The following is a 42,680-nucleotide window of genomic DNA, read 5'->3' on the forward strand; positions in this document are numbered from 1 at the left end:
TGCGGTATACAGAAATAGCAGCAATACGATTTAAAGAGTTCTGGAATGACTAAAAACTGTCCGGAAATTTCTGAGGTTTGCGGCTACCTCCCCATAAAGGAACTAAGACATTGGTAAAACCTGAACATGCCAAAGCCTACCTTATAGCGCAAGGAGCCTCTATTGGGAAGAAGCGATTGGCTGAGTCTTCTGATGTAAGTATTCAAGATTTAAATAATGTTGAAGGTACTTTTATTCGGCTTGATTCGTTAGTTGAGGCTGGCGATCAAATTATTAATCACATTGCGAAACTACCTATATTTGAATATTACAATTTATCTGACTATGGAATACATGCAAGTCTTGATGGACAAAAATTAGAAACAAAATATCAAACCATTATGGCAAGGTACTCAACAAAATATTTCGGTTATGGAAAGGGTGTTGTTTCTTATAGTTTAATTGCTAATCATCTACCTGTTAATACTAAGGTAATTGGTGCAAATGAGCATGAAAGTCATCATGTTCTGGATATTGTTTATAACAATACCAGCGATCTAAAGATTACAGCCGTATCTGGAGACATGCATAGCATTAATCGAGTTAATTTCGCACTGATGTATTTGTTTGGATATGATTTTATGCCGAGGTTCACCAAAATAAACAGAAAAGCTGACAAAAATCTTGTTGCCTTTAAAAAGACAAGCGAATACAGTAAATTTTTAATAAAACCCTCTAAAAAAATAAGCCAACAATTAATTATTGATGAATGGGATAATATCTTAAGAATTATCGCATCCATTGCAATGAAAGAAACCTCACAAAGTACGGTGATAAGAAAACTATCCTCTTATACCAAAACAAACTCTACCTTAAAGGCACTAATCGAGTTTGATAAGATTATTATGAGCATTTATCTGCTTAAATATATTGATGATGTTGAAATGAGACGTTGTGTTCACCGTGCATTAAATAGGGGTGAAGCATTTCATCAGTTACGTTCAGCCATACTCAAAATCAGTGGCAAGCAATTGTTAGGAAAAACTGACAAAATGTTAGAAATTAATAATCAATGCAATAAAATCTTGGCTTGTTGCATGATCTATTACAACACAGCCTTATTGTCAGCACTTTTAGATCAGGCTAAACAGCGCGGTGACGAGGCGCTATGCAATGAAATTAAACGATTATCACCGGTTGCTTGGCAACATTTTAATATGCTTGGGACATTTACATTTTGTAAATCAGAAAAACTTATTAATATTCAAGAAGTTGCGAAATTACTGCTAGAAGATGAAACCATCAATGCTGGCTCTATAAGCCTTTCTACATAAGGGTTATAGCAGGTCATGCTGATAAACCAGCGCTATATGGAATTAACCCCAATTAAGGCTCCTATAGTCATTGAAATTGCAAATGGTCCAATAACCTTAGAGGCCGATGCACTATTGCAGAAAAAGGGACTATTAATTGTACCCGATATATTAGCCAATACAGGTGGGGTAATCGTAAGCTATTTTGAGTGGGTGCAAAATAAATCAGGTTATTATTGGACTATGGAAAAAGTTGAAGAAGAATTACAGACTATCATATCCCGTGAATTCAAGAATATTTGGCAGCTGATGGAACAATATCAAACAGATATGCGGCAAGCGGCTTACATTCATGCCCTGAGTCGATACGACAAAGCAGTTACGGCCCAAGGAACTCGCGGATATTTTTCAAATTTAAGTCCGAGTCTATAAGGAGATTATCCTGTTTGAATTTCATGTTTCTTCTCACTGGGACTCAGTATCTTATTATTAGTAGCTAAAGGCGAATAGCTTATATAATAATAGTGATTACTATACCCGTGATGAAGATCATTATCATATCATTGAGCTGGCTTGTTAATTGGGATATTAGGCTTACTCTTCCCAAAGAATAGAATGGTATTCCTCACGTCTTTATGACGGCGGCTTATTTATCTTGCGGGTTCTATTTGGCACAAAAAAACTGCTTAACAAAATGTTAATATTCTTACACACACATCAAGATTTGGGGATGAATTCCCACTCTTAATGTCCGCCGCCATGTCCACCTTGTCCGCCGTGACCACCGTGATGCCAATTTTGATGCCAATTTTGGTGATATTGAATCCAATGCCATTTATGTCCATTCCAATGCCACTGGCCATGTCCACCATGAGGTATCCAATGAGGTGCATGAGGTACATTAGTAGCCAATATCATAGAACCTAATGGTGACTCATTTTTGATTGAGGTATCAAAGGCAGCAGCTACAGCAGTTGAACCTATCAAAGCGGCTACAGCAACAAATAGCTTCAACGTTTTTAAAGTCCACATAGTGCCACTCCTTGTAAAGGAAGTGATTGCGTGATTCCAAACTGCTATAAATCCAGTACTTATCGTGTTAAGTATAGACAAGACATGATATTAGATCAATTTTTAAATAGGCATAAGATTCATACTTTACTGGCGCAATCCTTTATAAAGATGGACTATACTAATAAAAATGAATGAGCAAAGGAGTGAACATCGTGTCGTCTGAACCTAAGCATCATCCACAGCCACCAACGCCACAAAAACAGAAGGGCTTTTGGAGTTCTCCTTCTGGCATGGTTGCCATCATCATTATTGGGATTATTGGCTATTTCTTGATTGTAGAGCATGGTGCTCACATTGCTAGTTTTCTTGGGGCTTCGCCTTTTTTGCTGTTAGTCTTACTCTGTCCACTAATGCATCTGTTTATGCATAGAGGACATGGAGGTCACGAAAAAGAGCATCATCATAAGTCTGATAGCGAAGACAGTGACTCGTCTGAGAATAAGGATTAATCGAAAATGGAACATACCTCTTATGCCTATGGGTTTTGGCTGTTGGTCATTGTCAATTCGGCGATCTTCATTTTGTTTGCCTATAGCTTTACCACAACGTTTAAAACAGGGCGAGACTGGCGTGCCTTTGGGGGTTTCTCTGCTTTCGTGGTTGCTTATTTTACCGAAATGTATGGTTTCCCTTTAACCATTTACTTACTGTCAGGATGGCTTTCTAGATATTATCCTGGAATGGATTTATACGGTCATGACAGCGGCCATTTACTCCATACCCTATTTGGGTTGAAAGGAGATCCCCATTTTGATGTATTTCATATCTTAAGTTTTGTCTTCATTATCGGCGGTCTTTGGACGATTGCATCAGCCTGGGGTACGCTTTATCGTGCTCAAAAGAACCATCAACTCGCAACAACAGGACTGTATGCCAAAATTCGTCACCCGCAATATGATGGGTTTATTCTCGTAATGATTGGATTTTTATTGCAATGGCCAACCATTCTGACCTTAATTATGTTTCCTATCCTTGTTACTATGTATGTGAAACTTGCTCGTAAAGAAGAACAGGAAACTTCTAAGGAGTTTGGAGAAGAATACCAACGCTATGCAGAGAAAACACCGGCCTTTATCCCCCAATTTTTTAAATAACGTAAGTATAAGGAGATTTTTATGTTTCAATTTCACACTGCATTTTCACTGGGGTTAATTGCTTTGTCTGCGGGAACCGCGTTATGGGTTTGGTCAAAGCAGCAAAAGGGAGCGGGTCTTGCAACAATTCTTGGTTTGCTTATTATCCTATTCTCAATGACTTCCACGCTTTGTACCGTTTATTATGGAATAAAGTATTGGCAACAAGGTTATTTTCAAAGTCCAATGAATATGCAACCGACCATCTCAATGCAAAATAAATCGTAGATGAAGGAGATGGGTATACAACTAGAAAAAGGATTTTTTGAAATCTAAGGAAAATAGAATAAAAGCATCAATGGAGAAGTCTAAATCTTCCCTCAATGATGCTTATAAAATCCAACGCCCTTAATATCAGTCCACAAAGTGGTTTGATGACAAAGGAAACATTGGTCAACACGAGCATGTTCCTCACGAGCAACCACTTTTGAGATCATATTAAAATGTTCCATATAATGGCTTGGTGGTGCTTTATGGCATTGGGCACAATCCATTGAGCGAGCGGATGGGTGTCTAAATTCAGGGATGTTCCAATGAGCTGTTTCATGGCAAGCAGAACAATCGTCACCAAATAATTTAAAATGCTTGTCTTTGTTTTGGTGGCATGATGCGCACCGTAAAGTAAGCTCTTTATTTGATAAATGGGGGTTTACCAGTAACGTTGGCCTGGTGGATTCATTCTGCTCTAGAAAGTAGTTAACTTGCTCAATAAGCAACCGTTCTTCTTCATCATTCGCATTTGAAAATAGATTGATCTGCTGAAACCCTAACGAAACCAGCGCATTATGATCCATATGAGTTATACGTGCCTCTCTACCCAGGTGCTCAGAATGGCACTCGACACAACTGCCAATGTTGGCATGAAATGAGGTGGGTTGGCGTTTTAAAAGAGACTCGTTGTTGGCATGGCATGCAATACAGCTCACTGCCTCAACACCTTTTACTGGGGTATGACACGCAGTACAGTTGTGACTAAGAAAAGAGTGGCTCTTGGATAGCTCTCCAGGGCTTGCCATTCTTTGCCATTCTGCCACGTTAGTCAAGCCGCTGACCTCATCCCCATGATAAGACGTATAATAGGCGGCAAACGACAGCGTTGCTAAAACAATAAGGACAACCAGTGTGGCCCAGCTCAGCTTCATTGAAACCACCTTAATCCAAAATAAATTCCAGACCACACATGCAAACCCAGCAGAACATACAATGCCAGTGCCGTAATAATGTGACATGCTAACCATTTTTGAAATACGCGTTTGAAGTACTCATGAAATCGGATGGCGTATTCAAGCTCAGAGATGGTTTCCGCTAAAGACAAAGCACGTATCTCTGCAGATTTTATTAAATGATTCTCAAATGCGGTATCTTCAAGCAACCATAGAAGGAAGCGCGCTCTCATAAGACTTATTTTCCCTATGTTCTGATTGGAGTAGGTACTCGATTGTAATTCTTGGGCAACGATTTGATATTGCCTTTGCAATCCCACCAGTATGGCCTTTTTTTCATCTATTTCATGAGTCATAAAGCCCATGAGATAACGACCAATAAAACCACTGATGGTGACAATGAGTGTCGTTGCAGTAAGAGCGATACCCAGAGCGCTATTGAATTTATGCCCTGTATGAATCAAGACTAAAATAGAACCAATAATGCCTGTGTAAATATGCCAGGACAACAGGGTATTCATGGAGACATACTGTGTTACCCAATTCTTCAAAAAGGAAATGCGCTTAATAAAGAGATAGAATAGGGGAATCAGCATCAATATCGAGCCACTAACCCCAAAAACTCCACCCCAAAAACTCCCAGCAAATCGAGGAGACACATGGACGCTAAAGCCTAGCCACGTGATAAGCATTAACAGTACCAAGCCCAAAACCATCATACGTCCTGGCGCATTCATTAAACATCCACCTCAATATTTTTGGTGGCTTTTGCCTGACAGGCTAAAATAAGCCCGTGTTGCTTGTCTTCCTTTGAAAGGGCATCGTCACAAGCCATGGTTACCTCCCCTGACAGCAATTGTACTTTACATAACCCGCATTGACCGGTTCTGCACGCATTATCAATAGCAATACTGTTTGCTTCGGCTATTTCAAGTAGTGTGTGATCTGGCAAAATCGGAACTGTTTTGTTGGATTTTCTAAAAGAAACCATCGCATGAGCATCTGTTTTGATGAAGTCCATGTCTGCCTGCGTTATTTCAGGTTTTCTTTCCACACCAAACGCTTCCGTTAAAATCAAGTCGGTTGGTACGTTAAGCTCTTTCAAGATATCCAGTACCGCATCCATCATTGCTGGAGGACCACAAACATGGATACGACGAGAGGCAATGTCGGGGACAAGATGGCCAATAATATTCTTGGTAAACATGCCTTCTAAACCCATCCAAATGGTTCCCTGTGAACGCAGCATCGTCGCATACACATGGAGATTAGAGTATCGTTCCTGAAGGTGTTCTAATTCCTCGCGAAAAATAAAATCAACGGTCGTGCGACAGCAATAAAGCAAATAAATATCATTATGCCACCCAATATCAGTGAGATAGCGGATGATACCCATCATTGGAGTAATCCCCACCCCTCCACAAATCAGCACAATGCTCTTTGCCTCTTCACCCGTAAAAGTAAATTTACCATTAGGCCCCATCACATCCAGTAAATCCCCTTCCTTAATTTGGTCATGCAAATAACGAGAAAACAAGCCTTGTTCTTCTCGCTTTACCGTAATGGCACAATAATGTAGTTGGGTCGGTGTCGAGGCCATGGTATAACTGCGCTTTATCGTTTTCCCCTCAATCACCGCAGTGAGCGTAATGAACTGGCCAGGATAATAGGTAAATGGCAAAGCCACCTGATGCTGGGATGCCAAATGAAATGTTTTTATTCCTGGAGCCTCTTGAAAAATACGACAAACGCGGAGTTTTCCTTCCCACTTCTCTTCCGGTTCGGTGAGCGACCTCATGACTGGAAACTGTGGAATTGGGCATTTATGAACGGGACAGGGAGTTGGAGCAGTGGCTGTGATTTCTGATGGTGCTTCAGAAACTTTAGAGGACGTAATGGGCTCTACTGATGTTAAGGATGGTGTTGGTTCGGGTGCTTTTGAAGATTGGGGTGATGCTTCCGAAGAAGCAGCCTTATTTTGTTTTACTAAACGGTCAAGCAATGCAGTGGCTCGTCTCATTTTGAAAAAATACATCCAAATCATGATCAAAAAAAACAGACTAAACAGGCCTATAATCGTTAAATGAAAAAAAGGCCCTCCTAAGATATTATTGGCTTCTGGAGCACTTGGAAGGAGATTCATTTCACGTTTAAACCACTGTAATGCGATGTAGCGCGGATTTTTTCCCTCAGCAAGCGCACGAAGCGCTGCCAGCGCACTCTCATATTGGGCAATCCCTTCCCGTACTTTCTCTAAGGCTTCCTGCATTTTAGCGTAATCGTTATTTTTTGATGCAGACAAAAGCTCACCCAGTCCACCCTTCATGAGCGCAATACCCGATGCCATGCGTTTGTGGGCCATTTGTTGTATTTCAATGCGTTGTTTTGGGGATAATGCCTGAAAATTCATTAAAGAGGGGTAAGGCTCCTGAGAAGGGGAACCTATGTTTTTCATCATGCCACCCATTCCCTCGCCTTCTTTCTCACTTCCTCCTGGATGATGTGCGGAATGCTCGTCTGCTGAGGGTTGGGCAAAAGCGGTGGAGGCCACCAGTAACATGAAATAAACGAGCAATTGTTGCAACAATCGAAGCGGAGCAAACTTTTTTTTAATGTATTGAAACGGCATCCTGTCCCTCCAAAGCCCGCTTTGTATTTTTAGCTGAGATTATTTGTTTTCCTGGTTAATATTAGTTTATCCCATATTCCGTAACAAATTTCCAATAACTTAGAATGAATCTGACTTAACTCTTTAAAAATAAACTTAATAGTTGCTCCTCACTTTGATAGCCTTTTTAGTTTTGGGGTTGAAGTCCCGTAGTTTACTTTGTACTTGGTATTTCTAAGTGAGATCGCGACCAATGATTGCTTCTGCGCTGAGCAGAATATTCTGAATTTCTTCGGTAATTTCTTCCTGACGGAGTAACGTGAGACGATCGTTTAATCTATTTTTTTTCCTTTCTAAATGATCCAATGCATTATTCAAGTGAAGGAGTCTTTGATGATTTTCAGCAAAAAATGATTTATAAAAAATGGAATACAACATTGAAAATAAGTAGTGTTCAACCAATTCAGCCCAAAACTGGTCATTGGATGCATTTAAAACCGGTGGAATGGAATAATGAGTAACATTACTTGCATAAAATTCTTTAAAGGGTTGCACTGTTTTTGTTTGAACTTGATTGTTATCCTCTTCATTGAAGAGGATAGTCCACTGCCAGGAGTGTAACTTTATATGTTTTTGTGACGAAACGTCTTCCAAAGCCTGTAGCAATTTTAAAATGACAGCCGGAATTTCTTCAATGGCATTAGGTCCCTGGATCGTTGCCGTGACACGAGAATCATGACGCATGTTTAATGCTAATTTATGCCCTATAACAATGAATGCCAGGTTCAATTCAGCATGGTTCTCCTTAATGGTGTTTAACTGACTCATTACCTGATCATTAAAACTGCCACAAAATCCTCTTTCTGAGCCGATAAGAATATAAATTACCGGATGAGCCCCTTGTTCATTCATGGAGAACATGGGGTAGAAACTTAAAAAATCACTACTCACCTCTTGAATGGTTTGCATTGTTTTTTCCTGCATCGAAAGACATTTAGTCGTTTTACTTAGTTCAAGGGAACAGAGATTTTTCATGGCTGTCATGATATTGCCAATATCTTCTAAGGCATGAAGATGCTCTTTCAATTTGCTTCGCTTGGTCATAAAATCGTCCGTAGGTTACAGATACTCATTACATTGGAAGGAATAACGGGTTTACTCATTTAACCAAGTGCTCACTGCATTGAGCCACTTTTTTCGAGGACTTTCCAATGACAAAGTATCCTTTTTTATTGCACGCTCTATTTTTTTGAGAGCAGGCGTGATGGTTTCTAAATTCATTTCATCAAATAAACCCTCGTTGTAGGCAATAAGCCACGCCAGTTGGAATTCAATAGGCAAAGGAGAAAGCCTGTCTTGTTTCAATATTTCTCTTAAAATACGCCCCTTGTGAATCTGATGTTGCATTCTGGCATCAAGCCTGGCACCAAAGCGTGTAAAAATTTCCAAATCAAGGAATTGCATGTAGTCTAGTTTCATTCTACCTGCTTCTTTTTTAATTTGTGGATGCTGGGCTTTACCGCCTACTCGCGAGACCGACTTTGTGATATCAATGGCTGGAAGAAATCCGGAAGAGAACAATTGTTCATCAAAAAATAGTTGTCCATCAGTGATTGAGATGAGATTCGTAGGGATATAAGTCGCAATTTCCCCTTCTTTGGTTTCAATAATGGGCAACGCGGTCATGCTGCCACCGCCCATTTGAGGAGAAAGACAGGTTGAGCGCTCTAATAAACGGGAATGCAGATAAAATATGTCAGCAGGAAACGCTTCGCGACCGGGTGGTCTACGCAGTAACAGGGACAGTTCACGATAACTGTTGGCATGAGCACTCAAATCATCATACACCACCAAGGTATCAAACCCTTTGTTCATCCAGTGTTCGGCAATGGCACATCCTGCAAAGGGCGCGAGATAAAGTAATCCAGGTAATGCCGTAGCTTGTGCCACAACAAGGGTTGTGTAGTCTAAAGCCTTCGTTTCTCTTAATAATTGAATGGTATTGCTCACCGTGGAGCGTTTTTGACCAATTAACACATAGACACAGCGAACATTTTTATCCTTTTGATTCATCACAATATCAATAGCTAGAGAACTTTTGCCAAGCCCATTATCACCGATAATTAACTCCCGCTGCCCTTTTCCAATGGGAATTAAATTATCAATCATTTTATTTCCTGTATACAATGGGCGATTGATAAAATCCCGGTTAATAATCGGTGGCGATAGGATATCCAGTAATCCTTGCTCATCACATTGAGGCAGCCCACCCTCATCTAATGGATTTCCTAAAGGATCAATCACTCGTCCAAGAAGCTTATCACCCACTGGAATGCTTAATGCCCGCTTCAGATGAAAAATGGGCGTGCCTGCTTTTAATTTTTGGGTTTGGACGAGCATGATCGCACCAACAAGGCGTTCAGCAAGATGAAAAACCATGGCGATACAACAACCATCTGACGAAATTAGAATTTCATCAATAGCAGCAGAAGGTAAGCCCTTGATCCAGATAATGCCATCTCCCACAGAGACGACTTGTCCCTGCTCGGATAATCTGATTTGAAATTCATAGTTTTCGATCCGTTGCCGTTGCTTATCAAGGAAAGAAGGAGGGTTAGACCAGTTCATTGTATATCTCTGTAAAGAATTTTAATTCATCGCGAAGGTTGGCTTGTAGGAATACACAATCCATTTGAACAGTCAAACCGGCCAGAAGCTCTTGGTGTTCAACAAATTCCACTGGACATTTCGTCTTCAATAGCTGTTCAATGGCTTGCACGAGATGCTCTCGTTGAGGCTCATTGATGGGATAGGCACTTTGTATCATCACCGCGTTCTCAAGAGAAGCATCAGCACCCATTTGCAATTGTTCCACTGGTACCGTATTGATATTCATGATGAATTGTTCAATTATTTTTTCTTCAAGATGCTGGTCAGCCAATTGTTTTAGCAATTGTTTTGCGAATTTCCCAGCCAGCATAAACGCTTCTTTCGAATTTGTTTCAATCATTGCGACGAGTTGTTGTCTTTCTTGTGACACGATTCTTTCTTTTTCATTCTTTAAATTGTTTTTAAAATGAATTCTTTCTTCGGCTTTCCATTGATCCATTGCTTGCTGGAATTCATTTTGCAAGTGTTCCTTCTCCTGCTGCCAATCAGTAAGGCGATGTTCATAGGTTATTTGTAGCTGTTTGGCTTCCTTGTGAAGTAACTCTGCGTTTTCTAATTGTTTTTGTACCTTTTTTTTTCGATTCAAAATGGTTTTTTGTATTGGCACATAAAGAAAATGCTTTAAAATCCAAATGAGGACAAGAAAATTAATGAGCTCTAATAAAAAGGTTGACCAGGATAAATCCATTTAGTTTAATCCTTATTGATTAACAAGATAAGACAGTAATGGGTTTCTGAATAAAATAATCAAGACAATCACCAAACAATAAATCGCTAAGGATTCGATCATGGCCAAACCAATGAATAAGGTTCTGGTGATGGATTTTTCAGCTTCCGGCTGCCTTGCTAAAGCATCTAATGCGTGACTGATCGCACGCCCCATCGCCAGAGCAGGCCCTATGGTTCCTATTGCAATGGCAAGCGCCGCAACCACTGTTGAGACTAAACTAAACCAACTGATGCTATTCATAACGACTCTCCTTGTTTCCTCAATTCCTGTGATTGAATTCCCCCGGCAATGTAGATTAAAGCCAGCATCCCAAAGATGTAAGCTTGAATCGTTGCTTCAATAATATGTAACATCAAGATGGGTATAGGGGCTAAAAACCCAGCAATCATGAGCACAATCAGTGCTGTTAACTGCAAACTCATGACGTTACCAAACAACCGAATTGCTAAGGCTACTGTTCTGGATAGTTCACTGATTAAATGAAACGGCAATAAAAAAGGCGTGGGTGTCATATAATGGTTCAAATAGCCTCGCAACCCTTCGGCACGTATTCCAAACCAATGCACGGACAAAAAAGTCATGATTGCTAAGGCGGTTGTCACGGATAAGTCAGCCGTAGGTGAATAAAATCCAGGAATGACGCCAATCAAATTAGCCATGAGAATAAAAACCCATAAAGTAGCAACAAATGGAAATACCAGCTCAACGTGTTCAGGAAGCACTTCTTCAATGGCTTCATACATCGTGCTAAAAATCCCCTCTAAAATCACTTGGCCATTACCCGGTTGTAGGGATAATGTTCGTGTAGAGAGCCATCCACAAAGGAATAATAGCATCATAATAAACCATGTGGTCAAGACACTTTGGGTGATGTGCACCCAGCCTATTGAAAATGCAAAATGCGCTAAAAATCCTTCTGAGCCCACGGCTATTCCTTAATCAAGAGATACACATTCACTGCACCAATAATCACGCCGACAAGGATTAAATTGATTGTCCAGCTAATAGAATACCCCTTTAGTCGTTCATCTAACCAGACCCCCAGGTACGCTCCTGCAATGATGGGGAGAATAAAAACGAAACCCAGTGTACCCAGATAAGCAGTTTGCGCCAATAAAGTGGACTTCGCCTTTTTGGCCTTATCCATTTTTTTGACGTTCAATGCCACCTGTTGTTTCAGTTCCTTGTTTGACTTTTTAAGTTCCATAGGTATTCTGCCGTTTTAATTCCCATAGACGTTTTACCATTTCTTCATCCAAACGCTGCAAGCTTTCTTTGATGCCCAGAAGGTTTTTTTCTTCCATCTGTAATTCGTTCTCTATGGTCATTTGTATTGCTTGATAATCTCTATTGCGAAAATACTGTCTTGTAGCGATGTATAATTGATTTTCATTGAAATAAAGGACGGCCTTTGGTAGTGCTAAATATTCAGTATCATTATTTTCATAACGAAACCACGCCAAACCAAACTTCAAGCAAGTCATCATCCGGGCATGGTGAGCCAAGAGACCAAATTGTCCAGAAGCATCCTCACCAACAAAACTGACCACATGAGGAATTGTTTCATAGTGTGTCGAACTCTGCAGATGCAGATCAAAACTCGCCATGGCAGTATTTATCTCCTCTTTTTCATAGTACCTATCATATAGCATTGATCTTCCGTCAATTCATCGTAATCGCCTTTGATGAGCGATTCACAATCTGCTAATGTGTCCTCTAAGGAAACGGACTCTCCTTCAATACCTGTTTGTTGTTTGGTCACATGAAAGGGCTGCGAAAGATAGCGTTGCAATTTGCGAGCTCTTAATACCATATCACGGTCTTTAGGAGAAAGCTCTTCAATCCCCATCATGGAAATGATGTCTTCTAATTCTTGATAACGCTCTAGGTGTTCTCGTACGGCTTGCGCAATCGAATAATGTCGTTCTCCCAGCACGATTTTATCCATAAATTTACTCTTGGAAGCTAATGGATCCACTGCAGGATAAATGCCTTTGCTGGCCTGTGATCGGGAGAGCACGATGATGGAATCCAAATGAGTAATGATTCCAGTAACGGCAGGATCGCTCATATCATCTGCTGGAACGTAAACCGCTTGTACGGAAGTAATCGCTCCTTTGGCGGTAGACGTAATGCGCTCTTCAAGTTCTGCTATCTCGGTCATTAATGTGGGTTGATAACCGACACTGGCAGGCATTCTGCCTAGAAGTCCTGAAATTTCACTGCCTGCTTGTACAAAACGATAAATATTATCAACAAGAAAAAGAACCTCATGTCCCAATGTATCACGCAAATATTCAGCATATGTTAATGCCGATAATCCGGTGCGAAAACGCACTCCGGGTGATTCATCCATTTGACCAAATACCATTAGGGTTTTATCCATCACCCCAGCTGATTTCATCTCATGCCACAATTCGTGTCCTTCGCGAATACGTTCACCAATGCCTGCAAAAACGGAGGTGCCTTGATGTAATTGAATAATGGCATGCATCAATTCCATCAGCAGTATCGTTTTTCCGACTCCTGCGCCGCCAAACAAACCCGTTTTACACCCTTTGACGAAGGGACACAGTAAATCGATCACTTTAATTCCTGTCTCAAGAACGTTTTCTTGAGTGGTCATCATTTCAATGGCTGCAGGATTTGCTAGAATATCGCGATATTCATGGGTTTCTAATGGTGAGCCACCATCTAAAGGCTCACCAAAAATAGTTAAAAGTCGCCCCAAGCACTCTGGAGAAACTGGAATTTGCAATGGGGTGCCTTGATCATAGACGGTTAATCCCCGTTGTAATCCAGTAGCGCGGTGGAGAGTTATGGCTCTCACATGATGTTGATCAAGATGCTGACACACTTCTAAAACATATTCATCGCTATCGATATAGGTTTTAAGAGACTGATGCAAAGGAGGTAAACTATCACAGTATATTTTTACAACAGGACCATTGATTTCGACTATCCTGCCAATTGGTTTTTCACTACGGTGAGTAACTGCTGCATTTTTATCCATAATTTCCCAGGGTCATCCGAGACTCATGTTAGGTGTTCTCTATATTGTCCACTTCAGTGTACGAAGTACAAAACTTTTGTAGAACAGAATTTAAAAAATAGACATCAAAATGCTAATCACATTCAACAAGGGTTGCCTCTAAAAAGCAAAGCCAGATTGAAGTCTAATGGATTGAAACTACCATCCCCGTGTCATTAGATATTAATAATATACGAAATCGCTCTTTTAAAAGACTCGATGAAACAGGTCTTTTCTGAATAATTAGAGTTAAATGTAACTACTGATAATCCAAGTGTAACAAGATGACTCTCTAGAAAACCAGGTTAATGAGAGCCACCTGTGATTAGATTATATTGCACTATAGTGCTTTAAAAAGAGAATTTATTCCATTTTCATCATTGGGCATTCCATCATTTTGCGATCCATCATCGTTTGCATCATGTCCATCATCATTTGCATCATCTTCATGCGTTGTTCCATCATTTCTGGATTTTTTGCTGCATCATCACCCATATGTTGCATCATCTTCATGTCTTTTTGCATCATTGGCATTTGAGTTTGCATTAATGATTTCTTTTCTTCTGTTGTTTTAGCGTTCATGAGCTTATTATGCATGTCTTGCATTTGTTTTAGTGCTTCTTGCATTTGCTTCATTTCTTCTTGTGTTGGGGCTGACTGCTGAGTATTGCTTTGCATTCCCATACCATTCATATCATCGGCAAAGAGTGGTGTGGCAATCAAACTGCATGCTGCAAATAGAATTAACGCATTCCGTTTAAACATAATGAAATCTCCTTATTGTTTTTTCAATGTATTATCCTAACGTAACATTCTAGCATAACGGTATCCAACCGACCATAAAGAGCAAAAGACAGACCAGATAATGAGTATTAATGCCAACCTTTTCCTCCACTGTTATGTCCTTCATAAGTTCGAGAAACACTGGGTGAATTATTGGTCGTTGTGGATGTGGCACAAGAGGTAAACAGAAGTATTGAGCTAACTAAGGTCACTAACCCAATAACTGCTTTAAAGAGTCTGGCCGTTTGCATATCAATGCTCCTTGCAATGAAATAAAGTGATTGTTGAGACAATACTAAAACAAACTGTATCATTATCTAACTCATTATTGTAATAGCACTATTTATAAACACATGGTGCTAGTTATTGGCAACTTTATTTACCACACTTTATTTCAATCGTGCTTGTTTTGGGTGTTGATACACCCCAGCATCTTATTCTCTTGCCATCATTATTGATGGATAGAATGTGAATAATTAAATTTTCCCCATAGATGTTATCAATTTGTATGTCCTGAGTGTCATTGGTTTTTGGCGTGAGTCTTCCTATTGAATTTCCACCGCGATGGAGCTCGATTAATAGTTCGATATTGGCTAATGACGGGGTTTTAATTTTGGAATCTTTATGATATTGAATATGATAGGATTCCGTGCCTGCATAGGCATTTATTCCTAGAAAGAATAAAATAACAATAAAAATAACTTTAAAAAGGTTTACAGTGTTTATTTTAAACAGCCAAGAATCCCTCATATAGGTCATATGTTCCCTCATTATTCTTTATTATTTTGTCATCGCACTTTGAAGTGCAGAGGTATTCTACACGTTTTATCTGCTCCGACCCTAATGTGGCGATAAAGATACAATTTCATTCAAAGTCAGCCGCTACATGTATTGGCCGCCATTGATATCAAAATTAGCTCCCGTAATAAATCCACTTTGTTCATCTGCAAGGAAAGTGACTAATCGAGCAATTTCTTGTGGCTGTCCCAAGCGTCCAACCGGAATTTGGGCAACGATGGTATCTAAGATGTCTTCTCGCATGGATGAGAGCATTTCGGTTTTAATATAACCTGGGGAGATGGTATTCACCGTGATGCCTTTTTTTGCTACCTCCTGAGCTAGACTCATCGTGAATCCGTAAAGAGCTGATTTACTTGCCGAATAATTGCATTGGCCAAACTGCCCTTTGCGGCCATTAACGGAAGAAATGGTGATGATGCGCCCATAAGCATTATCCAGCATGCTGGATAATACCGTTTTAGACATATTAAAAACACTGTTTAAATTGGCATTAATGACGTTTTGCCATTGCATTTCAGTCATTTTTTTCAATGTGGCATCCTGAGTAACGCCTGCATTGTTGACGAGCACATCGACTTTCCCATATTGTTCAATAACCAAATCCGTTAATTGTTCACAATCTTTGAATGACGAAATGTCTGCATAGGCAATGTCGATATCAAATCCCTGATGGAATTGTTTTTGTTGCCAATCTCTTGCCAAATCATGATTGCCGCCTTTGAAATAGCAGGCAACCACTTGATAATTCATATGGTGCATTTCTTGGCAAATCGCTGTTCCAATACCCCCCATACCCCCAGTTACCAACGCAATCCGTTTATACATCGCTATCCCTCTTTGATGTTGACTGGCTCACAATGCAAAACCAGTTGATTTACTACAGTACATATTGTTCTTGTCCAGTACCCTCTTTCACTGAAGGTAATAGGAGAAATCAAAATAATAGGTTATTTAATGAGTTCAACGTCTTCTGCTTGCGGTCCTTTTGGTCCTTTGCCCGCTTTAAACAGTACTTTCGCCCCTTCGGGAAGGGTTTTAAATCCACTGTTTTGAATTGCGCTAAAGTGAACAAAGTAATCTTTACCACTGCTTTCGATAAAGCCAAAGCCTTTGCTTTCATTAAACCATTTTACTTTACCACGAATTTTGTCTGACATTTTTTCAATCCTTAAATTTTAGGGGTTTGGTTTAATATCTGCAATATGTCAACACTATTTATTTGCATCAGATGATAAAAATTGAACCAGCACTATCAAGAACATCGATTAATAATATTGCCACCTTAAGACAGCAATTTAGAATAGCTTGAACTTTCTATTGATGAGCATGCTAGATCGTATTCAGGCAATTTGTTCTTCAATAAAGTCACATTAGTGACCTCCTCCACCCATGCCACCATGTCCTCCTCCATGTCCACCAGCTCCGCCGTAACCATCTTGAGTTGCCTCAGAATTGTGTGTCGATGTATGACAGGCACCTAACATGGAAGAGAGACTGATTAGGGTTAATGAAGCAAAAATAAGTGCGACTTTCCTTGTATTTTTCATGCTGATAACTCCATGTTATAGTGTGTATAGCGGGTGTATTTGGGCACTATTGTACACTCAATCATAGGGTTAAGGCCAGGATTACATTATTAACCGTAAGGAGTATCCTGATGGATCGAGCAAACCTATCCTATGCGATAGGTCATTGTGTTTTTTTGGAAAAAATTAATCCAATAATGAAATCAATCGAATTATTAAGTCGACCAATTAAAGCAAATCGCTGAAGAATAGCAGGTGGCAGCGATCTTAAAAACAGATCAGATGATAAGGGATGTGTATGAGTCAGTCAGAACAACTCATAATGATTTTATGACCAATTTATTTGAAGCGTTCTTTGAGGAACCAGATTAAAATGCAGGTATTGATCACATACCATGATGCTCGTTGTTTAGTTCGATAAATACCAGAGTTCAGATAACTTCAATTTATTCTAATTAGACGAGACATAAGTTCTCGCTTATTATTAATTAGAACAGGAGGTTATCTGTCTTTGCAGATAATTATGTGATAAATATCGTCTACGCATAGGATGAAATAGGCGCAATTGTTTGTTGCCGATGTCTCTTTATATTTTGCTAGCTAAAAATGGATAAATTGAATGCAAAGGATAGATGCAATGACACAAATATGGCATGAAAGAACATCCCAGGATATCGCTGCTGGTTTCAAAATGGATTTGTCCCAAGGATTAACTCAAATTGAAGCTGAGCGGCGATTAATGGAATCAGGCCCTAATTTATTGACCAAACAAAAAAAAACGTCTCCCCTAATAATTTTTATACGACAATTAAATAGTTTAGTTATTTGGGTACTTCTAGGATCAGCCATTATTTCATTATTACTCGGGGAGAAGGTAAATGCGATTGCTATTTTTGCCATCGTTGCACTAAATGCTGTCATTGGCTTTGTTTTAGAATATCGAGCAGATCGCGCTATTTTAGCATTACAACAAATGGCCGCTCCAAAAGCCACTGTATTACGTGATGGGCATGCGAAGATGGTTCCTACTCCTGATATTGTGCCTGGGGACCTTATCCTTTTTGAAAGTGGTGATTTAATTGCAGCAGATGCACGTCTTATCGACTTGTCATCATTAAAAATAAACGAAGCATCATTGACCGGGGAATCATTACCTATAGCGAAAAATATTAATTCCTGTCCTGCAGAAACGCCATTGGCTGATCGAAAAAACATGGTATTTATGGGAACTGCGGTTGCAAATGGCACTGGGCGCGCCATTGTGGTAGCTACCGGAATGCAGACTGAAATGGGGCATATTGCTTTGATGCTAGGCGAAGCTTCACGCGATGAGACACCCTTACAAAAGAGATTAAATCAAGTTAGCTCTTATTTATTATCTATTTGTTTTTCGATTGTCATTTTAATTTTTATATTAGGGTTATTTCGCAATATTCCAGTTTTTAAATTATTTATGAGTTCAATCAGCTTGGCAGTTGCAGCCATCCCTGAAGGATTAACTGCTGTGGTGACTGTTGCTTTGGCATTAAGTGTGCAACGTATGGTACGACGTGCTGTATTAGTAAGGCGAATATCTGCAGTTGAAACAATGGGCTGTCTACAAATTATATGTACTGATAAAACCGGAACGTTAACGGTTGGGGAAATGACAGCACGAAAACTTATTACCGCTGAGGGTATTTATAATATTGTTGGCGAAGGTTATAACTTGACAGGTCATTTTACCCGTCAAAGTCAACCAATTAAAATCTCAGAAGATAATTTATTAAAGACCGCCCTGCGCGCAGCCGTTGCCTGCAATAACGCTGAGCTGACTTTGGAAAACAATCAATTGTCTGCTGTGGGCGATCCGACCGAAATTGCACTATTGATTGCAGCTGCTAAAGTTGGATTTTGGCGTGATGAACTAACATCCACTTTTACTCGTGTCAGAGAACTGCCTTTTAATTCCGAACGTAAACGCATGACAGTTTTATGTCGAGAGGCTGATCAATTATTTGCTTTTGTAAAAGGGGCTCCGGAAATTCTTTTGGAGCGCTGCACCCATCTATTGACGCACGATGGAATAAAAGAAATGACATCTAATGATCGAGCTCGTATGCAACAATCCTGTCAATTAATGGCAAGTGAAGCATTACGACTTTTGGCTTTTGCAGAGCGTCGATTAGAGTTCTCATCTAGTAAAATAGCCGACGAGGACATCGAAAATAATCTGGTTTTTTTAGGACTTGTCGGATTACAAGATCCACCCCATGCAGATGTAAAAGACTCGGTTAGTCGGTGCAAACAAGCTGGGATAAAACCCGTGATGATCACAGGCGATCACCCGAATACGGCAAAAGCAATTGCTGAAGAGCTTGGTATTTTAAATGCTGGAGATCGATTAATAACAGGTGTCGAGCTTGATAAAATGTCCGATGATGAGTTTCTGAAATGCGTCACAGAAATTGCAGTCTATGCCAGGGTGTCTGCTGAGCATAAATTAAAAATCATTCGTGCCTGGAAAAAAAATCAAAAGATTGTTGCAATGACTGGTGATGGGGTCAATGACGCGCCTGCATTAAAAGAATCATCAATTGGCCTTGCGATGGGAAAAACAGGTACTGCAGTGACCAAGGAAGCAGCAGATGTGATTATAATGGATAATAGTTTTACTTCCATCGTAGCGGGCATTGAGGAAGGTCGTACAATTTATGACAATATATCAAAAACACTTGCTTATTTATTAGCAGGGAATGCCAGTGAATTACTGATAGTATTTGTGGCCTTGTTAATAGGATGGCCCTTGCCTTTATTACCTGTTCAATTACTTTGGATTAACTTAGTCACGGATGGACTACCTGGAATTGCTCTGGCCACTGAAATGACAGAGCCGGGAACACTTAATCGTCCTCCAAGAGATCCTGAAAAGCCATTTATGGATGCATTTTTTCTAGGTCGTGTGGCTTTTATTGGATTTCTAACCTCCTTAGTCGTACTAAGCATTTTTGGCTATGAGTACTTAGTAAATGGTGATTTGATACAGGCGCAAGATGCCGCATTTTCAGTATTAGTGATTGCGAATCTTTTGCGCGCGTTTGGTGCCCGCAGTCGGACAAAAACAATTTGGCAACTCGGTTTTTTTTCAAATATACGATTGTTTTTTGTTGTGGGTATCAGTTTTTCACTGCAGTTATTGATCCATCATATTCCAATGTTACAAGCTATTTTTGGGATTAGCGCTGTCTCATTAACGCAGTGCCTACTTTGGGTGGTTTTAGGGATGATTCCTTTATTAGTATTGGAAACTCAAAAATTGTTAAGGAAGAAATCCAATGAGGCGTTTTAATTTTAAAAAAATCGTTTGGTGCTACATCGCTATTGTATTAGTCAATATTTCTATTGGTTCTTTAGTAGTCCATGCGAAGCCTTCACACATGTTATCTGCGCTCATCCAGGAAGCCATGAGATGTAATCCCCAAATTAAGGCTGCGCGTGATCGTTGGTTGGCAGCTAACCATGCTATTCCACAAGCGCGTGCGCTGCCTGACCCCATGCTTAATGCTGGTTACATTAACATGTCTGGTAATATTCCTGGAGACGTAGATCCGAGAAAAGAGCAAATGCTTGGCGGTAGTCAAGAAATTCCTTTCCCTGGGAAGTTGGTGGTCCGAGGACGGATAGCAACGCTTGAGGCAAAACGAGCTGCGGCAGATTATCAAGCAACCAGCTTAGCCGTTATTGCACAACTAAAACGAATTTATTATGACCTTTATTTTGCTAATAAATCGATTGATATATTGCAAAAAAATCAACTCCTTCTTGAAGATATGGAACAAAGTGCACGTACCAATTACAGCGTTGGCAAGACACCGCAGCAAGATGTTTTTCGAGCACAAACCGAAATTTCACGCCTTCTCATGCGCTTGGTGATATTAAGGCAAGAAAGAGCTTCACTAGAGGCCGACATTAATCGTCTTTTAAACCGTTCCCTGGATATTTCCATTAACACCCCTTCATCTTTGTCCGTAACGTCCATGCGATACGATATAAAACATTTTGATGCACTGCTTAAACGCCGCTCGCCACAGTTAAAAATGCAACAAAGAAATGTAGAAAAAGGTCGTCAGGGTGTTCAATTAAGTAAAATGGATTATTTTCCTGATGTTGAAATCGAAGGAGGGCGGTTGCATGATACGGCAATGCACACCAAAGGCTATCAAGTCTTGCTGAAAGCAACGGTCCCCCTTTATTTTATGCAAAAACAAAATAACGAAGTAAGGGAATCACTTGCTCGCTACAATGCCGATATAGAAGATCTCCATACTACCTACCAAATGCTTTCATTTCAGGTGAAAAATGCCTATCTATTGGCTCAACGCTCTGGGCAATTAATTCAATTGATTCAATACACCATTATTCCTCAAGCCACATTAACCTTTACTTCTTCGCAAGCGACTTATGGTGTTGGAAAAGTGGACTTTCTAACCTTACTCAATAATTTATTAACCTTGCAAGAGAATGAATTGGAATTACAAAGTGAAATTGTTCAACATGAAAAGGCAATTACTCAGATAGAAGAAACCACAGGGACTTTCTTATGAATTTTATAGTGATTAAACAGTTCGCTCTCATTCCTATTTTCTTGGTTATTTTGCAAGTAACTCATGCCCAAGGAACAAACGATGAACATGGCACGATGGATATGAATCAGTCCACGTCGAAGAATGAGATTGTTATCGATCCTGTGCGTTTGCAATCCATTGGCATAACATCTGAGTCTGCATCTTCTCAAATGGTCAATAAATCGATTCGCACTGTAGGACGTATTGAAGCTGATGAGCGACTTGTAGCACATGTTCATGTGCGCTTTGATGGCTGGATAGAACAATTATTCGTCAATTTTACTGGCGAACAGGTGAAGCAAGGGCAAGCGCTTTTTACTGTGTATAGCCCCGATTTAGTTTCAACTCAACAAGAATACTTACTTGCCCTGCATGCTCAAAAAATCTTAGGTAAAAATGCAACGTCAAAAGCTGCAACAGGTGCCCAGGGTGCTTTTCAAGCTGCTTATCAAAGGCTTTTGTTATGGGGAATTTCTGAAAAAGAAATTGAGCAACTTAAACGCACGGGCAAAGTGACAAGAACGATGACCATTGATTCACCAATCCAAGGTACGGTGATTAAGAAAATGGCGCTTGCAGGAATGCGCATTGAGCCTGGGGATGAGCTGTATACGATTGCTGATTTGTCCCACTTATGGATTTTAGGGGATATTTATGAATATGAATTGCCTTATATTCAGGTTGGACAAACGGCTGATGTGACACTGACCTATTTGCCAAATAAGTTATTTAAGGCCAAGCTTAAATTTATTTATCCCACGGTGGATATGAAAACACGTACCGCTAAAGTTCGGTTTGAGGTTGACAATCAAGGTGAACAATTAAAGCCAGGTATGTATGTCAATTTGGAATTAAAAATCCCGTTAGGCAAGCTTCTCGTTGTAAATAAAAATGCAGTGTTACTCACTGGTGAGCGAGCGGTAATTTTTATCTATCATGGTAATGGTAAAATTGAATGGAGAAATGTAACGTTGGGCGTTCGAGCAGGGGATTTGATTGAAATAAAGCAAGGAATCAAGGAAGGAGAAAAGGTTATTACTTCAGCAAACTTCCTGATTGACTCTGAAAGCCAGTTAAAAGCAGCAATGGGTGGTATGCAACATTAATAAAAAGGGATTTTATGGTTGAGCGAATCATTGAGTTTTGTGCACGCAATCGATTTATTGTGTTGCTCTTCGTGCTGGGATTTTCCTTAATGGGCTGGTTGGCTTTAAAAAATACCCGCATGGATGCTCTGCCTGATATTTCGGACACCCAAGTCATCGTGTATACCACCTGGATGGGTCGCTCTCCCGATCTCATGGAAGATCAAGTGACTTACCCCATTGTGACCGCTCTTTTATCGGCACCCAATGTGGTTGCGGTGCGTGGTTTTTCTGATTTTGGATTTTCTTACGTTTACATCATTTTTAAAGACGGAACAGATATTTATTGGGCGCGTTCTCGTGTCTTGGAGTACATGAGTCAACTGGCAGGAAAATTGCCTGAAGGGGTGACCCCTCAATTAGGACCTGATGCGACACCTGTAGGCTGGATATATCAATATGCCTTGGTCGATGAATCAGGAAAGCACAATTTAGCGGAATTACGTACTTTTCAAGATTGGTATTTACGCTATTGGTTAAGAAGCGTTCCTGGTGTATCTGAAGTGGCCAGTGTGGGTGGCTTTGTCAAGCAATATCAAATCAATTTAGATCCGGTTAAAGTACTCGCCTATAACCTGTCAATCCCCGAAATAATTGAAAAAATTCGCATGAGCAATAATGACACTGGGGGACGCGTTATTGAGTTCTCAGGTGTGGAATACATGATTCGTGGACGAGGTTACATTAAATCAACGAATGATATTGAAAAAATTGCGGTGGGTATCAATGCGAATGGAACACCCATTTTGTTACGTGATGTGGCGACCGTTCAGCTTGGTTCGGACATGCGACGTGGGGTAGTTGATTTAAACGGCCAAGGGGAAACAGTCGGCGGTATTGTCATTATGCGCTTTGGCGAAGATGTGTTGGAGGTATTGCATCGGATAAAGACAAAACTGAAAGAATTGGCCTCTGCAATTCCTGAGGGTATTAAGATAGTCCCTGTTTATGACCGCAGTAACCTCATACGTGAGGCAATCTCAACAGCCAATTGGAATCTGATTGAAGAGCTTATTGTAGTTGGCCTATTAATCATTGTGTTTTTGGGACATTTCCGTTCTGCTTTAATTCCGATTATTACCTTGCCACTTGCGATTTTAATTTCGTTTATTCCCATTTATTTTTTCAATATTGGTCTTAACATCATGTCGATTGGCGGTATTATCGTGGCCATTGGGGATATGGTGGATGCTGCCATTATCATGGTCGATAATGCTCATAAACGATTAGCAGATTGGGAGGCATCAGGGAGTCAGGGTGATCGTACCCGGGTTTTAATTAATTCTGCTAAGGAAGTAGGGCCGGCTATTTTTTCATCGCTGCTGGTTATAGCGATTTCCTTCATGCCTGTTTTTACCTTGGAAGCACAAGAAGGTCGGTTATTTTCCCCCTTAGCTTATACTAAAAATTTAGCTATTTTCATGAGTGCGTTGTTAGCCATTACCTTAATCCCGATGTTATTACCCATTTTGGTGCGTGGACGAATTATCCCCGAACAAAAACATCCGATTACTCGTTTCTTGCAAAAAATCTATGCTCCCGTTTTAAAATTAGCCTTAAAACATCGTAATTTTGTCATGGTGATTGCGGTGCTGGTTGGATTATCTACTATCCCTCTCTATAAAATGATTGGCACTGAGTTCATGCCACCTCTTTATGAAGGTACTATTTTATACATGCCAGTCACTTTACCCGGGATTTCTGTGACGCAAGCCTCAGCCTTGCTTCAAGAAATGGATAAAAAATTAAAGGCATTTCCCGAGGTCGACAATGTTTTTGGAAAAACGGGACGCGCTGAAACATCCACCGATCCATCACCATTTAATATGATGGAAGTGATTGTGGAGTTAAAGCCTAAGGGGTCTTGGCGTAAAGGGGTGACTTATGAAAGTTTGATCGCCGAAATGGACAAATCATTGCAATTTCCGGGTGTAAGCAACGCGTGGACAATGCCTATTAAAGCACGCAATGACATGCTCACTACAGGAATTCGCACCGCCCTAGGGATTAAAATTTTTGGTCCAGACATAAAGAAAATTGAAACCATTGGTAAAGAAATTGAAATGCTTGCCAAAGAAGTGCCTGGAACACGAACGACTTACGCAGAACGGGTCGCAGGAGGTTATTTTCTTGATTTTGAAATTAATCGCGATCAACTGGCTCGCTATGGTTTGACCATTATGGATGTTAATCGCATTATTGAATCCGCAGTCGGTGGTGAGAATATTGCGACCACCATTGAAGGTCGCGAGCGCTATCCAATCAATGTGCGTTATTTACGAGAGCTACGTGATGATCCTGATAAATTAAATCGTATTTTGGTTAAAACACCCAGTGGTGCAGAAGTGCCTATTGCCCAATTAGTCACGTTAACTTTTCGTTCAGGCCCTGCCATGATTCGTGATGAGAATGGGATGTTGGCGGGTTATGTCTTTATAGATATCAGTGACCGAGATATTGGTAGTTATGTTGAGGATTTAAAACAACAAGTAAAAACAAAAATTAAATTGCCTCCAGGTTATACGTTGGCCTGGTCAGGCCAATATGAATTTATGCAACGGGTTTATGAGCGTTTGAAAATTTTTGTACCACTCACTTTAGCGATTATCTTCATTTTATTTTATTTTACCTTCCGCAGTGTTATGGAGACTTTGATGGTGATGCTTGGTGTTCCTTTTGCTCTGTTCGGTGGGTTTTTGTTGCTCCTTCTATTAGGGTATAACATGAGTATCGCAGTATGGGTTGGGATGATTGCTTTAGCCGGTGTTGCTGCTGAGACCAGTGCAGTCATGCTTGCTTACCTTGATTCAGAGTACAATGAAAAGAAAGCCAAAGGGTTACTAAACACATTGCCCGATTTAATTCAAACGGTACAGCTTTGTGCCGTATCGCGTATTCGTCCTATGGCGATGGCAGGATTGGCCAACATATTGGGTTTATTACCGGTTATGTGGGCTACAGGCATTGGAGCTGATGTGATGAAGCGCCTTGCTGCCCCTATGGTGGGTGGCGTATTCTCCGCATTATTACTGACCTTAATCGTTATTCCGGTGATTTATGTGATGTGGCGCTGGCAAGTGGATATGAAGGGGAACAATGACACCAACACTCTGCCATTAAAAGTCTGAACTAAAAGGTGTTGCTGTTATTAAGCAATCATAACCCGTTGAGTCTTGTGCTACTATTTAATTGGTTCATGTTGATTTTCAGGATATGGGATTTTTTACTTTAATTAAGATAGCAGAGGGGATTAATCAGGAGATATTCGTTCACTGCGCAGGTCACTGCTATTTCATCACAACACCAAGGATAGGGGTTATGAACGCATCAGATACGACAAGCCATTCAGACAAAGCAGCAACAAGGTGTTCAATGGCGCTTGAACAAACAGATGATGAATCGTGTTGCTCGCTTGAAGATAGGCATGAATTGGATGATTTTTTTAGATTTCTTAATAAATCCTTTCAGGCCCATCTTGCCAAAGGTACGGCCGGTATTAGTCCCGCTTCGGTTAGAAATGCCTGGTTTGTATGGCTGTCTCAATTGGCAGAGTCACCTGGTCTCTTACTGGAACTAGCATTTTATCCTGCCATGCATGCCCATGACTGTATTAATAACGTGATATGTGTTGACAAAACTGCTGGTGGTAAAGATGTTCGTTTTCATAAAGAAAGCTGGGAAACCATGCCTTGGCGCTTGTGGGCTGAAGGGTTTCTTCAGGTTGAAGATTGGTGGCGACGAGCCACAACTCAGGTTCCAGGCTTACCTCGCCATGTTGAGCGTACCGTGTCCTTTTGGGCGCGACAATTCCTTGATGCGTGGTCACCTTCTAATTTTGTCTTAACCAATCCTGATCTATTCCATGAAACAATCCGTTCAAATGGATTTAACTTGATTCGTGGCACTGAAATTGCTGTTGAAGACCTATTTGAGAGAATAACCGGCACACCACCTACTGGTACTGAACAGTTCATACCAGGCAAGGATGTGGCGGTTACTCCAGGGCAAGTGGTGTTCAGCAATCATTTGATAGAGCTTATTCAATACGCGCCACAAACGAAGACTGTTTTTAAGGGGTTCTTTGCAGGAAGGTACGAAATTTCCCAGCATGCCCTTATAGCCCTTTACCAGCCTAAGTTGTAGCCAATAAATCGATTTTTTCATTGGATATCAAATTTTGTATAACCTCATGTAAATTAGGGAGTTCTCTGTCACTATAAAATTCATATTTTCCAATCAAATTGATATGTTGCCATGCCACGGGAGATAATCGAATAATTTTCAACCACTTGTCCTCCGCTTTGTCCTTTTTATAATGTTCATAAAGTCCAGAAAGAAGCGAAGCATTGTAAAAAATAATACAGTTAGCCAGTAAACGAGCGCATTCATTATTAATAGTAAGTTCAATTTCTGTTCTTCCAACCAATTTTCTGCTACTTATCTTAGCTATTGCCGATCTTATTTGGTGGTAAGACTCTCCTCGGTTCAATGAACGATGAACCGTTTTACGCATACCTTCATCGTCAATATAATCAAGCACATACAAGGTCATGATGATTTGATCTAATTCAATCAGCGCTCTCAGAGTATCATTAGATTGATAAGATGATAGTTTTTTTACAATAGTACTTTGGCTACTCTTTTTAAGTCCAAGTGTTGCCATTATTCTTAGAATATTATCCCATTCTTTAATAATTAATTTAACGTTCACTTTTTTACTTGGTTTTATAAGCATTCCTTCATAAAGCTTAGGCTCATCAAAACTGACCAGGTTTGAACTTGCTTTTTTATCTAATTGAGTAAACCGAGGCATAAAACGGTAGCCAAAAAGGAACAATATGATGAAATTAACTCGGTTTATACTGTGCATGTCCCCTGATACCGCTGCAACTTCAATATCGCTAGTGTTGCTATTGAGCATATCAAACAGATAATGGCTTTCGTGCTCATTTGCTCCAATAATTTTTGTGCATAGGGGCAGCCAGTTTGCGGACAATGTATAAGCAGATACTCCCTGGCCAAATCCAAAATATTTTGTTGAGAACCTTGCCATAATAGAATTGAATTTGGTTTCTAATTTCTGTCCATCAATGCTTGCATGGATTCCATAATCAGCCAGGGTATATTTTTCAAATATTGGCAATTCCTTTACACAACTCATTACTACATCACTTGCTTGTGTTAAGGTCATATGGCGAATAAAATCAGCATAAGTTGACTTTAGGTCATGTTCTTTAACATCGCTAATGTCTTTCATTTTATCAATATCAATTCCAGTACCTTTTGCAACAAGACAGGCCGATAATGCCGCTTCATCAGCTTGTTTTTTACTGCCTATTGGCAAGATATGAGTAAATTTTTTCATAAATCCGGTATGGTTATTACCAAACTGTATGATTTTCCCGATACTTGTGAGGGGTAAATTCTCATAAAAAGGATTATTAACACCATCGTCTGATTTTTTATAAGGTAACTGCCAGCGAATAACCTCTCCATTTTTGTTGTGTTTGAGCTTAATTTTGTTGTTTTGACCTGATGCAATTTTATCGTTTATTTCTTTATAGCGCAGGAATAATCGATCAGTAAGCTGTTTAAGGATATCGTTTATATCCGTTGCCAACAGTTTATTCTCAAGGCTTTTAATGATTGAATGTTTATTTTCATCCCAATCCTGTTTGGGGTGTAGCTCATCATTTAATGAGCGGTAAGATAAACTATTATAAATGGTAACTGAACCTGTTTTTAGGCTCTTTTCAATTTGAAGATAAAGCATCACCTCATACCTGTCAGGGTCAATGGTTTTTACCTTTTTATTATTTTTATCCAATCGAACCTTTTTAATCACGTAGCGCTGAAGCACTTTGGGTATGAATTCAAGGGGTATGTCTTTAAATTGGTAAGTGCTGAATGACTTATTAGAGTTATAGTGGCTTTTTAAGAAAACTATAGCAGCATTTAACGCCTTATTTTTACTATGAAAATCCAGAGCTTTAAATGCGGCTCGGGTATTTAACTTAATGGTCGATGCTGCATCACTGTAGTATTCCCAACGATAAAACTCGGGAGTAAAATTTGGTTTTTTAATTTTTTGTATGAACTGTTGGAATTTCTCTTCTGGCATAATCTCATATGCTTTTTTCCGTATTTCAGAATCCGCCACCTTTTTATTGTTTACGAGTGATAATATTGCAGCGGCTGCATGACGTTGGTCTTTGTCTTCGTTTTTAGCATCACAAATGGCCTGTGCCTGGTAAGACTCCGCTTCACCTGTGTAATAATTCATTTTATAAATAAAACTGGCAACCAAGTGATCGCTGATTTTTAAATAGCGTTGGTGAGCGTAGCACATGAGATATAGTCGAGATAAGTTTTTTTGTTTCATAGCCCGCAAACCGTAACAGGTATGGTACACAGCTAAATCAGCATAATGCAGAATGTTTTGTTCTGAAATACCCAGTTCTTTAATGATTTCGGTGGATCTTTGATAAAGAGCGGACAAAAATTGATGGTTTTTTATGGAGGTATTAATCTCTCCAGTTGTAAAATCCTTTTGATCTTTTTTCACAGCAGTCAATTGATAAAATAACTCATCTTTTTCGAGAAAGTTTGCCAATAATTCTCTGAACGGTTTGTCAGTTAGGGTATATATCTTATTGCTTAATCTATTTTTTTCATGGTTCAAAGCTTTAGAAACCACTTCTTGTAAGGTGGTGTAGGATGGCCTGACTATTTTATGCTGATGGAAGTACTCTATCAGGGAATTAAATACATATTTGGGTACGGCATGTTGCTTTATTAACTCCTTGGCGTACCCGATAGCTATAGCCTTATTTTTGCTCGAATAAATTGACATGCCATATTTTTTTAAAATGGCATTACGGTTGTCATAATGATGCCGTTTATTCACTTGTTTTTTTGGAAATTTCTCGCAAGGAAAATAAGTTTTAATAACATACCAGGTGTCTTTCCTGAGTCCTTGAAACGTAAAATTAAAAAAATATTGCGAAATCCTAAAGAAACTAACTTGCAAAATGTAATTGATTTTTTTAGGGATATTATCAAAAGAGTTGAGATACTCCTTATCTTCCTCATCTAGCTCAAATACAAACGGTCGGTCTTTATCCTCCAAGGCGGGTAATTTGTATAATTTATTAATATCGTCACTGGAAAGTATTTTTAGTCGCGCCACGGGTTATTTTTGTATGCATTAAAACGGACGTTATTATACATCAGATTTGTTGCTCTATTACACTTTATATATTTATAGTTAACTGTATAATTAAACCTATTATTTTAGGTTAAACATTAACAGACTATTTTTTGAGTAAATTATGGCCAAAACAATTGCTTATCTTCGCACCTCAACTGACAAGCAAGATTTGAACAATCAAAAGCTTGAGATTTTTGAATTTGCTAAAAAAAATAAACTGGAAGTAGATGATTTTATTCAGATGACTATTTCAAGTAGAAAAACCACTAAAGAACGTCGCATTGACGAAATGCTTTCAGTATTGGATGATGCCGATACACTAATTGTCACTGAGCTCAGTCGACTGGGTCGAAGCACCGCAGAGGTTATTGGATTAGTTAATGAATTAATCAAAAAGCAGGTGCGAGTAATTGCTATAAAGCAAAACCTGGATATGAAGCAACATGATATGAATTCTAAAATCATGATAACCTTATTTTCGCTCTTTGCTGAGTTGGAGAGGGATCTTATTAGTTTAAGAACTAAAGAAGCGTTGGCGAGTAAAAAAATGCAAGGAATTCAGTTAGGGAAACCAAAAGGCACCATTCAAAAAAGTAAATTTGACAAAGACGCTGTTAAAATCCAAGAACTGTTAGTATTAGGTTTATCGGTTAGAAAAATTGCTAACTATTTAGGATATAGCAATCACATTGGGCTTAATACTTATGTAGGTAAAAGAAAACTAAGAGAAGCATTGTAAACAAACCAACGTTAGAAGTCGCTATCCCAAAAATTAGTTGGTGATAGGAGGGTTAGCCTCAAACCTCAGAAAATTCAGAGTAACGAAAGGGCAATCGGCCCTTTTTTGATTTTGGCCAAACACGGTTTTTGGGAAATCCTATTGATTACTTTATAAATAGTTGCATTTTTTCCTTGAATTTCTGAGGTTTGAGGCTACCGGCAATCCCTCCGGAAAATAATTGATGTCAAAAGTAGAATTTTTTTGCACCCTATGACGAAGGTCGAATCACCCATTCATCTGTACAACTTTATAATAATAAGGCCTCCCTAATACATTCTGTTTTTGACCATAGGACGCAATGGTGTGTGTGGAAATTATCTCTCTTACCTTTTTTCCTAACAACGCAGTATCAATATAATCTGGATTTGTAGAAATTAATATTAACGGTTTTCCAATATAATCTTCTTCTTTGGACCAAAATTTATACATCAAGCTGTCTTCTCCAAAAATATGTGAGCCTACAACAGAATACTTTTTCCCGATGATACCCAATCCTAAAAGTTTATTCTGATAAAACTCCAGCTCACTCCCTATATGATAATTATCTAAAGGCACAAAAGTAGGTGCTAAATGAGTATCTGTCTCAATTTTTTCTGCCAACTCATTGAAACTCTGTGTTAACTGATTCCATGCAACCAAGCTTCTGAAGAATTTTTTTTGAATTATTTCCGATGTGTGGAAATTAAAAAATAAAAAAGCACTTGTATATAATATTAATAAAAAAATTGATGCCCTTACCCAGATGGTGTGTATTTTAGGGAAGTGTGTCATCAATAGAGCAAGCCAAGGTATGAGGGCTAAAAATAAAGGACCAATCCAATTAAATTTTATTTTATGATTGAGACTAAATACTATAAAAATAGATAAGGGAACCAAAATAAAAATACTCATAAATCGTTTAGCATCTTTATTAATATCAGGTTTTAAGGAAGCATTAGGTCGAACCAACTCCCATAGACCATGAATCCCCATAGGCATAATAAATAAAACTAATAGACCAACAACATAATGAACGCTAGTTGACGATGTGGCTTGCACTCTGCGGCTGCTTTGAAACCAAAAAGAAATCCAATCGTGGGTAGCATTCCAATAGATAACAGGGGAAAACAGTACGAAAGCAATCAACATACAAAGATAAGGTTCTTTACGTTTAAACCAATAGCGCGCTGCAGGAGTGGTTATAACATAATATAATGCAGCAAGACCTAATAACGAAATTGTGTACTTAGAAAGCATTCCTAAGCCTACCCACACTCCAGCGGCATACCAGCAACGAGACTCATTTAAAATGATAGTTCGATATAGATAATACAAACTTGCAGACCAACAAGTTAATAATGGTACATCTGGCGTGATAACTAAGGTCTGAATGAAAAAAAAGGGAAGCACGGCCAATAGCAATACTGCATAAAGTTCCGCACCTTTATTAATTAATTGCGTTAAGCGATAGCTAAAAAAAGCGGTTAACACCAAGCATATTATATTTGTGATACGCACTCCTAATTCGTTATTACCTAAAATTAAAGTGGAGCATTTAATAAGAATGGCTACCATTGGTGGATGATCCAAATAACTCCAATCAAGGTGCTGTGCATAATTCCAATAATATGCTTCTTGAACCAGTAAAATACCCGAATTAATAAAATAGAAATGTATCAAGAATGAGGTCACTATAACCCCAAAAAGATACATTTTATTTTTGGATTTCGATGATATATCCATAAGTAATTTTTTATTGTCCATTTAAGCCTTCTTGATGTTAGCAATTTTAGGGGTAATTATGATGCATTTAATTCTATCTGACTTTTGTTATTCCAAATAATTCGAGAATAGAAAATATAATTAAGAAAAGAGCCTATAACAATACCTACCGCTATAATTAAATTTTCTTTTATATAACCACCACCAAAATAATTCACACCCAGTTGCGCCCACTTACTTTGAAAAATAATCGTGAATATAGAGTAAATAGCGAAGATAAAAATTGATTTTAATTGATTATTTAAAATACATTTTTTAAATGTAATTCTATTATTTAAAATGTAATTATTTAATATCGCAATACTTACAGCTATTTGCGCTGCTATAAAAGGAGAATACTCCATACGTAATAAATTATAAAGCACATATTGAATTAGCATGCCTATAACCCCTATCCCACACATCCTAAAATAAGATTTAAACTCTCTATATCGTAAAATGGTTAAAACTCGAAGTGAGTCAATAATACTGTTTGCTGGCAACTTACTTTTACCTAGTTCTCTATCAATAAAGGCTATAGGGTATTCAATAATTTTTGCTTTTGATTTGTGTAGTCGCCATAATAATTCTAATTTATAGGCATAATGATTGGAGATAAATTGTTGAGGCAGTATCTTTTTAAGAGCCAAGTAATTAGTAGCTCTAAAGCCACTAGTAAAGTCTTTGTATTTTGGGGTTAAAAAAGTTCGAGCTACAAAATTTCCTAAGATAGATAAAAATTTTCTGTGCCAACCCCAATTTTTAGGAATACTTCCTCCGCGAACATATCGACTACCAATTACTGCATCTGCCTTGTAGGCTTCCATTAACCTAAGCATTTCAGGTAAATAATGTGGTTGGTGTGATAAATCAGCATCGAATTCAAAAATAATATCAGCATTAAGCTCATACAGGCTATACTGCATGGCTTGTAGGTATGCGGAACCTAAACCAGTCTTTCGCGGTTCAATTTGCAAGTGCAAGTGAGGGTAGGTTAGCTGGAGATTACGGACAATTTCCTGTGTTTTATCCGTCGAGCAACTATCAAAAATTAAGACATGAACCATTATATTATTGATTGACATAGTACTAAAAACTTCATGGATAGTTTTTTCTATTATCTCGCTTTCATTGTATGTAGGGATTATAACAACTACCTTCGCCATATTTTTAAACTCCATTTTTATTCAAACCCATTCGAAACGTGCCCCCGGAGCGTGCCAAGGTTTAATGCTTTAATCCGTTACTAGTGTCTATTCTTGTGAATTAACAATTGTATTCCTCTACCTTTCTTTATATCACGTTTTTTCAAATAATGATTTTGCATTTTGATGAAACGCTTCTTACGGGTCCTGTGGAAGAACTGACAAAAGTTGTATTTCAAAATAAACCCGACAATTCAATTAATTTTTAATCAAAAACTCTAAAATAACTGTAATATTTTTTGTTTATCAATGATACCTTATTGTCTCTTCAGTAAAAAGTGGAGGGTTGGGGCTAGAACTCCTGATATAAAATGAAAATTAATACATTATTACTTAGAGTTATAAATGCAGATGTAAATGCAATTGCAAATGTTTACCTGAGATTAAGCAAAGAACTGGTAATCTTTGCGCCATTAATACATACGGATGAAAGTATCCTCCTGTGGATTCGTAATAATCTTCTTCCTGAAGAGAAAGTAATTGTTGCTCAAGAAAGGGGTATTATTATTGGTATGATGTCATTAACAAATGACGAGGGAACAGGACGGATTAGGCAACTTTATATTTATCCCGACTCTGTTGGTCAAGGCGTTGGAACATTAATGATTAAAAGGCTAAATCGATTTTAGGTTCTCCATTACAGCTTTATACATTCCAGGAAAATATCGGAGCTAGACGATTTTATGAAAGCCATGGATCTCAGATAATAGATTTTAATGACGGCTCCGGTAATGAAGAAGAGTTGTCCAGCGGTGCTTTATGAATGGACGGCATAAAAGATCCGTTTGCGTCGGGTTATTTACCACTTAATTTTTAGTGCATCATAATCATGCCATTTAAAGTTTGAATTTTCCTGCCAAATAAAGATAAAACTTACAGAAACCCTTGCTGGAACTGAAGACATCCTCTTTTGTCTATTTGAGGATGTATTTTGGTGGTTTAATTGGTGTAGCTCGGTGTAGCGTTCCCGTAGATTTCATTTTGCTACGGAAGGCCTTCTTAATTTTAATGAAGAGGAAATGCATGAACTTCCTGTGTTTGCTGGATTCATGTCAAGAGGTACGGCGGCATGGGCGCGTTTTTAGCTCTTTATTGCGCCCATGTAGCAGATGTAGCAAATATCGGAATCGGATATCCATTATTTGCAGTTGGGATTGAGTTCAATTGTCATTTTCAGAAGCCGAATGCATCCAAATCAAGCCTATTAGTGATGATGGTTTATTAACAAATATTCCCTTCAAAAAGTATTGCAATATCATGTTTATTAATAGTATCGTTTTGGTGTCAAAAAAATTTAAGGGACAAAATGAATCACGAAATGACGTATAGCTTATTTAGTAATTTCCAATCAACTATTTTTAAGGCGATTGAAACATTTTTACAAAAAAATATCGGCCCAGAAACCGATAAATTAATTACCACAACCTTAAGGATTCCAGCAGAAATAAAAGAGTTTTATGAATGCATTGCTGAGGCAGAAACAACTTCCATTAACACAGCCATAGTCAGCACCTTAAACAAAGTAAAAGAGCATACGATTAATGAGTATCAGAAATCGTATACCAAGATAAATGATACTTTTGACCATCAAATAAACAGTTTCTTAAAAATTATTGATGATCAAAAAATAGATTACAACGATTTGAGCATGCTCCTAGAGTGGATAACAGGCATTAAGATCAGTCGAGCTGATGTCACTAATAAGGAAATATTGATTAATTTATTTGACAAAAATGCTCAAATAAAAGCATGTCAAATATTTGGCTACAATTATGATTGGCTTCAGGATAATCAGCAGTCTATTGCTTACAGGTGCTCGGAATTTCAAGATGGTTGGTATAAACACGTAAAGCCATTTGTTCAAGATTTAATTATCAATTTTTATTTGGACGAAACGGTAGAGTCTTTTGAGTTGTCTTTTTTATGCTGTGACCATAATGTGATAAATAATATCAACTCTGGTAATTTCTCTGGAGCACCGGAAAATATTACCCCCATTGCAATAGCTAATCGATGTATTAATGGCGTAAAAACAAAAACTTATCATCGATTTGAGTCAAATAACATTAATTATGAAAAGTGCAGGAGCCACTTTATTGCCCTGGTAAAAATGATTCTTGTACTGGTAAAAAATAATATCATTAACTTCCCTAGCGGCTATTTGGTTACCCCTCAGCAACACGATATGATACTGGATGGTAGGCTACATCTTGCAAAGCTATTTAATGAAAGTCGTCCAAAAAATGGATTTCACGTAGATGATTTAGAGGATGTTCAAATTTTCCGTATATCGGTTAATGATAGTCACGAAACCAATGAGTTCAATATGTATCATTGTTTAAAAAGTACATTCATACATAATATTTTAACTTTGACTGATAAATACGCCTTTTCTATGCCTCTTACAGATGATGTCTCCACAAGATGTGGTATGAGTAAAACCGCATTCGCTAAATATTTAAGGTTATTTGATATAAAAAATGACCAACCATATTCAAATGGCGTTTTTTTATCACCAGAGAAAGATGAGGTTTTAATGATTAATTTAGTTAGAATTCGTGAAATACAATCAGAACTGCGCGATTGTAAAACTCTGCATGCCGCTGTTGGCTAATTTTGCTGGTTCAACAGATCTCTGCGCGGGGATTGAGTTCAATGCGGGTTTTATTTCCTAATTTGGTGAGACGAATGTAGTGATGTTCGATGAGCGTTTCCAATGCATTATCGCGCAGCTCTTTATTACGTAAAGGACTAAATTGCAGTATCTCTCTTGGGGTTGGCATTTCTGGTTTTCGTGCTAGGAGCCAATCAAGTAGTTTACGCGCATCGTCAATATAGGGCTGTGCCGACTTAGGCCCTAATAAACGCCTTGCTTCACACAAATACCAGCGGGTTAATGTAATGGCCTGTTCCATATCTTCGGCACGGATGTCCCCTATTCGTCCTGAAAAAAGATGAAATAGGGCTGCCAGACGCGCTGCATTTTCAGCGGCTTTGCTGGCAAAATCTTTGATTTCCATCCACTGCCCTTGGGTTGTAAGACCGGATTCAATGCTATTAAAAAACTGAATCCATAAATGCTTTGCTGCGGCGGTCATTTTTAGTGTGGGTAGATTAATACACCCCACTTGGGTTAAGCGTTGAGAGTGTTCCAGGCATTGCGTGATACGCTGCTCGTATTCGATTAAACCCATCAGTTGTTCTGGAGGTTCTTGATAAAAACGAGTTCCCATGGAGCTGTCAGGGAAGGCGAGAAGGCAACGCGCCAAAAAACCGCTTTGACGGGTAACACCCGTGGCCTGATGAATCATTTGATTTAACAGCAAGGGTTGCATCATTAAATTTAGCGTCAAGCGCCGCTGTTCAATAATGAAGCTTTGGGATGTTTTGCGATGTGCCGCAAAGGACTTTCCCTCCCATAAGCGATTGAGCAGGGCAACAAAACGCAACGGGTTTGATTGCATGCTGTGGCTGCCGAGTATGATTCCGGCTTCATCAGACCATAGGGAGGCACTTGGCCAGCCGTGTGCCAAATGAATGGCCAGTGCTTCTTGGGTTGCATCTTCAAAATACAAGGTAGGCTGTATGGGGATGTCTGGTTCTTGGTGAACTAGCTCTTCAAGTAATTCTTTGTAGTATTCGCTGTCCTCCCCTGTATAGGTGGCGCGTTTGATTTGGGTGAGCAAGCCATCTCGCTCCATTTGCCAGGCTTTATGCTGAGTTAGTGCGCTTAATCGTTCAGGCTCTCGTTTTTTTCTTATGTTAGTTTCCCACTGACGAATGGCATTAGAAAAAAGGGAGTCCGCAGCACTTTTACGCTCTCCTGAGCTGGCAATCACTAAGAAATATAATGAAACAGGACTAGTTAAATAGGTGTCGCGAGCAACATTAGCATGAGCCTGACATGCCAGAGAGAGGTTTGCTAAAGCACCATTCGCGACTAGGGATAACGGCTGTTGTCCATAGCATTGATAGGAGTGAACTACACGTTGGAGTATGTTCGGTAATGCGTCTAAAGGATAAGGGGCTTCATTATTTAGAGTATAAACGAGCGGTATGGGCTGTTTCCAATATCCTTGTGGATGCTCTTGATTGGGTAAGGGGTGCTCTAAATAAGAATGGGACATTAAATCGCGCTATATAATTGGAACTAAAGACGCTATTTTACGCCTAGAGCTTCCCTGTTGTAAAATAGGCACCAATCGTAGGAAATAGGTTATTTAATGAACGAGGCAGATGAAGAAAAAGCGTGGGTCATTCAGTGGCGAGTTGATGTAAAAACCAATCACTACGAAGATTGGCCTGGCTATAGTGAAACCCCGATGACTCGCAATGAAATGCTGTCTGCACTGGAAGAGTGCCACTCCAAGTGGCCTCACTATGAGTTTCGTGGGCATAACATTCATGCAACGATGTTGCGTCATCGAGTAGGTGAATTATTGAGTGCTATTAAAAAGGAGTAATTGAGAAATGTCATTAGAGTTGTTTCATTGGGTTCTTGCGCTTTATGTGGCTGGATTATTTATGAGTATTTTGGGCTCTATTCAATCCTTGCTGAAGTATAATGAAGTAAAGAGAACTATGGATATTGATGTCTTTCAAATTCGCCCTAGCCTGAAATCCTATCTTATACTAAAGCCCATCTTTTGGCCTTATTTTTTTATTACCGAAAAAAGCCCCATTGATCGAATTTCCGAATTATTTTTTAAGCATTATGGTGATGAGGGACATACTTATTTACAAGATAATGGGCTTAAGAATTTTTTAAGGGATGTGACTCGGGGGAAAAATCGCTACGAAAATTATCAAGTAAAACGACTCTTTTGGCCAATTGATGAAGGCAGTGAAGACTATCAAGAACACCAAAAATATTTTCCCAATAACAGCAAGCCTCTTCATGCTGAAATTATTTATGCGCAGCACCAAGAAAAGTATCTTGTTGGGGTGATGTGGAGTACTAGAGAATGTTTGGACAATGCTAAGCCCGTGAGCAGATTTCAATTAGACGAATGTGAATCAATGACTTTTTTGCAATTTCAACGGCGGTTGCTGGAAATAAATCAGGCTAGGGCAACGGAGTTTTTTAGTCGATTAGACAACAAAAATTGAAATAGAGGGTGAGCTAAACAGCTTTAAATTGGTTGCGTAAAAGCTAAGTAATAAAAACAATTCAACAAATTATATAGCTGTCATTTATCTCGCAGTTGTATTTAGCTCATATTATTTTTGGTTTTTATGTCTAGCTAAGCTGGCTTAGATAAACGGCGCGACAACTAATAATCTATTTTTCCGCACAGCATATAACATATGAAGCCTATACCTGCTGAAACATAACTTACAAAGTACTCATGTCCATTAAAATACGGAAATTTACTTATAACAAAATTGCTATAACTTCCTAATTCATGCTTAAAATTGGAAAAAAGATAAACACCTGACGATGCAAAATGATTTAAAAGCAGGCTCAAGCTAATTGCCATGAAGAACATAAAAAGCAAGTAACAGCTTATCACCAAGATAATTTTTTCATTAAGATTGCCTTTCTAATATGTTTATAAAAAAAGTTGGGATATATCTTCTACGCATCTAATAAACTCTGGTGACGATTTTATCTCTCTTAATCGGAATAAAAGTTGGGAAAGCTCGAAGCCTGAGCGTAATTTAGGTTTAATCCAAAGATCAAGAAGTTCTTCTGAGTTGAGAATATTGAACGGGCTTTCGCTTTTTGAAATTACATCCACTGCACAGGCGCAGATCCATTTTGATGGTAGCGCATGTCCTTGTGCATACCCCTTAAAATGGCCAATTTTTATATTGGGGTTTTTCTTATATTCATTTGTAGCAATTTGCTTAAACTGATTATAAAAATCAGGAATTTCAATCAATTTTTTGAATAGTTCCAGGGTTGAGGAATTAAGTCTATCTGCATTTTCTGAAAGATCTTTAAAATGAATCTCTTTTAGAACATTACTGGTGATCCCCGTTTTTTCATACAGGCTTTTTTCTGTAGCCTTAATCTTGTTGATGATGGACTTAAGCAATGAGTCTACGGGTCTATAGTCAATTTTGTGTTCTTGGCATTTTTTGTGTAATTCATAAATGGCTTGATAAAAATTTTCTGGCAGAAAGAGTCTATAGCGCTCTAAATCGGTTGCGTTAGTGTCTTGATGCTCATGAAAGAATTTAACCATTTGGTCAAACCATGAAATTTCAAATAGCTCGGCTTCTGAAAAAATCGCCTCTTCTGGTAAGGGGGGATTAGACTGCCCATAACTGTATGAAATGTTTTCACCTTTGGTTTTTCGAGCGATCTGAATTAAATCTTCAGACCTCCTGTTTTTTCTTAATGTAATTTGTAAGGTTTCTTTCATTTTATAGCCTCCTTGCGCTCTGTTCCGATGGATTAACTACGGGAGACATTAATAGTTCTTGTAATTGCTCTGGGTGTTTGTCTAAAAGCACTAAAAGCATACTTAACGGCTTAGGGATTGGGTTGGTTCCTCGTTCATATCGGTTAAACGAGTTAATGCCACCACCAAATAGACGACTGGCATCCTTTTGATTCAGGTTTAAGTGTTTTCGTATTTTTGCAATTTCATTAGGCGTTAATATACCATCAATTCGTGAGCGATGCCCTTGAATTTCTAAGGCAGTGGCTTTGTTATCCTCAGGACTTATAACCCCTTCCCCACATGAGTCGCACCAAAGGGCTGGCTGCATGATGTAAAATGCGTGTCCTTTATAGTTATAGGTTGTGCTTCGCTCTTCATGGCTTGCTGCCAGTTCGCCACAAATTGGGCATAGTTCTTTTTTCATATTATTTCTCCTTAAATGAGAGAATAAGTTCGCCATAACTGTTTACTTGAAACTTTATATAAAGATGCACACCTTTATAATTAGCTTTATATACATCTTGCCAAGCGGTAAAACCTGGGTTTATTGGTTCCATTGATTTATAAAAATCAGTACTTGTTAAGCTTTGTATGGCTTCTACTACATCATGATCGGAGAAGCCAAGCGCTAGTTGCCCTTGTTTGGCTGATACCGTCATTCGTAATTTATGTTCATTGTTAAACGCTTTTTTAATATCGTTTAAATTATAACTTGGCCGTCTTGATTCGCTCATGGAATTGTCCAAATTATAACCTTTAAGGTTATTATAGGTATAAATTAAAATAACCTCAAGAGTTACGTTGCTCGATAATAAATAGTGTAATACAGGGAAGAAGATATTACAACAATAATTTGTTGCAAATAATTGTTGTATAAATATGATTATATGCTATTCTATAAATGTCTGAGAAAAGACACACGTTTGAAACACACATAAGGATTTTTAATAATGAACCGTAATGAAGTCATTTATAAGCAACTCGTAGTAGAAAAAAATCGCCTAAACTTCCTCCCTAAACATGTAAAAAGGCATGTCATTCAATTTGAAAATATTATTTATTACCTTGCTCAATCTATGTGCTATCAATACAGCGGCGGGTATTGGAATTTCTACGAGCTAAGCAACGAGGGATTCTTTCTTGCTCCGGCATTAGAGCAGCCGTTGGAAATGTTTGTTGATGGAAATGGCTTTAACGGATTTGTTAGCCCGGAAGCCTTGGGCGTTATTGTCACATTGTTTTCGATTAATGGCATTTCTGAGCAACAAGGTGATGATTATTTAATTGATAAATATTACGCATTACGTGACTTTGCCATTCAGCATCCTGAGAGAGACTTGATTTTACTTGCAATTGATTAACTGCATGCCCCCTATATCGGGGCATATCAAAAAAATTATAAACAATAAGGATAATAAAAAATGGCTAAAAAAATAATTAGAAAGCTTGGCGCACCCCTTCAAAAAACATTAGATGCTCTGAAGAGAAAACGAAACCAACGGTTGATGATGTCCTATGTGTTAAAGATTAACGTGAAATAAAACGCTGCCATACACGCAGGGAGGGTTAAGGAATAAGAAACGAACCAAAGGGAGTTGAGAACAATAATTCGCAACAATTATTTGTTGGCATATGTCGGCACTATGTTATTATATAAATGTCTACTACAGACACACATGTTTAAAACACAAAAGGATAAAATCATGACTTACGTTACAAACATAGAAAATGAACTCATTCAACACATTCCTCAAGCAGCAGACCTTCTAAATGATATTAACCAATCTGCAGCCGAACTAGCCTTTGTTAACACTTCATTCTCACCCGAAAAAAGAGCGGTACAAGTACGTGTCGAATACGTAGAATCCCTTTTAAAAGACAAAAAAACGGTACTGGATGAAATTTGTAAAGCTTCTAAAAGAGGCGCAGAAGTAAGAGGTGATTTTGATGTTATTGTTGAGGAATGGTTTAAGTCTCATCGTAAAAAATTAAGCACTGGATACAACTCATGGTTGCTCGCATATGCCAAGGTTGCGTCAAGTTTTATTGTTGGTCCAGCAAACTTCCCAATTGCAAGAAATCAAAAACTTTCTAACTATGCGGATGCCAAATTAACAGCAATAACCGAATTTAGAAACAAATCCGTTAAAAATATTTTAAAGTTCATATTACCTTATGGTGATGGCTCATCAATCCAAACTGACGATCCAAATGCAGGTGAAAAAATTGAGAATAAAATTGAGAAATTGGAAGCGCAACGTGAAGAAATGAAGGCTATCAATAAATTGATTAGAAAGTATTTTAAAAATGGTTGTCCAGATATATCACCCGAAAAACTAGCAGAGTTTAAAAGTCTATTGCACACGGAATTCAATTTAAATGAAACACAAATAGCAGGTTTATTGAAACCAAATTATCGTGGAAAAATTATAGGTTTTGAAAGATGGGAGTTGCAAAATTTAGGGGCTAATATTACTCGTTATAAAAAAAGAATAACCGAGGTAGAAAAGACAAATTCTAAAACGATAGATGACGAGTTTGAAAATGGGATTAAGGTAACAATTAGTGACGATCAAAAGATTTGCATTCACTTTGGTTTCAAGCCAAGTGAGGAAATAAGAACTCTACTTAAAGAAAAAGCATTTAAGTTTTCACGAAATCGAAATAATGCCTGGGTGCGAAAGTTTACCTTAAATGGAGAGTGTTCATTTAACTGTGTCACCTCATTGCTTATCTAAGCCCCAAAGTTAGTCTGTCTTCAAAATAGATTTGTAGTTGGGACACGATAAGCG

The 42,680-nt window shown here is 38.6% G+C and carries 41 protein-coding genes and 1 pseudogene; 17 read left to right on the forward strand and 25 right to left on the reverse strand.

Annotation, left to right across the window (positions count from 1 at the left end):
* The first annotated feature begins 110 nt into the window (after positions 1 to 110).
* Both E1P08_RS15920 and E1P08_RS15925 read left to right on the forward strand, forming a co-directional pair.
* Positions 111 to 1,313 carry a Tn3 family transposase gene (locus E1P08_RS15920; protein WP_165485212.1) on the forward strand — a complete coding sequence of 401 codons (1,203 nt, stop codon included), beginning with the start codon at positions 111 to 113 and terminating at the stop codon, positions 1,311 to 1,313.
* Between the two features lie 15 nt (positions 1,314 to 1,328).
* On the forward strand, positions 1,329 to 1,724 hold the full coding sequence (locus tag E1P08_RS15925) for a Glu/Leu/Phe/Val dehydrogenase (protein ID WP_242602503.1): 396 nt from the start codon (positions 1,329 to 1,331) through the stop codon (positions 1,722 to 1,724).
* Between the two features lie 312 nt (positions 1,725 to 2,036).
* Here the strand turns inward: E1P08_RS15925 and E1P08_RS15930 are convergent, their stop codons facing one another.
* A complete protein-coding gene (locus tag E1P08_RS15930) occupies positions 2,037 to 2,324 on the reverse strand; it encodes a VrrB (protein WP_133137979.1) in 288 nt (95 codons plus the stop codon).
* Between the two features lie 173 nt (positions 2,325 to 2,497).
* Here E1P08_RS15930 and E1P08_RS15935 point away from each other — a divergent pair, with 173 nt between their 5' ends.
* From E1P08_RS15935 to E1P08_RS15945, 3 genes are read left to right on the forward strand one after another with little or no spacing between them, the layout of a single operon-like run.
* Positions 2,498 to 2,815: a DUF2933 domain-containing protein gene (locus tag E1P08_RS15935; protein WP_051190739.1), complete on the forward strand. Its 318-nt coding sequence runs from the start codon at positions 2,498 to 2,500 to the stop codon at positions 2,813 to 2,815.
* Between the two features lie 6 nt (positions 2,816 to 2,821).
* Complete coding sequence (locus E1P08_RS15940) at positions 2,822 to 3,460, forward strand: methyltransferase family protein (RefSeq protein WP_028385215.1); 639 nt, start codon at positions 2,822 to 2,824, stop codon at positions 3,458 to 3,460.
* A 21-nt stretch (positions 3,461 to 3,481) separates the two neighbouring features.
* Positions 3,482 to 3,727 (forward strand): hypothetical protein, encoded by a 246-nt coding sequence (locus E1P08_RS15945; RefSeq protein ID WP_028385216.1) that lies wholly within the window; start codon positions 3,482 to 3,484, stop codon positions 3,725 to 3,727.
* A 92-nt stretch (positions 3,728 to 3,819) separates the two neighbouring features.
* Here the strand turns inward: E1P08_RS15945 and E1P08_RS15950 are convergent, their stop codons facing one another.
* The 17 genes from E1P08_RS15950 to E1P08_RS17270 all read right to left on the reverse strand — a co-directional run bounded on the left by E1P08_RS15950 (position 3,820) and on the right by E1P08_RS17270 (position 16,832).
* Positions 3,820 to 4,641 carry a cytochrome c3 family protein gene (locus tag E1P08_RS15950; protein ID WP_028385217.1) on the reverse strand — a complete coding sequence of 274 codons (822 nt, stop codon included), beginning with the start codon at positions 4,639 to 4,641 and terminating at the stop codon, positions 3,820 to 3,822.
* The gene (locus E1P08_RS15955; RefSeq protein WP_028385218.1) at positions 4,638 to 5,399 is read right to left on the reverse strand and encodes a hypothetical protein; all 762 of its coding nucleotides are present in this window, start codon (positions 5,397 to 5,399) and stop codon (positions 4,638 to 4,640) included. Before E1P08_RS15955 ends, E1P08_RS15950 begins: the two co-directional genes overlap by 4 nt.
* The gene (locus E1P08_RS15960; protein WP_028385219.1) at positions 5,399 to 7,291 is read right to left on the reverse strand and encodes a 2Fe-2S iron-sulfur cluster-binding protein; all 1,893 of its coding nucleotides are present in this window, start codon (positions 7,289 to 7,291) and stop codon (positions 5,399 to 5,401) included. The genes E1P08_RS15955 and E1P08_RS15960 overlap by 1 nt, the downstream gene beginning before the upstream one ends.
* 213 nt (positions 7,292 to 7,504) lie before the next feature.
* A complete protein-coding gene (locus tag E1P08_RS15965; RefSeq protein WP_028385220.1) occupies positions 7,505 to 8,374 on the reverse strand; it encodes a F0F1 ATP synthase subunit gamma in 870 nt (289 codons plus the stop codon).
* Positions 8,375 to 8,425: 51 nt separating this feature from the next.
* Positions 8,426 to 9,898, reverse strand: a complete 1,473-nt coding sequence (locus E1P08_RS15970; RefSeq protein WP_028385221.1) for a F0F1 ATP synthase subunit alpha — start codon at positions 9,896 to 9,898, stop codon at positions 8,426 to 8,428.
* Entirely contained in the window at positions 9,885 to 10,628 is a 744-nt protein-coding gene (locus E1P08_RS15975) for a F0F1 ATP synthase subunit delta (RefSeq protein ID WP_028385222.1), read from the reverse strand. Before E1P08_RS15975 ends, E1P08_RS15970 begins: the two co-directional genes overlap by 14 nt.
* Positions 10,629 to 10,640: 12 nt before the next feature.
* Complete coding sequence (locus E1P08_RS15980; RefSeq protein WP_028385223.1) at positions 10,641 to 10,910, reverse strand: F0F1 ATP synthase subunit C; 270 nt, start codon at positions 10,908 to 10,910, stop codon at positions 10,641 to 10,643.
* A complete protein-coding gene (locus E1P08_RS15985) occupies positions 10,907 to 11,596 on the reverse strand; it encodes a F0F1 ATP synthase subunit A (protein WP_028385224.1) in 690 nt (229 codons plus the stop codon). The genes E1P08_RS15980 and E1P08_RS15985 overlap by 4 nt, the downstream gene beginning before the upstream one ends.
* Before the next feature lie 2 nt (positions 11,597 to 11,598).
* Positions 11,599 to 11,877: an AtpZ/AtpI family protein gene (locus E1P08_RS15990; RefSeq protein ID WP_028385225.1), complete on the reverse strand. Its 279-nt coding sequence runs from the start codon at positions 11,875 to 11,877 to the stop codon at positions 11,599 to 11,601.
* Entirely contained in the window at positions 11,867 to 12,277 is a 411-nt protein-coding gene (locus E1P08_RS15995; protein WP_028385226.1) for a F0F1 ATP synthase subunit delta/epsilon, read from the reverse strand. The genes E1P08_RS15990 and E1P08_RS15995 overlap by 11 nt, the downstream gene beginning before the upstream one ends.
* Before the next feature lie 8 nt (positions 12,278 to 12,285).
* On the reverse strand, positions 12,286 to 13,683 hold the full coding sequence (atpD, locus tag E1P08_RS16000) for a F0F1 ATP synthase subunit beta (RefSeq protein ID WP_028385227.1): 1,398 nt from the start codon (positions 13,681 to 13,683) through the stop codon (positions 12,286 to 12,288).
* A gap of 381 nt (positions 13,684 to 14,064) precedes the next feature.
* Positions 14,065 to 14,466 carry a hypothetical protein gene (locus E1P08_RS16005; RefSeq protein WP_028385228.1) on the reverse strand — a complete coding sequence of 134 codons (402 nt, stop codon included), beginning with the start codon at positions 14,464 to 14,466 and terminating at the stop codon, positions 14,065 to 14,067.
* A gap of 107 nt (positions 14,467 to 14,573) precedes the next feature.
* Positions 14,574 to 14,735, reverse strand: coding sequence for a hypothetical protein (locus tag E1P08_RS17265; protein WP_165481841.1), 162 nt, complete (start codon positions 14,733 to 14,735; stop codon positions 14,574 to 14,576).
* 124 nt (positions 14,736 to 14,859) lie between these two features.
* The gene (locus E1P08_RS16010; protein WP_035922545.1) at positions 14,860 to 15,234 is read right to left on the reverse strand and encodes a hypothetical protein; all 375 of its coding nucleotides are present in this window, start codon (positions 15,232 to 15,234) and stop codon (positions 14,860 to 14,862) included.
* Positions 15,235 to 15,366: 132 nt separating this feature from the next.
* Positions 15,367 to 16,110, reverse strand: a complete 744-nt coding sequence (gene phbB, locus E1P08_RS16015; protein WP_028385229.1) for an acetoacetyl-CoA reductase — start codon at positions 16,108 to 16,110, stop codon at positions 15,367 to 15,369.
* A 122-nt stretch (positions 16,111 to 16,232) separates the two neighbouring features.
* Positions 16,233 to 16,442, reverse strand: coding sequence for a cold-shock protein (locus E1P08_RS16020; protein ID WP_028385230.1), 210 nt, complete (start codon positions 16,440 to 16,442; stop codon positions 16,233 to 16,235).
* Between the two features lie 213 nt (positions 16,443 to 16,655).
* Entirely contained in the window at positions 16,656 to 16,832 is a 177-nt protein-coding gene (locus E1P08_RS17270; RefSeq protein ID WP_165485213.1) for a hypothetical protein, read from the reverse strand.
* A gap of 616 nt (positions 16,833 to 17,448) precedes the next feature.
* On the opposite strand from E1P08_RS17270, the gene E1P08_RS16025 reads away from it, so the two are divergent.
* The 5 genes and pseudogenes from E1P08_RS16025 to E1P08_RS16045 form a co-directional block, all read left to right on the forward strand.
* Positions 17,449 to 20,139 carry a cation-translocating P-type ATPase gene (locus E1P08_RS16025; RefSeq protein ID WP_028385231.1) on the forward strand — a complete coding sequence of 897 codons (2,691 nt, stop codon included), beginning with the start codon at positions 17,449 to 17,451 and terminating at the stop codon, positions 20,137 to 20,139.
* Positions 20,126 to 21,394 (forward strand): TolC family protein, encoded by a 1,269-nt coding sequence (locus tag E1P08_RS16030; RefSeq protein WP_028385232.1) that lies wholly within the window; start codon positions 20,126 to 20,128, stop codon positions 21,392 to 21,394. The genes E1P08_RS16025 and E1P08_RS16030 overlap by 14 nt, the downstream gene beginning before the upstream one ends.
* Positions 21,391 to 22,521 carry an efflux RND transporter periplasmic adaptor subunit gene (locus E1P08_RS16035; protein ID WP_028385233.1) on the forward strand — a complete coding sequence of 377 codons (1,131 nt, stop codon included), beginning with the start codon at positions 21,391 to 21,393 and terminating at the stop codon, positions 22,519 to 22,521. Before E1P08_RS16030 ends, E1P08_RS16035 begins: the two co-directional genes overlap by 4 nt.
* Positions 22,522 to 22,535: 14 nt before the next feature.
* Positions 22,536 to 25,688 (forward strand): efflux RND transporter permease subunit, encoded by a 3,153-nt coding sequence (locus E1P08_RS16040; protein WP_133137980.1) that lies wholly within the window; start codon positions 22,536 to 22,538, stop codon positions 25,686 to 25,688.
* A 244-nt stretch (positions 25,689 to 25,932) separates the two neighbouring features.
* Positions 25,933 to 26,634 (forward strand): annotated as a pseudogene (locus E1P08_RS16045) (poly-beta-hydroxybutyrate polymerase N-terminal domain-containing protein); the annotation flags it as partial.
* Positions 26,635 to 26,692: 58 nt separating this feature from the next.
* On the opposite strand, the gene E1P08_RS16050 reads toward E1P08_RS16045, so the two are convergent.
* Positions 26,693 to 29,749: a Tn3 family transposase gene (locus tag E1P08_RS16050; protein ID WP_133137982.1), complete on the reverse strand. Its 3,057-nt coding sequence runs from the start codon at positions 29,747 to 29,749 to the stop codon at positions 26,693 to 26,695.
* 142 nt (positions 29,750 to 29,891) lie between these two features.
* On the opposite strand from E1P08_RS16050, the gene E1P08_RS16055 reads away from it, so the two are divergent.
* Positions 29,892 to 30,509, forward strand: coding sequence for a recombinase family protein (locus E1P08_RS16055; RefSeq protein ID WP_133137983.1), 618 nt, complete (start codon positions 29,892 to 29,894; stop codon positions 30,507 to 30,509).
* 267 nt (positions 30,510 to 30,776) lie between these two features.
* Here E1P08_RS16055 and E1P08_RS16060 read toward each other — a convergent pair whose 3' ends face one another.
* A complete protein-coding gene (locus tag E1P08_RS16060; protein WP_133137984.1) occupies positions 30,777 to 32,294 on the reverse strand; it encodes a glycosyltransferase family 39 protein in 1,518 nt (505 codons plus the stop codon).
* A 35-nt stretch (positions 32,295 to 32,329) separates the two neighbouring features.
* Positions 32,330 to 33,457, reverse strand: coding sequence for a glycosyltransferase family 2 protein (locus E1P08_RS16065; RefSeq protein ID WP_242602504.1), 1,128 nt, complete (start codon positions 33,455 to 33,457; stop codon positions 32,330 to 32,332).
* A 350-nt stretch (positions 33,458 to 33,807) separates the two neighbouring features.
* On the opposite strand from E1P08_RS16065, the gene E1P08_RS16070 reads away from it, so the two are divergent.
* Both E1P08_RS16070 and E1P08_RS16075 read left to right on the forward strand, forming a co-directional pair.
* Positions 33,808 to 34,125, forward strand: coding sequence for a GNAT family N-acetyltransferase (locus E1P08_RS16070; RefSeq protein WP_133137986.1), 318 nt, complete (start codon positions 33,808 to 33,810; stop codon positions 34,123 to 34,125).
* Between the two features lie 677 nt (positions 34,126 to 34,802).
* Positions 34,803 to 36,110, forward strand: coding sequence for a hypothetical protein (locus tag E1P08_RS16075; protein ID WP_133137987.1), 1,308 nt, complete (start codon positions 34,803 to 34,805; stop codon positions 36,108 to 36,110).
* Between the two features lie 10 nt (positions 36,111 to 36,120).
* Here E1P08_RS16075 and E1P08_RS16080 read toward each other — a convergent pair whose 3' ends face one another.
* On the reverse strand, positions 36,121 to 37,623 hold the full coding sequence (locus E1P08_RS16080; protein ID WP_133137988.1) for a YfjI family protein: 1,503 nt from the start codon (positions 37,621 to 37,623) through the stop codon (positions 36,121 to 36,123).
* A 96-nt stretch (positions 37,624 to 37,719) separates the two neighbouring features.
* On the opposite strand from E1P08_RS16080, the gene E1P08_RS16085 reads away from it, so the two are divergent.
* Together E1P08_RS16085 and E1P08_RS16090 are read left to right on the forward strand one after the other, a co-directional pair.
* On the forward strand, positions 37,720 to 37,959 hold the full coding sequence (locus E1P08_RS16085; protein ID WP_133137989.1) for a hypothetical protein: 240 nt from the start codon (positions 37,720 to 37,722) through the stop codon (positions 37,957 to 37,959).
* Positions 37,960 to 37,966: 7 nt separating this feature from the next.
* A complete protein-coding gene (locus E1P08_RS16090; RefSeq protein WP_133137990.1) occupies positions 37,967 to 38,605 on the forward strand; it encodes a hypothetical protein in 639 nt (212 codons plus the stop codon).
* 443 nt (positions 38,606 to 39,048) lie between these two features.
* On the opposite strand, the gene E1P08_RS16095 is transcribed toward E1P08_RS16090, so the two are convergent.
* From E1P08_RS16095 to E1P08_RS16105, 3 genes are read right to left on the reverse strand one after another with little or no spacing between them, the layout of a single operon-like run.
* Positions 39,049 to 39,867, reverse strand: a complete 819-nt coding sequence (locus E1P08_RS16095; RefSeq protein ID WP_133137991.1) for a hypothetical protein — start codon at positions 39,865 to 39,867, stop codon at positions 39,049 to 39,051.
* 1 nt (position 39,868) lies between these two features.
* The gene (locus E1P08_RS16100) at positions 39,869 to 40,312 is read right to left on the reverse strand and encodes a type II toxin-antitoxin system MqsA family antitoxin (protein ID WP_165485215.1); all 444 of its coding nucleotides are present in this window, start codon (positions 40,310 to 40,312) and stop codon (positions 39,869 to 39,871) included.
* A gap of 1 nt (position 40,313) precedes the next feature.
* Positions 40,314 to 40,622 carry a type II toxin-antitoxin system MqsR family toxin gene (locus tag E1P08_RS16105; protein ID WP_133137993.1) on the reverse strand — a complete coding sequence of 103 codons (309 nt, stop codon included), beginning with the start codon at positions 40,620 to 40,622 and terminating at the stop codon, positions 40,314 to 40,316.
* A gap of 216 nt (positions 40,623 to 40,838) precedes the next feature.
* Here E1P08_RS16105 and E1P08_RS16110 point away from each other — a divergent pair, with 216 nt between their 5' ends.
* Positions 40,839 to 41,249 carry an antirestriction protein gene (locus E1P08_RS16110; protein WP_133137994.1) on the forward strand — a complete coding sequence of 137 codons (411 nt, stop codon included), beginning with the start codon at positions 40,839 to 40,841 and terminating at the stop codon, positions 41,247 to 41,249.
* 342 nt (positions 41,250 to 41,591) lie between these two features.
* The gene (locus E1P08_RS16115; RefSeq protein ID WP_133137995.1) at positions 41,592 to 42,626 is read left to right on the forward strand and encodes a hypothetical protein; all 1,035 of its coding nucleotides are present in this window, start codon (positions 41,592 to 41,594) and stop codon (positions 42,624 to 42,626) included.
* Positions 42,627 to 42,680 lie beyond the last annotated feature (54 nt).

Origin of the sequence: Legionella rowbothamii (genome assembly GCF_900639985.1) — a bacterium.
Taxonomy (GTDB): domain Bacteria; phylum Pseudomonadota; class Gammaproteobacteria; order Legionellales; family Legionellaceae; genus Legionella; species Legionella rowbothamii.

Bases quoted from the DNA above. Each gene is read 5' to 3' on its own strand.
- E1P08_RS15925 (WP_242602503.1), top strand. From the start codon at position 1,329: ATGCTGATAAACCAGCGCTATATGGAATTAACCCCAATTAAGGCTCCT.
- E1P08_RS15930 (WP_133137979.1), bottom strand. From the start codon at position 2,324: ATGTGGACTTTAAAAACGTTGAAGCTATTTGTTGCTGTAGCCGCTTTG.
- E1P08_RS15935 (WP_051190739.1), top strand. From the start codon at position 2,498: ATGAGCAAAGGAGTGAACATCGTGTCGTCTGAACCTAAGCATCATCCA.
- E1P08_RS15940 (WP_028385215.1), top strand. From the start codon at position 2,822: ATGGAACATACCTCTTATGCCTATGGGTTTTGGCTGTTGGTCATTGTC.
- E1P08_RS15945 (WP_028385216.1), top strand. From the start codon at position 3,482: ATGTTTCAATTTCACACTGCATTTTCACTGGGGTTAATTGCTTTGTCT.
- E1P08_RS15950 (WP_028385217.1), bottom strand. From the start codon at position 4,641: ATGAAGCTGAGCTGGGCCACACTGGTTGTCCTTATTGTTTTAGCAACG.
- E1P08_RS15955 (WP_028385218.1), bottom strand. From the start codon at position 5,399: ATGAATGCGCCAGGACGTATGATGGTTTTGGGCTTGGTACTGTTAATG.
- E1P08_RS15960 (WP_028385219.1), bottom strand. From the start codon at position 7,291: ATGCCGTTTCAATACATTAAAAAAAAGTTTGCTCCGCTTCGATTGTTG.
- E1P08_RS15965 (WP_028385220.1), bottom strand. From the start codon at position 8,374: ATGACCAAGCGAAGCAAATTGAAAGAGCATCTTCATGCCTTAGAAGAT.
- E1P08_RS15970 (WP_028385221.1), bottom strand. From the start codon at position 9,898: ATGAACTGGTCTAACCCTCCTTCTTTCCTTGATAAGCAACGGCAACGG.
- E1P08_RS15975 (WP_028385222.1), bottom strand. From the start codon at position 10,628: ATGGATTTATCCTGGTCAACCTTTTTATTAGAGCTCATTAATTTTCTT.
- E1P08_RS15980 (WP_028385223.1), bottom strand. From the start codon at position 10,910: ATGAATAGCATCAGTTGGTTTAGTTTAGTCTCAACAGTGGTTGCGGCG.
- E1P08_RS15990 (WP_028385225.1), bottom strand. From the start codon at position 11,877: ATGGAACTTAAAAAGTCAAACAAGGAACTGAAACAACAGGTGGCATTG.
- E1P08_RS15995 (WP_028385226.1), bottom strand. From the start codon at position 12,277: ATGGCGAGTTTTGATCTGCATCTGCAGAGTTCGACACACTATGAAACA.
- atpD (WP_028385227.1), bottom strand. From the start codon at position 13,683: ATGGATAAAAATGCAGCAGTTACTCACCGTAGTGAAAAACCAATTGGC.
- E1P08_RS16005 (WP_028385228.1), bottom strand. From the start codon at position 14,466: ATGTTTAAACGGAATGCGTTAATTCTATTTGCAGCATGCAGTTTGATT.
- E1P08_RS17265 (WP_165481841.1), bottom strand. From the start codon at position 14,735: ATGCAAACGGCCAGACTCTTTAAAGCAGTTATTGGGTTAGTGACCTTA.
- E1P08_RS16010 (WP_035922545.1), bottom strand. From the start codon at position 15,234: ATGAGGGATTCTTGGCTGTTTAAAATAAACACTGTAAACCTTTTTAAA.
- phbB (WP_028385229.1), bottom strand. From the start codon at position 16,110: ATGTATAAACGGATTGCGTTGGTAACTGGGGGTATGGGGGGTATTGGA.
- E1P08_RS16020 (WP_028385230.1), bottom strand. From the start codon at position 16,442: ATGTCAGACAAAATTCGTGGTAAAGTAAAATGGTTTAATGAAAGCAAA.
- E1P08_RS17270 (WP_165485213.1), bottom strand. From the start codon at position 16,832: ATGAAAAATACAAGGAAAGTCGCACTTATTTTTGCTTCATTAACCCTA.
- E1P08_RS16025 (WP_028385231.1), top strand. From the start codon at position 17,449: ATGACACAAATATGGCATGAAAGAACATCCCAGGATATCGCTGCTGGT.
- E1P08_RS16030 (WP_028385232.1), top strand. From the start codon at position 20,126: ATGAGGCGTTTTAATTTTAAAAAAATCGTTTGGTGCTACATCGCTATT.
- E1P08_RS16035 (WP_028385233.1), top strand. From the start codon at position 21,391: ATGAATTTTATAGTGATTAAACAGTTCGCTCTCATTCCTATTTTCTTG.
- E1P08_RS16040 (WP_133137980.1), top strand. From the start codon at position 22,536: ATGGTTGAGCGAATCATTGAGTTTTGTGCACGCAATCGATTTATTGTG.
- E1P08_RS16055 (WP_133137983.1), top strand. From the start codon at position 29,892: ATGGCCAAAACAATTGCTTATCTTCGCACCTCAACTGACAAGCAAGAT.
- E1P08_RS16060 (WP_133137984.1), bottom strand. From the start codon at position 32,294: ATGGACAATAAAAAATTACTTATGGATATATCATCGAAATCCAAAAAT.
- E1P08_RS16065 (WP_242602504.1), bottom strand. From the start codon at position 33,457: ATGGCGAAGGTAGTTGTTATAATCCCTACATACAATGAAAGCGAGATA.
- E1P08_RS16070 (WP_133137986.1), top strand. From the start codon at position 33,808: ATGAAAATTAATACATTATTACTTAGAGTTATAAATGCAGATGTAAAT.
- E1P08_RS16075 (WP_133137987.1), top strand. From the start codon at position 34,803: ATGAATCACGAAATGACGTATAGCTTATTTAGTAATTTCCAATCAACT.
- E1P08_RS16080 (WP_133137988.1), bottom strand. From the start codon at position 37,623: ATGTCCCATTCTTATTTAGAGCACCCCTTACCCAATCAAGAGCATCCA.
- E1P08_RS16085 (WP_133137989.1), top strand. From the start codon at position 37,720: ATGAACGAGGCAGATGAAGAAAAAGCGTGGGTCATTCAGTGGCGAGTT.
- E1P08_RS16090 (WP_133137990.1), top strand. From the start codon at position 37,967: ATGTCATTAGAGTTGTTTCATTGGGTTCTTGCGCTTTATGTGGCTGGA.
- E1P08_RS16095 (WP_133137991.1), bottom strand. From the start codon at position 39,867: ATGAAAGAAACCTTACAAATTACATTAAGAAAAAACAGGAGGTCTGAA.
- E1P08_RS16100 (WP_165485215.1), bottom strand. From the start codon at position 40,312: ATGAAAAAAGAACTATGCCCAATTTGTGGCGAACTGGCAGCAAGCCAT.
- E1P08_RS16105 (WP_133137993.1), bottom strand. From the start codon at position 40,622: ATGAGCGAATCAAGACGGCCAAGTTATAATTTAAACGATATTAAAAAA.
- E1P08_RS16110 (WP_133137994.1), top strand. From the start codon at position 40,839: ATGAACCGTAATGAAGTCATTTATAAGCAACTCGTAGTAGAAAAAAAT.
- E1P08_RS16115 (WP_133137995.1), top strand. From the start codon at position 41,592: ATGACTTACGTTACAAACATAGAAAATGAACTCATTCAACACATTCCT.